Source organism: Actinomadura violacea (genome assembly GCF_017573465.1).
Classification (GTDB): Bacteria; Actinomycetota; Actinomycetes; order Streptosporangiales; family Streptosporangiaceae; genus Spirillospora; species Spirillospora violacea.
Genome location: NZ_JAGEPF010000030.1, coordinates 1 through 56,749 on the forward strand (window position 1 = coordinate 1; position 56,749 = coordinate 56,749).

General features: G+C 73.4%; 50 protein-coding genes and 1 riboswitch (1 of these 51 cut by a window edge). Of the genes, 19 read left to right on the forward strand and 31 right to left on the reverse strand.

Features of this window, described 5'->3' with window-relative positions; all coding sequences use genetic code 11:
- On the forward strand, positions 1–813 hold an 813-nt coding region (locus J4709_RS39920; RefSeq protein ID WP_208249580.1), incomplete at its 5' end, for a hypothetical protein.
- Between the two features lie 28 nt (positions 814–841).
- On the opposite strand, the gene J4709_RS55130 is transcribed toward J4709_RS39920, so the two are convergent.
- The 11 genes from J4709_RS55130 to J4709_RS39975 all read right to left on the reverse strand — a co-directional run bounded on the left by J4709_RS55130 (position 842) and on the right by J4709_RS39975 (position 12,112).
- On the reverse strand, positions 842–2,389 hold the full coding sequence (locus J4709_RS55130) for an OmpA family protein (protein ID WP_269757566.1): 1,548 nt from the start codon (positions 2,387–2,389) through the stop codon (positions 842–844).
- Between the two features lie 130 nt (positions 2,390–2,519).
- A complete protein-coding gene (locus J4709_RS39930; RefSeq protein WP_208249582.1) occupies positions 2,520–2,753 on the reverse strand; it encodes a Flp family type IVb pilin in 234 nt (77 codons plus the stop codon).
- 150 nt (positions 2,754–2,903) lie between these two features.
- Complete coding sequence (locus J4709_RS39935; protein ID WP_208249584.1) at positions 2,904–3,638, reverse strand: response regulator; 735 nt, start codon at positions 3,636–3,638, stop codon at positions 2,904–2,906.
- A gap of 2 nt (positions 3,639–3,640) precedes the next feature.
- Positions 3,641–4,858: a sensor histidine kinase gene (locus tag J4709_RS55925; RefSeq protein WP_208249586.1), complete on the reverse strand. Its 1,218-nt coding sequence runs from the start codon at positions 4,856–4,858 to the stop codon at positions 3,641–3,643.
- Positions 4,839–5,729, reverse strand: coding sequence for a type II secretion system F family protein (locus tag J4709_RS39945; protein ID WP_208249589.1), 891 nt, complete (start codon positions 5,727–5,729; stop codon positions 4,839–4,841). The genes J4709_RS55925 and J4709_RS39945 overlap by 20 nt, the downstream gene beginning before the upstream one ends.
- A gap of 4 nt (positions 5,730–5,733) precedes the next feature.
- Positions 5,734–6,663: a type II secretion system F family protein gene (locus J4709_RS39950; protein WP_208249598.1), complete on the reverse strand. Its 930-nt coding sequence runs from the start codon at positions 6,661–6,663 to the stop codon at positions 5,734–5,736.
- The gene (locus J4709_RS39955; RefSeq protein WP_208249599.1) at positions 6,660–8,015 is read right to left on the reverse strand and encodes a TadA family conjugal transfer-associated ATPase; all 1,356 of its coding nucleotides are present in this window, start codon (positions 8,013–8,015) and stop codon (positions 6,660–6,662) included. The genes J4709_RS39950 and J4709_RS39955 overlap by 4 nt, the downstream gene beginning before the upstream one ends.
- A 4-nt stretch (positions 8,016–8,019) precedes the next feature.
- Entirely contained in the window at positions 8,020–8,424 is a 405-nt protein-coding gene (locus J4709_RS39960; protein WP_208249601.1) for a TadE family protein, read from the reverse strand.
- On the reverse strand, positions 8,421–10,007 hold the full coding sequence (locus tag J4709_RS39965) for a CpaE/TadZ family protein (RefSeq protein WP_208249603.1): 1,587 nt from the start codon (positions 10,005–10,007) through the stop codon (positions 8,421–8,423). Before J4709_RS39965 ends, J4709_RS39960 begins: the two co-directional genes overlap by 4 nt.
- Before the next feature lie 6 nt (positions 10,008–10,013).
- A complete protein-coding gene (cpaB, locus tag J4709_RS39970; RefSeq protein WP_208249605.1) occupies positions 10,014–10,721 on the reverse strand; it encodes a Flp pilus assembly protein CpaB in 708 nt (235 codons plus the stop codon).
- Positions 10,718–12,112, reverse strand: coding sequence for a hypothetical protein (locus tag J4709_RS39975; RefSeq protein WP_208249607.1), 1,395 nt, complete (start codon positions 12,110–12,112; stop codon positions 10,718–10,720). The genes cpaB and J4709_RS39975 overlap by 4 nt, the downstream gene beginning before the upstream one ends.
- A gap of 1,256 nt (positions 12,113–13,368) precedes the next feature.
- On the opposite strand from J4709_RS39975, the gene J4709_RS39980 reads away from it, so the two are divergent.
- From J4709_RS39980 to J4709_RS40005, 6 genes are all read left to right on the forward strand, one after another.
- On the forward strand, positions 13,369–13,863 hold the full coding sequence (locus tag J4709_RS39980) for a DUF4282 domain-containing protein (RefSeq protein ID WP_208249609.1): 495 nt from the start codon (positions 13,369–13,371) through the stop codon (positions 13,861–13,863).
- 11 nt (positions 13,864–13,874) lie between these two features.
- Positions 13,875–16,250, forward strand: coding sequence for a serine/threonine-protein kinase (locus tag J4709_RS39985; protein ID WP_208249611.1), 2,376 nt, complete (start codon positions 13,875–13,877; stop codon positions 16,248–16,250).
- Positions 16,247–17,374: a response regulator receiver protein gene (locus J4709_RS39990; protein WP_208249613.1), complete on the forward strand. Its 1,128-nt coding sequence runs from the start codon at positions 16,247–16,249 to the stop codon at positions 17,372–17,374. Before J4709_RS39985 ends, J4709_RS39990 begins: the two co-directional genes overlap by 4 nt.
- A gap of 96 nt (positions 17,375–17,470) precedes the next feature.
- Positions 17,471–19,384, forward strand: a complete 1,914-nt coding sequence (locus J4709_RS39995; protein ID WP_208249615.1) for an AAA family ATPase — start codon at positions 17,471–17,473, stop codon at positions 19,382–19,384.
- Positions 19,381–20,139 carry a 4Fe-4S single cluster domain-containing protein gene (locus J4709_RS40000; protein WP_307801971.1) on the forward strand — a complete coding sequence of 253 codons (759 nt, stop codon included), beginning with the start codon at positions 19,381–19,383 and terminating at the stop codon, positions 20,137–20,139. The genes J4709_RS39995 and J4709_RS40000 overlap by 4 nt, the downstream gene beginning before the upstream one ends.
- The gene (locus J4709_RS40005) at positions 20,127–21,353 is read left to right on the forward strand and encodes an FHA domain-containing protein (protein WP_208249617.1); all 1,227 of its coding nucleotides are present in this window, start codon (positions 20,127–20,129) and stop codon (positions 21,351–21,353) included. Before J4709_RS40000 ends, J4709_RS40005 begins: the two co-directional genes overlap by 13 nt.
- Before the next feature lie 217 nt (positions 21,354–21,570).
- On the opposite strand, the gene typA is transcribed toward J4709_RS40005, so the two are convergent.
- Positions 21,571–23,424 (reverse strand): translational GTPase TypA, encoded by a 1,854-nt coding sequence (gene typA, locus J4709_RS40010; RefSeq protein ID WP_208249625.1) that lies wholly within the window; start codon positions 23,422–23,424, stop codon positions 21,571–21,573.
- 190 nt (positions 23,425–23,614) lie between these two features.
- A riboswitch (cyclic di-AMP (ydaO/yuaA leader) is annotated at positions 23,615–23,758 on the forward strand.
- A gap of 7 nt (positions 23,759–23,765) precedes the next feature.
- Here typA and J4709_RS40015 point away from each other — a divergent pair.
- Positions 23,766–24,794 (forward strand): C40 family peptidase, encoded by a 1,029-nt coding sequence (locus J4709_RS40015; protein WP_208249627.1) that lies wholly within the window; start codon positions 23,766–23,768, stop codon positions 24,792–24,794.
- 46 nt (positions 24,795–24,840) lie between these two features.
- On the opposite strand, the gene J4709_RS40020 is transcribed toward J4709_RS40015, so the two are convergent.
- From J4709_RS40020 to J4709_RS40030, 3 genes are all read right to left on the reverse strand, one after another.
- Positions 24,841–25,227 carry a (deoxy)nucleoside triphosphate pyrophosphohydrolase gene (locus tag J4709_RS40020; RefSeq protein ID WP_208249838.1) on the reverse strand — a complete coding sequence of 129 codons (387 nt, stop codon included), beginning with the start codon at positions 25,225–25,227 and terminating at the stop codon, positions 24,841–24,843.
- A 21-nt stretch (positions 25,228–25,248) separates the two neighbouring features.
- Positions 25,249–26,025: a Mut7-C RNAse domain-containing protein gene (locus tag J4709_RS40025; protein ID WP_307801972.1), complete on the reverse strand. Its 777-nt coding sequence runs from the start codon at positions 26,023–26,025 to the stop codon at positions 25,249–25,251.
- Positions 26,026–26,207: 182 nt separating this feature from the next.
- On the reverse strand, positions 26,208–27,479 hold the full coding sequence (locus tag J4709_RS40030; RefSeq protein WP_208249635.1) for an amidohydrolase family protein: 1,272 nt from the start codon (positions 27,477–27,479) through the stop codon (positions 26,208–26,210).
- 60 nt (positions 27,480–27,539) lie between these two features.
- Here J4709_RS40030 and J4709_RS40035 point away from each other — a divergent pair, with 60 nt between their 5' ends.
- Positions 27,540–28,064 carry a MarR family winged helix-turn-helix transcriptional regulator gene (locus tag J4709_RS40035; protein ID WP_208249637.1) on the forward strand — a complete coding sequence of 175 codons (525 nt, stop codon included), beginning with the start codon at positions 27,540–27,542 and terminating at the stop codon, positions 28,062–28,064.
- Positions 28,065–28,170: 106 nt separating this feature from the next.
- Entirely contained in the window at positions 28,171–28,614 is a 444-nt protein-coding gene (locus J4709_RS40040; RefSeq protein WP_208249639.1) for a guanyl-specific ribonuclease, read from the forward strand.
- 40 nt (positions 28,615–28,654) lie between these two features.
- Here the strand turns inward: J4709_RS40040 and J4709_RS40045 are convergent, their stop codons facing one another.
- The 8 genes from J4709_RS40045 to ychF form a co-directional block, all read right to left on the reverse strand.
- The gene (locus J4709_RS40045; RefSeq protein ID WP_208249641.1) at positions 28,655–29,716 is read right to left on the reverse strand and encodes a bifunctional lytic transglycosylase/C40 family peptidase; all 1,062 of its coding nucleotides are present in this window, start codon (positions 29,714–29,716) and stop codon (positions 28,655–28,657) included.
- Positions 29,713–30,351, reverse strand: coding sequence for a hypothetical protein (locus tag J4709_RS40050; protein ID WP_208249643.1), 639 nt, complete (start codon positions 30,349–30,351; stop codon positions 29,713–29,715). The genes J4709_RS40045 and J4709_RS40050 overlap by 4 nt, the downstream gene beginning before the upstream one ends.
- Positions 30,351–32,852 carry a type IV secretion system protein gene (locus tag J4709_RS55135; protein WP_208249645.1) on the reverse strand — a complete coding sequence of 834 codons (2,502 nt, stop codon included), beginning with the start codon at positions 32,850–32,852 and terminating at the stop codon, positions 30,351–30,353. Before J4709_RS55135 ends, J4709_RS40050 begins: the two co-directional genes overlap by 1 nt.
- A complete protein-coding gene (locus J4709_RS40060; RefSeq protein WP_208249647.1) occupies positions 32,849–35,338 on the reverse strand; it encodes an ATP-binding protein in 2,490 nt (829 codons plus the stop codon). Before J4709_RS40060 ends, J4709_RS55135 begins: the two co-directional genes overlap by 4 nt.
- Positions 35,339–35,498: 160 nt before the next feature.
- A complete protein-coding gene (locus J4709_RS40065; protein WP_208249649.1) occupies positions 35,499–38,657 on the reverse strand; it encodes a TcpE family conjugal transfer membrane protein in 3,159 nt (1,052 codons plus the stop codon).
- Between the two features lie 54 nt (positions 38,658–38,711).
- Positions 38,712–39,002 carry a hypothetical protein gene (locus J4709_RS40070; protein ID WP_173096259.1) on the reverse strand — a complete coding sequence of 97 codons (291 nt, stop codon included), beginning with the start codon at positions 39,000–39,002 and terminating at the stop codon, positions 38,712–38,714.
- 45 nt (positions 39,003–39,047) lie between these two features.
- The gene (locus J4709_RS40075) at positions 39,048–40,088 is read right to left on the reverse strand and encodes a conjugal transfer protein (protein ID WP_208249651.1); all 1,041 of its coding nucleotides are present in this window, start codon (positions 40,086–40,088) and stop codon (positions 39,048–39,050) included.
- A gap of 480 nt (positions 40,089–40,568) precedes the next feature.
- Entirely contained in the window at positions 40,569–41,660 is a 1,092-nt protein-coding gene (gene ychF, locus J4709_RS40080) for a redox-regulated ATPase YchF (RefSeq protein ID WP_208249660.1), read from the reverse strand.
- Between the two features lie 186 nt (positions 41,661–41,846).
- On the opposite strand from ychF, the gene J4709_RS40085 reads away from it, so the two are divergent.
- Together J4709_RS40085 and J4709_RS40090 are read left to right on the forward strand one after the other, a co-directional pair.
- Positions 41,847–43,196 (forward strand): DNA recombination protein RmuC, encoded by a 1,350-nt coding sequence (locus tag J4709_RS40085; RefSeq protein ID WP_208249662.1) that lies wholly within the window; start codon positions 41,847–41,849, stop codon positions 43,194–43,196.
- A 56-nt stretch (positions 43,197–43,252) separates the two neighbouring features.
- Positions 43,253–43,801 carry a DUF6542 domain-containing protein gene (locus tag J4709_RS40090; protein ID WP_307801973.1) on the forward strand — a complete coding sequence of 183 codons (549 nt, stop codon included), beginning with the start codon at positions 43,253–43,255 and terminating at the stop codon, positions 43,799–43,801.
- A 21-nt stretch (positions 43,802–43,822) separates the two neighbouring features.
- Here J4709_RS40090 and J4709_RS40095 read toward each other — a convergent pair whose 3' ends face one another.
- Positions 43,823–44,788, reverse strand: a complete 966-nt coding sequence (locus tag J4709_RS40095; protein WP_208249663.1) for a 4-hydroxy-3-methylbut-2-enyl diphosphate reductase — start codon at positions 44,786–44,788, stop codon at positions 43,823–43,825.
- Positions 44,789–45,032: 244 nt separating this feature from the next.
- On the opposite strand from J4709_RS40095, the gene J4709_RS40100 reads away from it, so the two are divergent.
- Entirely contained in the window at positions 45,033–45,836 is an 804-nt protein-coding gene (locus J4709_RS40100) for a DUF8129 domain-containing protein (protein ID WP_208249665.1), read from the forward strand.
- 71 nt (positions 45,837–45,907) lie between these two features.
- Here the strand turns inward: J4709_RS40100 and J4709_RS40105 are convergent, their stop codons facing one another.
- Entirely contained in the window at positions 45,908–46,873 is a 966-nt protein-coding gene (locus J4709_RS40105; protein ID WP_208249667.1) for an ArsR/SmtB family transcription factor, read from the reverse strand.
- A gap of 55 nt (positions 46,874–46,928) precedes the next feature.
- On the opposite strand from J4709_RS40105, the gene J4709_RS40110 reads away from it, so the two are divergent.
- A complete protein-coding gene (locus J4709_RS40110) occupies positions 46,929–48,176 on the forward strand; it encodes an MFS transporter (protein WP_208249669.1) in 1,248 nt (415 codons plus the stop codon).
- A gap of 77 nt (positions 48,177–48,253) precedes the next feature.
- Here the strand turns inward: J4709_RS40110 and J4709_RS40115 are convergent, their stop codons facing one another.
- Together J4709_RS40115 and J4709_RS40120 are read right to left on the reverse strand one after the other, a co-directional pair.
- Positions 48,254–49,483: an MFS transporter gene (locus J4709_RS40115; protein WP_208249671.1), complete on the reverse strand. Its 1,230-nt coding sequence runs from the start codon at positions 49,481–49,483 to the stop codon at positions 48,254–48,256.
- Positions 49,484–49,504: 21 nt separating this feature from the next.
- On the reverse strand, positions 49,505–49,930 hold the full coding sequence (locus J4709_RS40120; protein WP_307801975.1) for a MarR family winged helix-turn-helix transcriptional regulator: 426 nt from the start codon (positions 49,928–49,930) through the stop codon (positions 49,505–49,507).
- Positions 49,931–50,050: 120 nt separating this feature from the next.
- Here J4709_RS40120 and xseA point away from each other — a divergent pair, with 120 nt between their 5' ends.
- Positions 50,051–51,265 carry an exodeoxyribonuclease VII large subunit gene (xseA, locus tag J4709_RS40125; protein WP_208249673.1) on the forward strand — a complete coding sequence of 405 codons (1,215 nt, stop codon included), beginning with the start codon at positions 50,051–50,053 and terminating at the stop codon, positions 51,263–51,265.
- A 10-nt stretch (positions 51,266–51,275) separates the two neighbouring features.
- Entirely contained in the window at positions 51,276–51,512 is a 237-nt protein-coding gene (locus tag J4709_RS40130) for an exodeoxyribonuclease VII small subunit (RefSeq protein ID WP_173096270.1), read from the forward strand.
- Between the two features lie 42 nt (positions 51,513–51,554).
- Here J4709_RS40130 and J4709_RS40135 read toward each other — a convergent pair whose 3' ends face one another.
- Both J4709_RS40135 and J4709_RS40140 read right to left on the reverse strand, forming a co-directional pair.
- A complete protein-coding gene (locus J4709_RS40135; protein WP_307801976.1) occupies positions 51,555–52,388 on the reverse strand; it encodes a DUF4245 domain-containing protein in 834 nt (277 codons plus the stop codon).
- A 20-nt stretch (positions 52,389–52,408) separates the two neighbouring features.
- Positions 52,409–53,074 (reverse strand): TetR/AcrR family transcriptional regulator, encoded by a 666-nt coding sequence (locus tag J4709_RS40140; RefSeq protein ID WP_173096271.1) that lies wholly within the window; start codon positions 53,072–53,074, stop codon positions 52,409–52,411.
- Between the two features lie 180 nt (positions 53,075–53,254).
- On the opposite strand from J4709_RS40140, the gene glpX reads away from it, so the two are divergent.
- Positions 53,255–54,289, forward strand: coding sequence for a class II fructose-bisphosphatase (gene glpX / locus J4709_RS40145; protein WP_208249682.1), 1,035 nt, complete (start codon positions 53,255–53,257; stop codon positions 54,287–54,289).
- Between the two features lie 10 nt (positions 54,290–54,299).
- On the opposite strand, the gene J4709_RS40150 is transcribed toward glpX, so the two are convergent.
- A complete protein-coding gene (locus J4709_RS40150) occupies positions 54,300–54,707 on the reverse strand; it encodes an ASCH domain-containing protein (RefSeq protein ID WP_208249684.1) in 408 nt (135 codons plus the stop codon).
- 4 nt (positions 54,708–54,711) lie between these two features.
- The gene (locus J4709_RS40155) at positions 54,712–55,311 is read right to left on the reverse strand and encodes a DUF1707 SHOCT-like domain-containing protein (RefSeq protein WP_307801977.1); all 600 of its coding nucleotides are present in this window, start codon (positions 55,309–55,311) and stop codon (positions 54,712–54,714) included.
- 83 nt (positions 55,312–55,394) lie between these two features.
- Here J4709_RS40155 and J4709_RS40160 point away from each other — a divergent pair, with 83 nt between their 5' ends.
- Both J4709_RS40160 and J4709_RS40165 read left to right on the forward strand, forming a co-directional pair.
- Complete coding sequence (locus tag J4709_RS40160) at positions 55,395–56,348, forward strand: ABC transporter ATP-binding protein (protein ID WP_208249686.1); 954 nt, start codon at positions 55,395–55,397, stop codon at positions 56,346–56,348.
- A protein-coding gene (locus tag J4709_RS40165) for an ABC transporter permease (RefSeq protein ID WP_208249688.1) crosses the window boundary here: on the forward strand, positions 56,345–56,749 show its 5' portion. It continues 393 nt past the right edge of the window; the window shows 405 of its 798 coding nt (coding positions 1–405); it begins with the start codon at positions 56,345–56,347; the stop codon falls past the right edge of the window. Before J4709_RS40160 ends, J4709_RS40165 begins: the two co-directional genes overlap by 4 nt.

Genomic DNA, 56,749 nt, shown 5'->3' on the forward strand with positions numbered 1-56,749 from the left:
TCACGCTCCTCCCCTGCCCGCCGCTCTGCCGTCCTCGGGCCGGGGGGCGCGTCCGGGCCCGCGGCGCGCGACGGCCTGACCCGCGTCCTGTCCGCAGCGGCCCGTCCCTGGCGGGGGCGGCGCCGCCGGGCGGCCCTGGCCCTGGCCCTGGGCGCCGCCGCGGCGGCGGCCGTCGCCGCCGCCGTCGCCGTTCCCCTCCTGCTCGACGCCGGAGGGCACGGCGGGGGCGCGCCCTCCGTCAAGGCGCACGTGCTGAGCGAGGACTTCGGCGGCGCCGCGGACGGCTGGCCCGTGGGCACCTGGCCCTACTCCTCCACGGCGGTCGAGAACGGCGGCTACGTCGTCACGCAGACGGCGGGCCCCGCCTACCACGCGGTGGACGCCCCTTCCGGAGCCAGGCCGGCGAACGTGTCCGTCACCGCCACCATCCGCCTGCGTTCCGGCGACCCGGCCGACGAGGCGGGCGTGTTCTGCCGCGGCGACGGGACGGCCGGATACGAGGTGCTCCTCGACGGCAGGGGCGCGGTCGTGATCCGCAAGGGCGGCACCGACGGCGGGCCGGTACTGGCAAGGTCCGCGCGGCCGGTCGCGGGGCCGGGACGGGCGGTGCGGTTGCGGGCGACCTGCCAGGCGGTGCCGGGCGGGGTCCGGGTCCGGGCCTGGGCCGGGGGCCGGGAGGCCGCCGGCACCGTCGCCCGGCCGGCGCTCCCCGCCGCCGGCACGTTCGGCGTCGTCGCCGGCCGGCCGGACCGCGGCTGGGGCACCCCCGCGACCGCGGCCGTGTTCGACGGCTTCGCCGCCGACCGGATCTGAGCCGGCGGCGCCCCCGCCGCCCCGCCCGTCACCGCACGGTCAGGCCGGCGACGGTCGCGTCATTGATCTTCGTCCACGGCACCAGCACGCTGACCCTGCTCGTGGCCGGCGGCAGCTTGTAGGCGCCCCACAGCGTGAACGACTCGCCCGGCCCCAGCTCCTGCCTGCCGCTCTGCGACCTCAGCGAGGAGCACACGCACTGCCCGTTGGAGGTCTCCATCGGGTAGTAGTGCATCTTCGCCGCCGGGTCCAGCAGCAGCACTCCGCCGGCCGCGGCGCCCCGGTCCAGCGGGAAGGAGCCGTGGACGCTGGAACTGCGGTCCAGCCGCGACAGCACGTCGATCGTCGACGAGCCGGTGTTGCGGATCGTCCACACCAGGGTCGTCACCCCGGCCGCGTCCCGGTGCAGCGCGTTGACCTCGACCTTCAGCCCCCGCGCCGCCGGAGCGGCGAACGTGGCGCTGCCCAGCACCGGCGGCGCTCCCGGCGTGTACCGGAACGGCGCCCCCGACGCGGCCGGGGCCGCCGGCTGCGGCGGCCGCGAGAACTTCACCGTGACGCGCCGGTTCTTGCGCCGCCCCTGCTCGCCGTCGTTCGGCGCGACCGGGTCCGCGGACCCGTGCCCCGCCGCGGCGAACGTCACGCCCTGCCGGGTGACCAGCTGCTTGAGCCGGCCGGCGACGGTCTGCGCGCGGCGCTCGGAGAGCGGCTGGTTGATGGCGTCGTTGCCGGAGGTGTCGGTATAGCCGTCCACCGACACCGTCGCGCCCCGGGACGCGTCGACCTGCTTGGCGAGGCCCTGGAGCAGCGCCGTCGCCCGCGGCGTCAGGTCCGCCTTGTTCAGCGCGAAGAGCACGTCCGACGACAGCATGACCCACCGGTTGTCGGCGTCCTCGGTGATGGACTGCTCGTCGCCCTCGGCGGCGCTGGACACCGTGAACACCCGGGGCTTGCCCTGCTGCGCCGACGCCGGGTCGACCGTCTGCCCGGGCAGCGGGCGCACCGCGCCCGTGCCGAGCGGCACGTCCTGGAACGCCACCCCCGTCGGCAGCGTGACCGTCGCCGCGCGCACGTCCGCGGGCGGCGCCGGGAACACCGCGTAGACCCCCAGCGACGCCCCGGCCGCGACCTTCGTCCCGGTGAGGTCGGAGCACATGCAGGTGCCGTCCGCGGTCGCCAGCGGCAGGTAGAGGCGGTCGCCGCGCCCGTCCAGCAGTCCGAGACCGGAGGCGAAGAAGATGTTGCCCGAGTCGGGGTCGTTGGACTGGTCACCGAACGCGTCGGAGACGTCCACCGGCGCCTTCCCGTCATTGACGAGCTTCATCTGGGCGGTCACGGTGTTGCCCGGCGTCCGGCTCAGCGTCGTCAGCTCCAGATGCGCCGGGCCGTCCTTCAGCGCCATGGGCACCGATCGGTCCAGTCCCGCCGCCGGCCCGCCCGTGCGCGGCGTCGTGGTGCCGGCGTGCGGCTTCTTGCCGCCACCGCCACCGCCGCAGCCGGCCAGGGCGATGAGCACGGCCGTCAGCGCCGCGCCGCAGGGACCGATGCGCCGCAGCCGATGTCCTGCTGATTTCATGACCATCCTCGTTTCCGTTCCAGACACCACGAAGCGGTGGAGAGGACCGCCGAAATGGCGACCTCTCCACCGCTTGTTCGCAGGCCCTCAGTGCGTGCGGCCCCGAATGTCCGACTCCGCGAAATCGGCCTTACTGCTTCTTGCCACCGCCGCCGCCGAACAGCTTGTTGAGCGCCCCCGTGAACTGCGTCTTGAGGGTCGAGTTGACGACGGCGATCAGCACGCCGATGATCGCCGCGGACACCAGGATCAGCGCCGCGTACTCGATCCCGGTCGCACCGCGCTCCCGGCGGGCCTGCAGGTTCTCGACCCTGTCCTGGACGAACGTCTGCAGGGTCACGTACAGCGGGATGATCGGATTCATCGGTTGCCTCCGGCTGTTGCCCGTCACACTTCCTGGAAAGGAACGGTACGGAAACCTCCGGCGGCCCCACAGGGCCCGGCGGCCCTATTGCGGTCCCATTCCCGGGACGCCCGGAAGGGCCCACGGGCCCAGGCCGGCGAATACGCCGCATCACCGGGTCTCCTCCTGCGCGGTCCCGATCCAGTGTGCTATCGCCGCCCCCCGCGAACCGACTCCGAGTTTGGCGTAGATACGGTTCACATGGTTCTTGACGGTCTTCTCCGCCAGGAACAGCCGGTGCGCGATCTCGCCGTTGGAGAAACCCTGCACGATCAGCCGCATGACCTCCGCCTCGCGGGCGGACAGGTCGAACCGGGCGGCGTCGGCGAACGCGGGCGGGTCCGCCGCCCCCGGCGGCGGGCCCGCCGCGGCGGCCCCGGCGGGCGGAGGTGCGGCCCCGGCGGGTGCGGGCGGCGGCGCGGACCCGGCGGGCGACTCGCGTACCGCCCCGACCAGCGCCGAGATGGCGGCCTGCGAGAACGGGTGACCGCCCGCCACCGCCTCGTTCACCGCCCCGGTGAGCTCCGCGGGGGTGAACGAGCCGTGGACGAGGTAGCCGACCGCCCCGTTGGCGATCGCCGCGCGGACCACGTCGGAGTCGTCGGTGTAGGTCAGCATGACGACCTTGCTGGTCCGGCTGATCGCGGCGGCCGCCGCCACCCCGTCCAGCAGCGGCATCTGCACGTCGAGCAGCACCACGTCCGGCCGCAGCCGCTCGATCAGCGCGAGCGCGCTCTCGCCGTCGCCCGCCTCGCCGACGACCTCGATCCCCTCGGCCTCCAGCAGCGACACCAGGCCCATGCGGACGACGACATTGTCGTCGACGACCACCGCTCTGACGTTCATCGTCACACCTCCGCAAGCCGTTCGTGCACCGGTTCCTCGGCGGGGAGCCTGACGGTCAGGGTGGTGCCCGCCCCCGGCTCCGAGGCCATCAGCACCATGCCGCCGACGCGTTCGGCCCGCTCGTGCAGGCCGATCAGTCCGTAGTGGCCGCCGGCGGCCAGGTCCGCGAGCGGCCGCGGCCGGAAACCGCGGCCGTCGTCGGTCACGGTGATCACCACGTCCGCGCCCTCGCGCGCCAGCCGCACCCCGACGCGCGCCGCCCCGGCGTGCCGGTCGATGTTCTCCAGGGCCTCGGCGAGGATCGACTTCAGCTCGTGGCGGACGCGCACCGGCAGATCGGCCGACGCGTCCAGCTCGCAGGCCACCGCCGTGCCGGTCGCGGCCGCCCAGCTCTCGGCGACCTCCCGGAACACCTCGGGCAGCGGCCGGACCAGCGCGTCCTCGCGAAGCTCCGACAGCAGCTGCCGCGCCTCCCGGGAGGCGATCTCGGCCGCCGCGGCGACACCGCGCGCCTCCCGCGCCGCCCGCGACTGGTCCTGGAACGTCCACTTCGGCAGCGCCGCCGCCGCCATCGCGATGCCCCGCAGCGTCTTGGCCAGGGAGTCGTGCATCTCGCGGGCCAGCCGCGCCCGCTCCTCGGCCGCGGCGGCCTGCACCTCGGCCCGCCGCAGGTCCGCCTCCTGGGCCACCATGTCGTCCAGCAGGTGCCGCAGCGCCACCCCCGCGAAGCCCGCCAGCGGGTAGTACAGCGGCTGGCCCAGCACGACCTGGAAACTGAAGTCGATCTTCTCGGTGATCGTCAGGCTGTAGGTCGTGTAGTAGCAGAGGATCTCCAGCGTCGCGACGACCAGCATGCCCTGCCAGCGGTACAGCAGCCCCGCCAGCGCGGCCGTCACCACCGTGGACAGGAAGAACGGCCCCGCGAGCCCGCCGATGCCGAGCGCGGTGAACAGCACCCCCATGTCCAGCGCGAACAGCAGCGGATGCGCGGCCAGGTGCGGGGCGATGAACCGCCAGCAGCGCGACGCCAGCCACGACAGCACCACGATCGACAGCACCAGCACGAAGGAGACGGCCGTCAGCTCCTGGACGGGGAGCAGCAGCAGCGTGACCGCAGCGATCAGCATGCGGATCTGCATCAGCATCCGGAACGCGGCACCGACCCGCTCCGGCACCGGCCCGCCGCCCGCCGCGGCCGCCTCAGTTCCCGAAGAGCCCACCCGTACCCGCCCCCGACCCGTAGAAGAGCGCACCAAGAACGATCAGCATCAGAGCCGGCAGCGTCAGCCCCATGGTCACCGCCGTGATCTTCGGGGTGGTGCGCTGCGCCTTGCGCTTGGCCCACTGGGCCGAGGTGCGGCGCATGTCGTTGCTGATGTCCATGAGCGCGCCGCTCAGCGGCGCGCCCAGCTCCTCGGCCTGCAGCAGCGCCGTGACGAACTGGTTGACCGCCTCGGAGCCGGCCCGCCCGCGCAGGTCCTCGAACGCCTCCCGGCGCGGCGTCCCCAGCTCCATCTGCCGGAGCGCGACGAGGAACTCCTCCGCGAGCGGTCCCGGCATGCTGTCGGCGGCCCGCGCGAGCGCCGTCCGGAAGCCGAGCCCGGCGCTGACGGTCACCGCCAGCACGTCGAGGAAGTCCGGCATCGACCGCTGGATGTCGTCCTTCCTGGCCTGCCTGCGGCCGTACAGCGTCAGCTCGGGCTGCAGGACGCCGAGCAGGCACAGCACGCCGAACAGCGAGTGGCCGCTGAGCATGAGCAGCAGCCCCAGCACGCCGAACAGCACGACGTACCCGGCCGTCCGGCGGGCATAGGACTCCACCGTGAGGCCGCCGGGCCGGCCGGCGGCGTCGATCCGGGCGCGGACCTGCCGCCGCCACGGCGCCACCAGCTCGACGGCGAGCCGGGAGAACGGCGTCCCGATCCGCTCGGCGACCAGGTCGAGCACGAACACGTCGCGGTCGGCGCTGCCGCCGGCCGGCGGCAGCGCCGACGCGGTCACCCGCTCCCCGGACGTCGCCAGGGCCAGCCCCCAGGCCCCGAGCAGCGTGCACAGGGCCGCCGCGGCGCCGATGGCGAAAGCGGTCATCATGACCTCACACGTCGATCCGGGTGATGCGGCGGATGATGAGCAGGCTCGCGACGAACAGCAGCGCCGCGACGCCGAGGATGACCTGGCCGACGAGCCGCTCGCTCATCACCCGCAGGGCGCCCGGCTGGAGCAGGTTGATCAGCCCCAGCCCGGCCACGCTGAGCGCGCCGACCGCCCAGTTGGTGACGACCGCCTCGCCCATGATCGTCCGTACCTCGCGGCGGGTCTCCTTGCGCTCCTCCAGCGTGCTCGCGATGGTGCGCAGCGCGGTGACCAGCGAGCCGCCCGCCCGCGCGGACACCACCAGGGTGCTGACCAGCACGCCGAGCTCCCGGGACGGCAGCCGCTCGACGAGCGCGCGCAGCGCCTCGTCCAGCGGCTGGCCGATGCGCAGCGCGTCGGCCGTGCGCTTGAGCTCCTCGCCCGCCGGATCGGCCAGCTCGTCCGCCGCTATCTCGATGGCGGTGCGCATCACCAGCCCGGCGTGCGTCGCGTTGGACAGCACACGCGCCAGCTCCGGCAGCTGCGCGATGAACTCCTCCCTGCGCCGGTCCTCCCTGCGCCTGACGTAGGCCAGGAACAGGAACCCGACGCCGACCGCCGCGGCAAGCCCGAACACCGGGGCGATCCACTGCCCGATGAGGACGATCGCCGCGGCGCCGCCCACGATCATCAGGCCGAGGAACGTGGACACCGGCATGCGGATGCCGGACGCGGCGAGCCGCCGGGCGAGGGCCTTGCCCACGCCGGTCCGGCGGACGGCGATGTCGAACCGGCCGCGCAGCGTCAGCATGCGGGCGTCGGAGCCCAGCACCGACCGCGCGACGAGCCGGCGCCGCTGCCCCCAGCCGGCCGCCAGGTCCCCCAGGCCCCAGATCGCCACCGCGAGCGTCACCGCGAGCAGCAGCAGGATCACGGGATACGGAACGTTCACGGTGAGAACCTCCTCGTCGCCGGGCCGCCGCCGGCCATGCCGCCGCCCGGTGCGCCGGCCCGCGGGGCGAAGGCGGGCGGGATGCCCTCCCCCGCGTAGAACAGCTTCTCCGCCAGCGCCGCGGGAAGGGGATGCGGCGTGAACACGCCCCGCACCACCCGGTCCGCGCCGACCGGCTCGGCCTCGAAGTGCATGACGCGGTGCAGGACGAGGTCCCCGCGCGCGGACTCGACCACGGCCACCTCGGCGAGCCGCCGCGACCCGTCCGGCCCCCGGCTCAGCTGGACCACCACGTCGATCGCGCTGCTGATCTGCGCGCTGATCGCCTCGTAGGGGAGCTTCACGTCGCTCATGCTCGCCAGGGTCTGCAGCCGGTGCACCGTGTCGTCGGTGGAGTTGGCGTGCACCGTCACCAGCGACCCGTCGTGCCCGGTGTTCATCGCCTGCAGCATGTCGAGCGTCTCGCCGCCGCGGACCTCGCCGACGATGATGCGGTCGGGCCGCATCCGCAGCGCGTTGCGGACCAGGTCGCGGATCGTGATCGCGCCCTTGCCCTCGATGTTGGCGGGACGTGCCTCCAGCGGGATGACGTGCTCCTGCTTGAGCCGCAGCTCCGCCGAGTCCTCGATCGTGATGATGCGCTCGCCGCCGGGGACGAACGCCGACAGGGCGTTCAGCATCGTGGTCTTCCCGGTCCCGGTGCCGCCCGCGATCACCAGGTTCAGCCGGGCGCGGACGAACGCCGCCAGCAGCATGCCGGTCGCCTCGTCCAGCGACCTCATCCCCACCAGTTCCTCGATCGTGTACGCGCGGGGGAAGCGCCGGATGGTGAGGACCGGCCCCGCCAGCGAGAGCGGCGGGATCACCACGTTGACCCGCTCCCCGGTGGGCAGCCGGGCGTCCACCATCGGGCTCGAATGGTCCACCCGCCGGTTGACCTTCGCCACGATGCGGTCGATGGTCTGGTACAGCTGGTCCTCGCTGGCGAAGCCGCCGTCGAGCCGCTGCACCCGGCCGAACCGCTCCACGAACACCGCGTCCGGCCCGTTCACCATGATCTCGGTGACGTCCGGGTCGTCGAGCAGCGGTTCCAGCACGCCGAGGCCGAGCGCCTCGTCCACCACCCGCTTGATGAGGTTGGCCCGCTCGTCGGCGGCCAGTACCGGGCCCTCCCGGGTGACCAGCAGGTCGGTCACCTTCTCCAGCCGGGTACGGCGCTGCTCCAGGGTGAGCCGCGCCAGCTCGTCGAGGTTGATCTCCTCCAGCAGCCGCTGCCGCCAGTGCCCGACCATGTGCTTGCTGGTCCGGTCGTTGGCCGACCTGTCGTCCTCCAGCCGATCACGCAGAGGCATCCGATCACCCCAGCGGCATGGTGACGGAACGGGTCACGGTGTAGTCCAAGGGAATGCCCTTCCAGAGCAGGGGGAGCTTGGCGCGGACCTGGCAGTGGACGCCGTCCGCGCCGTGGACGGCGCGATGCCCGCCGGTGATCGTGTACTCGTTCAGCCACCCGGGCATCGCCCGGCCCGCGTACAGCGGGCACAGGCCGGGGTCGTAGCGCTGCCCGGCCTCCCGCGCCCCCGTCCGCGCCGCGTTGTCGACGCGCTCGATCGTCGTCGACCCCACGTACGCCTGGAACGCGGTGAAGATCACCAGCAGCGCGACCGGCAGGACGCCCGCGTACTCCAGGGCCGCGGCGCCGCGGTCCGCGCCGAGGCCGGCACGGCGCACGCCGCGGGGGACCGCCCCGGCCGGCCTCACCGCGGCTCCCCCAGCCGCTCGTCGACGATCCTGGCCTTGGCGGTGATGCCCCACGGGCCGTACCAGCCGGGCAGCATCACCGGCGTGTCGATGGTGACCCGCGCGTACCCGTCCTGAACGGCGATGTGCAGGTGGTCGGGGTCCTTCCACTTGCCGTAGACGCCGGCGACGGCCCGCCGGCGGACCTCCTCCCGGTTCGCCCGCGCCGCGGCAGTGCCGCCCTGGTCGTAGCCGAGGACGGCCACCGCGCGCGCCGCCTTGTTGGCGGCGTGGCTGGAGTACATGGACGTGACGCCGACCAGCACCACCTGCCACACCAGCAGCATGATCAGGCCGATCAGCGGGAAGAGCCCGGCGAACTCCAGCGCGACGGCGCCCCCGTCGCGGGCCTCCGCCGCCCCCTGCCGCGGCCGCGCCCCGTCGCCGAGCAGGCCGAGGTCCGCGGCGAGCTGCCCGACCGCCTTCCGGAACTCGGCGCTGCGGACGGCCTCCGGCCGGCCCGTGTTGGCCGCCTCCTCCAGCGCGCGGAAGCAGGCCGGCACGGTGACCTTCCGCAGCGGCGACCCGACCATCCTGCGCGCCAGTTCCGGCTGGATCTCGTTGCGCCGGCCGTGCTTGGCCAGCAGCACCGACACCTCGTCCTTCTTGCGGATGGCGAGCCGCGACCACATGTCGGTGAGCCGCCTGACCGAGCGCAGCGCCGGCACGTCCGGGGTCGCGATGACGACGGCCTCGTCGGCCAGCTCCACCGCGACCGCGTTCGCGTCGGTCACGTACGTCCCGGCGTCCACGATCACCACGTCGTAGCGCGACCTGATCAGCGTCAGGATCCGCCGGCTCGTCCGCGCGGAGATCTCCTCGGCGTCCTCGCCCCGCTCGGGGGCGAGCAGCAGGTGCGGTCCGAGCGGATGGACGAACAGCGCCTCCGCCACCACCCCGCCGTCGAGGTCGCCCGCCGCGGCCGCCAGGTCGGCGATGCTGTGCCGGTGCTGCACGTCGAGGTACGCCGCGATGTCGCCCTTCTGCAGGTCCATCTCCACCAGGCACACCGTCCGCCCGGTGCCGGCGACCGCGACCGCCGCATGGATGGCCAGCGTCGTCGTGCCCGACCCGCCCTTGGCCCCGCACAGCGTCACCAGCCGGCCGAGCCGGCCCGGCCCGCCGTCCTCCGAGCCGGCGTCGGCCGACGCGAAATGCCTGCGCATGGTGCGCGACCATTCGGCCGCCTGGACGATCCGGCTCTGCAGTTCCGGCAGCGTGGGGTCGTTGGAGACGACCCCGCGCGCCCCGGCCGCCATCGCCGCCGCGAAGGTGTCGGCGCTCGCGGTGTCCGCGATGAGCACGACCGCCAGCTGCGGGCGCCGGACGATCAGGTCCCGGATCAGATCGAGGGCGGGCAGCGGCCCGAGGGCCTCGTGTACGAGCACCACGTCCACCGACGGCATCGCCGCCACCGTGCTCACCACATGGCCGGACGTCGCCTCGACCGCGGCCACCTCGACGTCCGCCAGCTCGCGGACGCGGCCGCCGACCGACTCCACGAGCCGCCGGTCGGCGGCACCGAGAACGATCTGGATGGGCATCGGACCTCACTTCGCCGGGAGCGTCTCGCACACCGGGGGCAGCCGGACGCCGTCCAGCCCCGTCCCCGATCCGCCGATGAGCGCCAGTCTGATCTTGTCCGCGAAGCTCTCCTCCCGGGTGAGCTTCAGGCTGTCGGCGGCGCTGAGCGCGAAGGTGATCGGCACCTGGGAGTCGGTGACCGAGTTGTTCTTCTCGTTCTGCACCCGGGTCTCCTGGCCGATCTGGATGACCTTGGCCGCCTTGACGATCCGCGCGGCGCACGACTGCTGCTGGTTGCCCTGCTGCGTCTGGTAGGTGGCGTAGATGTCGACGGGCATGCCCTTGTGGACCTTGCCCGCCACCCCCGTCTCCGCGTCGATCATGATGGCGATCTCCCGCTGGCCGGGCTGCAGGACCGGACCGGGGACGAGCATCCCGGTCTGCAGGTAGGCGCCGGCCGGCAGGTCGGCCGCCGCGACCTTGCCGTCGAGCTGGCCGGGGTCGGTCACCATCGTGTCCGGCGACCACCGCTTCGGCACCCGGATCCGTTCCAGGTCGTCGCCGGTGAGGGGGGTGAACGCCGCGATCGGCCGTCTGAGCTTGAGCACGTCGGTCTTCACGCCGACCTCGGCCCGGACGGAGCCGACATAACCAACAATGCTGACGAAGATGGCGACCGCGCCGAGCGCGGCCAGCACCATCAGCAGAACTCCACGTCGCTGGCGCGGGTTCATGGGACTCCGTTCTCGTTCAGGGACTCACGGGGAGGCGGGGGCGGGGGCGGAGGCCGGAACACGATCGTGCCGGTGCGGTGCGGAAGGCCGCCCCCCGACGGCGCGCCCGCCCCGGTCCCGGCGGACTCGGACGGCGCCGCGGGCACCACCGCGCCACGCCCCGGCCCGTCCCCCACCGCCGGAGGCTCTTGCACCGCCGGAGGGTCTTCCACCGCCGGCGGGCCCGGCGCCGCGGAAGAGTCCGGCGCCTCCGAAGGGTCTTCCACCGCCTCCGGCTCCGCGGCAGGGTCCGGCTCCACGGGGGAACTCGGCGCCGCGGGCGGGTCCTGCACCGCGTTGCCCCAGGAGCCGGGCGGTGTCCGCGCCGCTGGCCGGCCGTCCGGCCGCGTCCGCTCCCGCCCGAGTTCCTCCGCGAAGCCGGCGTCCCCCGACCGCGCGTCCCGTGCCCGCACCTCGCCCGGCGCGGGGCCGGGCGCCGGCGGTGCGGCCGGTCGCGCGGAGGCGCCGTTCGATGCCGGCCCGCCGCGCGGCCGTACCGGACCGTTCGCGACGGGACCGGAGGCGGCCTCAGGCTGCACCATCATGCAGAAGGGGCACTCGGGCAGCGCGGTCGGCTCGCCGCACCAAGCGCAGAGCCGGCAGGCGGACGCGGCGAGCGAGCTTTCCAGCGCCCGCGGGTGGCCGCTGAACGCGACGAACTCGGCGTACCTCTTCGTCCCCCAGTACTCCGTGCTCAGCGGCTGGGCGCCCACCGCCATCAGCTTGACGGCCGCGAGCGCCGGCACCAGCGCGGTCCGCAGCCAGTCGGCGTCGCCGTTCTCGCCGGTGCAGAGCATCAGCACCGGATCCACCGGCCGCACGCCGATCGCCGGGACCCGGCGGGCCGCGGTGATCCGGTGGACATCGCCGTCCTGACCGGTGGTCACCGCGAACCCGCTGCCCGGCAGGTAGGACGACACATGGGCGCCGAGCCCGGTCTTGACACGCTCCAACCGGGCGACGCTGTTGACCCACGCGCCCGCGTAGACGTCCTTGCAGAGCCGCAGGGCCAGTACCGCGAGAGCGCCCGGAGCGGCATCGGAGTGCGAGGCGGTGAACGCCAGCTGATCGGCGATCAGCGAGAGGGCCAGGGGCGGAAGATCGAGCGGTATGCGGGCGATCCGGTCGCTGAGCAGGGCGGCCCGTGCCAGCCGGACGAGCCTGGGGACCCCGTCCTCCCGCCACGCCGGATGGAGCACCAGCACGGATCCGCGCCACCCGAGCGCCTGCGCCATCAGATCGACGAACGCCGCCGGCGCGTCGCCGCCCCCGTTCGGATCGAACCGGTGGGCGACGTCGGAGCCCAGGATCCCCGTGCTGGGGAGGTCACCGGCGAGCACGACCAAGGTCACGAGCGCTCCGGATCCTTCGTGTGCCTCACGAGCAGTCCCCTTCCTCTCCCCGCCGCCGCTCCTCGTCACGGCATCCCGCCTTACGGTCGTACCGCCAAAGGTCAGAATGGGTGTCACCGGACAGGCGACGACCCCTTCCCCTGCAGCCCGACCATTAATAGTGAGCATCGTATTCTCCGACGCAACAGGAATACCAGTGGTTCAGCCGCGGTGAACATTCGCGCGAAATCGAGTGCGAGCCATCTCTGACCAGCGGCAACGTCCGACACGAAAGCATTCACCCGGAAGGACGGCCCGACGCGCGCGCCCAGGGGCGCACCGAAGCAGGTTTTGGAACGCGCCATTCGATCCGCACGGAACGGCCGAGCGCCCCCATCCGTTACCCAGAGGACCGCAGACCAGAGAAATCAAGAGCCATAACCGGCCAGAAAATCAGGCCCCTGGGCCCTGGACAGGGCGCGGGGCAGTGCCCCCTCCTCGGCCCGACGTTCCGTCACGGGCCGTCGAGCCGGACGGACCGCACCGGGGGTCCGCAGCAGGACCATCCAGGGCTCAGGCAGGCGGCCTGCTGCGCCAACGAGCCCTTCCACACCTTTCGCAGGACTGCTCACTATTCCGAATTCCAACACGGAATAGCATCCCGGACACAAGGCGGCCTACTTCGGCACTCGCAGGACGCGCCGCATCCACGACCGCGGCCACCGCATCCGTGTTCCACGGAGAGCCTCAGACGGGCCGCACAAGAAGGACCCAATCCACCCTCGACGACGCCGCGCCGCATGATCCGGCACGACCGTAGTCGCGATATCGGTCCCACACTCCGAAGAACGAGACCGCATTCACCTGCAAAGCCGCACTCGACGCCCCGAGTGTCCCTCCCGACCTGACGCCGAAACCAACGGCGACTCCAGAGACGGGCTCCCACCGAACGACGAACGGACTTTCCGACCTGCGAGCAAAATGACAACTAAACTCAACGAACCAGAGCGAAGCCATCGCCCTCGAATTCCCAAAAGGTGATCACGCCTATAGGAATATTGCGTCCGCCGCCACGAAAGCCGATGTCGCAACGCTCAATAAAGCTCAGCCCCGACGATCTCCGGCGCCGGCGCGCCCCGGGGAGCCGACGAGACGGGGCGGTGGGTGAGCTCGGCGGTCAGGACGAGCAAGGAGGTCCGCACGTCTCGTTCCGGTGGGACGGGGGCGTGAGGCTCTAGAGTCTTCCCATAGGCGGCCCCACACTGGAGACGACGGCGATGACGCACCCATCGGACCCCGGCCAATCACCGCGCCCACCGGGGCCCCCGCCCGGCCCGGCCGCGGGACCGTACGGACCGCCACCGCAGCAGCCCGGGCCTGGGCCCGTCCCCGGCCCCCGCCCCGGCGGCTCCTTCGGCACCGGCCCCTACGAGCAGCCGCAAGGCTGGCAGCCGCCGCCCCGCATCCCGCAGCAGAAGGGCCTGCTCGCGTCGCTGTTCGACACCAACTTCAACAACCTGGTCACGCCGAAGCTCATCAAGCTCTTCTACATCCTGTCGCTGCTGCTCATCAGCCTGTCCGCCCTCATCGTCGTGGTGATCGGGGTCTGGGTCATGGGCCTGCGCAATGGATGGCTGCTCGGCCTCATCATCGTCTGCGCCTCGCCCGTGGTCTGGTTCTTCGAGGCGATACTGGCCCGGATCTTCATGGAGGCGATGGTCGTCCGGTTCAAGGAGGTCGAGTACCTCCGGATCATCAAGGACAAGGACTAGACGGGGCTGCGGTGGGCGAGTTCGACGCGGACGGATCCGGCGACGGCGGGGCGCGGGACACGCGGCGGGACGCCGGGGCGACCCGGCGGGACGAGCGGGTGCCGGCCCCGCGCACGCCTCCGGCGTCCGGGGCCGCGGCGACGCGGCGGGACGGCGAGGCGGCCGGCGATCCGCTGATGCGGCTGCCGGCGGCGCTGGCGGAGCGGTACGAGGCGGTCGCCGAGCTGCCGGTGCAGGGCGCGGAGTCGGACCTGCTGCTGGTGCGGGACGAGGCCGGCGACCGGTTCGTGGTGAAGGTGTTCCGCCGCGGCTACCACGCCGACCGGGAGGTGTGGGCGAAGCTTCCGGCGCTGGAGTCGCCGCACGTGCTGCGGATCCTGGAGACGGGACACGCGGACGGCCGCGACTATGAGGTCACCGCGTACGCGCCGGACGGGAACCTGCGGGCGCTGATCGACGGTCCACTGCCGGACGGGACCGTCGGGGAGATCGCTGCCCAGCTGGCGGACGGGCTGTCCGCGCTGCATCGCGCGGGGATCGTGCACCGGGACCTGAAGCCGGAGAACGTGCTGGTCCTGGAGGCGGAGCCGCTGCGGCTGGCGATCGCGGACTTCGGGTTGAGCAAGGTGCTCGACGAGAGCGTGGTGTTCGCGTCGTCGTCGCGGACGCTGGCGTACGCGGCGCCGGAGTCGCTGTCGGGGCAGGTGTCGCCGGCCCGGGACTGGTGGTCGCTCGGGATGATCGTGCGGGAGTGCGCGACGGGCCGGGCGCCGTTCCGGGGGCTGAGCGAGACGGTCGTGGTCGACCATCTGGCGACGCGTCCGGTGAGCGCGGACGACGTGCCGGACGCGCGGCTGCGACTGCTCTGCCAGGGATTGCTGACGCGCGATCCGCGGCGCAGGTGGACGGGCGAGCAGGTCGCCGAGTGGCTGGACGGCGCGTCCCCCCAGGTGGCGGAGGAGACCGTCGAGCCGGGCGCCGGTCTGCCGTTCCGCGGTGCCCGCTATGCGCGGCGTGAGGAGCTGGCGCGCGCGCTGGTGGACGACTGGGAGCATGCCGCGCAGTACTTCTTCGGGCGCGGCGAGGCCGGGGAGGCGTGGCGGAGCCTGCGGGAGTGGCTCGCGGGCGTGCCGGACGACAGCCGTATCGCGCTGGTCGACGGCCCGCTGACGGCGGCGCTGCCGCCGGACGTGAAGCTGCTGCATCTGGTGCTGTGGCTGGATCCGGCGCTGCCGCCGCATTACCTGGGGCGCAGGACGGCCGCGGAGGATCTGCCCGCGCTCGCCGCGCTCGCGGACGATCCCCGGCACCCGGATCACGGGCTCGCGTGCCGGATCGGCCGGGACCTGTGGGAGCACGGCCTGCTGCGGGTCCTCGCGGGGTTCGCGGGGGCGAGCGGCCTGGCCGGGGTCGACGGCCAGTGGCGCGCCCACGTCGCGGCTTGGAACGACCTCGCGCAGTGGTTGCGCGGGCAGAAGGCGACGCCTTTCGGGCTGGCGAGGCGGCTGCCGGACGCGGAGGCCGGGAACCCGCCGGCCGTCCTGCTGGCGCTGCTCGCGCTGGCGGCGCGTCCAGCGGAGACGCACCGGTCGCTGGCCGAGGGCGCGGCGCGCGCGCGGGACGCGGTCCCGGAGCCGGTGCCGTGGTTCCTGTGGATGGCGGACGGGGCGGGCGACGATCCGCTGCGGCTGCTCGCCGTCGCGCGCGCGCTGCCGGAGGCCGTCGTGGAGGCGGAGGCGAGGGCGCGCGACCGGCATGCGGCGGCGCAGCGCTCCGAGGCGCTGCAGGCGCAGTGGGCGGACCGGGAGCGGCGGCGGCTCGCGGGACGCGGCGCGGCGATGACGCGGGCGGTCGTGTGGACGCTGCCGATCCTCGCGATCTGGCTGGCGGTCAGCTGGGTCGTCGGGAGCCTGTTCGGCGGCGGGAGGAGCGGGAGCGGAACGACGACGGTCGGGATCCACGCGTCGTCCGGCGGCGGTGTGCCGTTCGCGGTGCTCGCCGTCCTCGCGGTCATCGCATGGGGCGTGGAGTGCGGCGCCGAGGTGATGCTGGCGCGCGCGCAGGGCGGCGACTATCTGCCGTACGGGCCGTGGTCGCTGGTGTCGAAGGTGCTCGGTGCGGGCGGCCGCGGGCTGTCGAAGGCGTCGCGGACGATGTCGGGCGCGGCGCGGCGCGATGACCGGCGGGGCTGCGGGGTGCTGCTCCTCGCCGGTACGGTGCCGCTGCTGCTCCTGCTTCTGCTGGCGGCGGCGCTGACGTCCGTCGCGAGCGTGATGTGGGTTCTGGCGATGGTCATCGGGGCCGCCGCGCACGCGGTGGCGGCCGGTGTCCGGATGCACGACTGGCAGCGGGCACGCAAGACCGATCCGGGAGGGGCCCCCAGATGAGCAGCGGCGTCGAGGCCGACATCGTGCTGGACGCGGCGGTCGTGCTGACGCTCGGCATGAACCGGGTGCTCGGGCGCGGCGGCGACGCGGCGGGACGCGGCCTGCAGGCGCTGGCGGCGCTCGCGGCCGGACGGGCGGAGGCGCGGGAGGCCGCGCTCGCCGAGGTCCGGACGCAGGAGCGGGCGCTGCGCGAGGTCGTGGAGCGCAACGCGCGCATCGCGGCGCTCGCCGAGACCCGCGCCAAGCTCGGCGCGGAGGTGGCGCTGCCGCCGCCGCTGCGGCCCGCCGACGAGTCCGCGCCGGAGCTGACCGCCTGGTGCGCCGCGACGGACCCGCTGCTCGACGAGGCGGAGCGGCGCCTGTCGGAGCATCTCGCGGCGCAGGTCACCGCGCAGGTCTTCACCGCCCCCGCCGAGGGGCTCCGCGCCGACACCGGCGGAGCGCCGCCGCCCCGCCGCAGCGCCGACGACGCACCGCGGACCCTCGAACGGATCATGGCGCGGCTGCTGCCCGACGCCGGCGAGGACGAGCGCCGCGCCGTCGCCGAGGCGGCCCGGCTGCTCGCCGCGGTCGGCACCGGTGAGGAGGCGGAGGGCGTCCTGCACGAGGTCCGGCTGCGGATCCGGGAGGCCAACCGGCGCACCGAGGAGGCCAGGGAGCGGGCGCGGCGCCGCGCGGCCGAGCGGGAGGCCGCCGAGCAGGCCGAGGCGGAGCGCCGGTACGTGCTCGACTCGATCACCGCCGCGTTCGAGGACATGGGCTATGAGGTCCAGCAGGGCTTCGAGACGCTGACGGCCGGGGCCGGCTCGGTGGTGCTGACCAGGGGCGCCTGGCCCGACCACAGCGTCCGGATGCGGGTGGACGGCGCCGCGCGCGTCGAGGCGGCGATGGTGCGGGAGCGGCCCGCCGAGAGCGAGGACGACCGGCGCGTCGACGTCGAGCGCGAGCGCGAGTGGTGCGCGGCGTTCGAGGCGGCGCGGGCGCGGCTCGCGGGCGGCGGGATCCGCTCGGAGGTGTCCTGGCGGCTGGAGCCCGGCGTGCGCGAACTGCCGGTCGGCGGTGAGTCACGGCAGACTGGGGGGCGTTCGGGGCAACGCGAACGCCGCCGGGAGCGTCCCACGTGACGTGCCGCCCCCGTCGGCGGCGCGTGATCGGAGAATGGTGCCCGCGGGGCGCGGCAGGCCGCCGCCCCTCGGGACACGCGGACTGGAGCGAGCCAGATGAGCATTGATTCGCCGACCCTCGGCGGCCGGCTGCAGGGCTGGCCGCCGTTCATCCGCGAACTCGACGCGACGCTGTCGGTGCACTCCCAGTACGTCCTGTCGGGCAACCTGTACGACAGCTTCCTGGCGCCGCCGGCGGAGGGCGGCGGGCCCGCGCGGCTGCTGCCGCTGCGGTCGCTGCTGTGGGAGACGCTGCGCGCGAGCGGCGCCTCGTTCATGGTGGTGTACGACCCGGTGGACGGCCTGGAGATCGTCCCGCCGCCCGGGGACGAGATCGGCGACGAGGCGGAGCGCGCCGCCGAGCGGGTGCTCGGCAAGATCAAGGACGACCGGCCGTCGCTGGAGGCGCTGACCCGGCACCTGGCGGCGGTGGCGCGGCCGCAGGAGAACGTGCGCGCCGCGTTCGTGATCGACTCGGCGTCGCGGATCGCCCGCACGCCGACCGAGATGGAGCCGGCCGAGCGGGACTTCTTCCGGTTCTGCGCGAAGCTGTCGCGCACCGCCCGGCCCGTCCGGGGGGACGGGGCGCGGCCGAAGCCGCTGTACAACCCGGTGGTGTGGCTGGTGGAGCGGCCGGGCGACCTGCCGTCCTGGCTGACCGCCGACAACGACACGATCCGCGAGATCACGATCCCGCGCCCGCACCTCGGCGACCGGCAGGAGACGGCGCGGCTGCTCGCGCGCGCGTTCGGGGTCAGCGACGTCGGGTCGGACGAGGCGGCCGCGGCGGCGTGCGACTCGTTCGCCGAGCAGGCCGACGGGCTCACCCTCCAGTCGATGATCGAGGTGACCCGGCTGGCGAAGGAGCGCAACGTCGACCTGGCGGACCTGCCGGACGCGGTCCGCACCTACAAGCTCGGCGTCCTCGACAACCCGTGGAGCCGCGGGCACCTGCGGCGCCGGGTGCTGGAGGGCGAGAAGCGCGTCCCGGAGCGGGTGATCGGGCAGCCGCAGGCGGTCACCAAGACCCTCGACATCCTCAAGCGGGCGGTGCTGGGGTTGTCGGGTGCGCAGGCGACGCGGTCCGGCAGCCGGCCGCGCGGCGTACTGTTCTTCGCGGGGCCGACCGGCACCGGCAAGACCGAGCTGGCCAAGGCGATCACCGAGCTGGTGTTCGGCGACGAGTCGGCCTACCTGCGCTTCGACATGAGCGAGTTCTCCGCCGAGGGGTCCGGCGACCGGCTGATCGGGGCACCGCCGGGCTACGTCGGCCACGAGGCGGGCGGCGAGCTGACCAACGCCGTCCGCGAGGACCCGTTCCGGGTGATCCTGTTCGACGAGATCGAGAAGGCGCACCCGCGGATCCTGGACAAGTTCCTGCAGATCCTGGAGGACGGCCGGCTCACCGACGGGCGCGGCAACACGGTGCACTTCTCCGAGTCGATCCTGATCTTCACCTCGAACCTCGGGATGTTCGTGCCGGGCCGCGAGCCGGGCATGCTGGAGGCCGTCCCGGCCCTCGCCGGCGACCGGGTGCGCAACATCACACCGGGGATGTCCTACGCGGAGGTCCAGCAGCGGATCAAGGACGCGGTCGCGGCGCACTTCACCGAGGTGCTGAACCGCCCGGAGCTGCTCAACCGGTTCGGCGACAACATCGTGGTGTTCGACTTCATCTCCGGCGAGGCCGCGCACAAGATCTTCGACCTGCAGTTCGCGAACATCTGCAAGCGGGTCGCCGAGGAGCACCGGCTCATGCTGACGGTGCGGGGCGACGCGCTGCAGACGCTGCGCGACTGGTGCACCGACGAGCTGGACAAGGGCGGCCGCGGCATCGGCATGGCGCTGGAGTCGCACTTCGTCAACCCGCTGGCGCGCGCGCTGTTCGACCGTGAGCTCGGGGCCGACGAGCAGATCACCGTGTCCGGGATCCGGCGCGAGGGCGGCATCGTCCACCTGGACATCCAGTGACCGCCGAACCCCCCGCGGCGTCCCCCGGCGAGCCTCCGGACGAGGCCCCCGCGCTGCAGCTCGCCAAGGCGCACTACCCGGTGACCACACTCGGCCCCGGCACCCGCGCGGGCATCTGGACGCAGGGCTGCACGCTGCACTGCCACGGCTGCCTGTCCCGCGACACCTGGGAGCCGGACCCGGCCAAGGCGGTGCCGGTCGAGGCCGTCCTCGGCTGGCTGGAGTCCCTTCCGGGCCCGCTGGACGGAGTGACGATCTCCGGCGGGGAGCCGTTCCAGCAGCCCGCGGCGCTCGCCGCCCTGCTGCGCGGGATCCGCGCGTGGCGTGCCGCGCGGCGTGAGACGATGCCATTGGACATATTGGTGTACAGCGGATATGTCTACTCTCGGCTTACGCGGGTCCGGGGGTCGCGCGAGATCCTCGAACTCTGCGATGCCGTGATGGCGGGGCCGTACGTCGACCGGCTCAACCCGGGGGGGCGACACCCGGAAGGTGGCTCTCTACTCTGGAGGGGGTCGGCGAACCAGCGCGCCGTCCCGCTCACCCCGCTCGGGGAGGAGCGGTACGGGGCATCGGCCGGCATCGGTAAGACTAGGGAACACGCAGGGCCCCGAGTACAGGTGTCCGTGGACGAAGGGCCGGAGGGAAGGCGGGTGTACTACATCGGGATCCCGCGAAGGGGTGACATGGAGCAGCTCACGTCGAGGCTCGACCGCGCCGGCGTGCGCTCGGGGGATGTGTCATGGCGACCTTGAACTGTCCTGTCTGTGACGAGCCGTACCAGCAGGGCGATCTGCTCTGCCTGAGCTGCGGGGCCAACCTGGCGCGCCCGGGGGGCGGCCACCGGGCCGGTCCGGGCGGGTACGACCAGGGCCCGCCGCAGCACGGCGCCCCGCCCCAGCACAGCGCCCCGCCCCAGCACGGCGGTCCGCAGCACGGCGCTCCTCAGCACGGTGCCCCACAGCACGGTGCCCCTCAGCACGGCGGGTACCCGCCGCAGCACGGCCAGCCGTACCAGCAGGCGCCGCAGCACGACTACCAGCAGCCCCCGCAGCACGGCGCCCCCCAGCACGGGCAGCCGCCGCAGCAGCAGCCCGATCAATGGGGTCCCCCGCAGCAGCAGCAGCCCGACCAGTGGGGTCCCCCGCAGCAGCAGCCTGACCAGTGGGGCCCGCCGCAGCAGCAGCCGCAGCACGGCGCCCCGCCCCAGCACGCCGCTCCCCAGCACGGGCAGCAGCCGCCGGCGGACCCGTGGTCGATGCCGCCGCCGCAGCAACAGCAGCCCCCGCAGCAGCCCGACCAGTGGGGCCCGCCGCCGCAGCACCAGCAGCCGGCGCCCGACCAGTACCGGCAGCCCGAGCCGCAGTACCAGCAGCCCGAGCAGCAGTACCAGCAGCCGCCGGACCAGTACATGCCGCAGCCCGGGCCGGCCGACCACCAGTTCGGCCCGCCCCCGCAGCAGCCGGTCGCGCCGCCGCCGCACGGCCGGGAGGCGACGCTGCTGCCGCCCGACCAGCAGCACGGCGCTCCGCAGCACGGGCACCAGCACCCGCAGCAGCCCGACAGCACGGCGTTCATGTGCCCGTACTGCGAGGCCGTGCTGACCAACCCGGGCGCCTCCCAGTGCAACTCGTGCGGGCGGCAGCTGTCCCAGAAGGGCACGCCCGTCCTGCGGGTCCTGTTCCCGACCGGCGAGCTGAAGGTCTCCGTCGGCCAGCACCTGGTGCTCGGCCGGGACGCCGGGCAGTCCCCGGTGGCCGCCACGTTCACCCAGTACGACAACGTGTCGCGGCGGCACTCGACGGTCTGGCTCGACCCGTCCGGGACGGCCTGGGTCCGCGACGAGGGCTCCACCAACGGGACGTTCGTCAACGGCGAGCGGCTCCCCCGCGGCGTGGAGGCCCCGCTGCGCGACGGCGACCAGCTCCGCCTGGCCGCCGACGTGACCGGCACCGTCCAGCTCGCGTAGCACCACGCGAAAGGAAGCGGCCCCGCGGTTCTGAGAACCGCGGGGCCGCTCCGTTTACGCAATCCCGGCCCCAAGGGCCTCGCCTAGCGGCTCGGCCCTTGACCGTGCTTGGGCGAGCGCGACCTCGCTTCGCGAGCTTCCCGGCGAGACTCGCCTTCGGCTTCGTCTCGCCGGTCAGATAACGCGCTCGCGCGACGGCTGGGGCCGCCGGGCGGCGTCAGCCGGCGCGCTTGGTGCGGGCGCGGGTGCGCTCGCGCTCCTTGGCGTCCAGCACGACCTTGCGGATGCGGACGTTCGCCGGGGTCACCTCGACGCACTCGTCCTCGCGGCAGAACTCGAGGGCCTCCTCCAGCGACAGGATCCGCGGCGGGGTGAGGCGCTCCAGCTCGTCACCGGTGGACGAGCGCATGTTCGTGAGCTTCTTCTCCTTGGTGATGTTGACGTCCATGTCGTCGGAGCGCGAGTTCTCCCCGACGATCATGCCCTCGTACACCTCGGTGGTCGGCCCGACGAAGAACGTGCCGCGCTCCTGCAGGTTCGTGATCGCGTACGCGGTCGCGGCGCCGGAGCGGTCGGCGACCAGCGACCCGGACGGGCGGGTGCGCAGCTCGCCGAACCAGGGCTCGTAGGCCTCGAAGACGTGGTGCGCCATGCCGGTGCCGCGGGTCTCGGTCATGAACTCGGTGCGGAACCCGATCAGGCCGCGCGCCGGGACCAGGAACTCCATCCGGATCCAGCCGGTGCCGTGGTTGGTCATGTGCTCCATGCGGCCCTTGCGGACCGCCATCAGCTGCGTGACCGCGCCGAGGTGCTCCTCGGGGATGTCGACGGTGAGCCGCTCGACCGGCTCGTGCTTCTTGCCGTCGATCTCCTTGGCGACCACCTGCGGCTTGCCGACGGTCAGCTCGTAGCCCTCGCGGCGCATGTTCTCGACCAGGATCGCCAGGGCCAGCTCGCCGCGGCCCTGCACCTCCCAGGCGTCCGGGCGCTCGGTCGGCAGCACCTTGATCGACACGTTGCCGACCAGCTCCCGCTCGATGCGGTCCTTCACCATCCGGGCGGTGACCTTGGTGCCCTTCTCGCGGCCCGCCATCGGACCGGTGTTGGTGCCGATCGTCATGGAGATCGCCGGCTCGTCCACCGTGATCAGCGGCAGCGGGCGCGGGTCGTCGGGGTCGGCGATGGTGTCGCCGATCATGATCTCCGGGATGCCGGCGATCGCGATGATGTCGCCCGGCCCCGCCTCGTCGGCGGGCTTGCGGGTGAGCGCCTCGGTCATCAGCAGCTCGGTGATCTTCACCTTCTCGATGCTGCCGTCGTGCCGGCACCACGCGACCTGCTGGCCCTTCTTGATCGTGCCCGCGTGCACGCGGCACAGCGCGATCCGGCCGAGGTAGCTGGAGGCGTCCAGGTTCGTCACGTGCGCCTGCAGCGGCGCGTCCGGGTCGAACGACGGCGCCGGGATCGTCTCGGTGATCACGCTGAACAGCGGCTCGAGGTCCTCGCTGTCGGGCATGCCGCCGTCGGCGGGCTTGGCCAGCGAGGCGCGGCCGGCGCGGCCCGAGGCGTACACGATCGGGAAGTCGATCTGGTCCTCGGCGGCGTCGAGGTCCATGAACAGCTCGTACGTCTCGTCGACGACCTCGTCGATGCGGGCGTCGGGCCGGTCGGTCTTGTTCACGACCAGGATCACCGGCAGCTTCGCCTCGAGCGCCTTGCGCAGCACGAACCGGGTCTGCGGCAGCGGGCCCTCGCTGGCGTCCACCAGCAGGACGACGCCGTCGACCATGGACAGGCCGCGCTCGACCTCGCCGCCGAAGTCGGCGTGGCCGGGCGTGTCGATGATGTTGATCGTCAGGCCGTTGTGCCGGACGGCCGTGTTCTTCGCGAGAATGGTGATGCCCTTCTCGCGCTCCAGATCGTTGGAGTCCATGACGCGGTCGTCGACGTCCTGGTTCTCGCGGAAGGCACCGGACTGCCAGAGCATGGCGTCGACCAGCGTCGTCTTGCCGTGGTCGACATGGGCGACGATCGCGACGTTCCGGAGGTCGTCGCGCGTGGAGATGGGCATGCGGGCTCGCCTTGCGTGAGAGTTCGGGAGTCGCCGCAGACGCGCGGCTGCCACCATTCTACTTGCCGTACGGCGCCACCGGCCCAAAGCCGCCCGTCCCCTGCCTCACACGGGCCCCGATTGGCCATCTTTGCCCATCCTTTGTAATCTTCCCGAGATCCGGTCGTCCGGAGCCCCACCCCCCGGGGCTGCGACCGGACCGCCGAATCCCCCGCGGCACCCACCCGCGGGCGAACCGGGGACCCATCCCCCTGGGGTGAATCGACGCACGTCGTAGGGCGACTCCTGGCCCGAACCCGTCAGCTAACCCGGTAGGCGAGCGAGGAGAGGAGAACACCGGCTTGGCACCGGACCCCCACCGCCGCAGGCGCATCGCGCCGGCCGCGACCGCCGCCGCCCTGCTGCTCACCGGCCTCGGCGCCACCGCGCCCGTCGCCGCGCACGCCTCGACCCCCTTCGGCCTCGCCGCCGCCCCGCCGGCGGCCGGCTCCCCGAGCCCGCTCCCCACGACGGAGAAGGGCCTCAAGCAGAGCCTGAAGGAACTGAACGACGAGGCCGAGACGCTCACCGAGCAGTTCAACAAGACCCGCGTCGACCTCGGCCACGCGGTCAAGGCCGAGAAGGCCGCCACCAAGTACGCGCAGCAGCTGCTCGCGAAGACCGAGCCCGCCCGGCAGCGGCTCGCCCAGCTGGCCGCCGCGAACTACATGAGCGGCGCACCCGACGCGATCTTCACCTCCGGCGGCAGCGCCGACGGCCTCTCCGACTCCGCCTACCTGCAGCAGAACCAGGCGAGCACCGTCCTCGCCCTGCAGAAGCAGGTCGACCAGGCCGAGGCCGCGCAGCGCACCGCGCAGGAGCGCACCGAGCAGGTCAAGCAGGCGCAGGCCAAGGTGCAGACCGCCCGCAAGGCCGCCAAGGCCAAGGTGGGCGAGGTCATGAAGCGCCTCGACAAGCTCACCACCACGCACACCACCGACCCGAAGTCGGGCCTCACCGCCACGATCAAGGGCTCGGACCTGCCCGCCAAGATGGCGCGCAAGGCCCTCACCAAGCTCGGCAGCCCCTACGTGTGGGGCGCCGCCGGGCCGAGCTCCTTCGACTGCTCCGGCCTCGTCGTCTGGGCCTACGCCCAGGTCGGCAAGCCGGGCCTGCCGCACTACACCGGCGACCTGTTCCAGCTCGGCACCAAGGTCTCCCGCTCCGAGCTGCGCGCCGGCGACCTGGTGTACTTCGGCAGCAACCTGCACCACATGGGCATCTACGTCGGCGGCGGCAGCTTCCTGCAGGCCCCCTCGACGGGCGACGTCGTGAAGATCACCAAGCTCTCCACGCGCTCCGACTACGCCGGCGCGAACCGCATCTCCTAGCCGCCGCCGGCCGGGCGCCGGCGGCGGACCGCCGGCGGACCGGCCGTCAGCGCAGGTCGGGCTCCAGCTCGGGGATGACCGGACGGTCGCCGGGCAGCCAGGCGACGTCGTACAGATCGTCGGCGGTGAGCCAGCGCAGGGCCAGATGCTCCAGGGCCTGCGGCTCGCCCTCGACGATCCCGGCCGTCCAGACCCGCAGCAGCGCGCGGTCGCTGAGCCGCCAGTCCCCGCCGACGCGGCGGAGCGGGCGGATCTTGACGGCGAGCTCCTCGTGGCACTCGCGGACCAGGGCGTCCTCGTCGGACTCGCCCGGGTCCACCTTGCCGCCGGGCAGCTCCCAGCCGCCCGCCATGTGCGGCGGCTCGGCCCGTTGGGCGGCGAGCAGCCGCCCGTCCCGGATGATCGCGGCGCCTACGACGACGAGATCGGCGATGGTGACCAGCCCCTTCCGTCCCTACCCGTCCGAGACGGCCGCCCGGGCACCGGCGGCTGCGGTGCGGGCCGTCTCGACCTGACGGGTCGCTTCCTCGACGATCTTCTCAAGCCGGTCGCCGTGCGCGCCGCGCCAGTACAGCTGCCCGCAGTCGCCGCAGCGGCCGTACACGTCGTAGCTGCGGCGGGTGCCCGCCTCCAGGTCGCGTTCGATCTCCTCCTTGTCGACGGGGACGAGGACGCCGTTGCAGGCCGTGCAGCGCGTCCAGGGGCGCAGGACGGGCGCGAAGCGGTCCAGGAGGTCGCGGAGCTGGTCGTCGGGCCGGGACCCGCGGACGTAGGCGCCGAACCAGAGCGCGCGGCGCCGCAGCAGGCCGCGGTCCTGGGTGAGCAGGACGCGGCGCTCGGCGTTCGCCTGGACCACCAGCGCCGGGTCGTCCATGTCGTTGTGGTAGGCGGTGTCGAGGCCGAGCAGCCGCATCCGGCGCGCGAGCGTGCCGAGGTGGACGTCGAGGAGGAAGCGCGGCGCCTCCTGGCCGGGGTCCAGCGGGACGGGCTGCGGGCGCGGCACCGGGTCGACGCGGACCTCGTCGCCTGCCGACGGGCGGGTAGACGGTTCGACGGCCGTGCCGCCGACGGTCAGCCGCCCGGCCTCGGGGAGCGGGACCCCGAGCGACTCCACGACGTGCCCGAGCGTGGACGTCCCGTCCCACGGCACCCGGCTGACCGGTTCGCGGCGGGCCGCGGGCAGGAACATCAGCAGTTCGTCGGCGACGCGGACGCGTATCTCGTGCTCCACGCCGCCAGCATGCCACGCGCCACCGACGCTCCTCCCCCGATTATCCGCCGCCCGCCCCAGGCGCCGGTCGGCATCCCTGTGGCGGTCGGCATCCGTGTGGGGGGACGACCCCCCACACCCCCCCGCAAAGACGGGCCTGACCGTCGCCCTCCACTCCGCTGGCGCTCCGTTCCAGGCGCCGGTCAGGCGGTGATGCGGGCCGCCGCGCTCTCCAGGCCGTCCAGCAGGGACGGGACGTCGTGGCCCTGCAGCGCTCCCCCGCGCTTCAGCACCCGGCCGCCGACGAGGACGGTGTCGACGTGGCGGGTCTCGGCGGACAGGACGACGGCGGCGATCGGGTCGTGCGCCGCCGCCATGCCGAGGGTGTCGGTGCGCAGGACGATCAGGTCGGCCTGCTTGCCGGGCGTCAGGGACCCGGTGACGTCGCCGAGCCCGGCCGTCTCGGCGCCGCCGAGGGTGGCGGCGCGGAGGGCTTCGGCGGTGGTGAACCAGGCGCCGTCCGGGCGGGCGCGTTCGAGGAAGTACGCCGCGCGCATGACGCCGAACATGTCGCCGGGCCCGCTGGCGACGGTGTCGGAGCCGAGGCCGGTCGGGACGCCGGCGGCGTGCGAGCGCCCGGTGGCGGGCTCGCCGATGCCGAGGGCCGCCTCCACGCCCGGGGTGGCGGAGACGGTGCCGCCCGCTGCGGCGATCTTCTTGAACTCTTCCGCGGTGTAGAAGTTGGCGTGCACGTACATCGCGGGGTGGTCGATCAGGCCGTTGTCCTCGAGGAACGCCAGGCCGCGGGCGGCGCTCTCGGCTCCATGGCCGCCCATGTGGACGGTGACGGGCACGCCGAGGTCGCGGGCGACCCGCCATTCGGCGAGGGCGCGCTCCTCCCCGGCGATCTCCGGGCCGAGTGCGGCCGTCCACATCGAGACGGTCGAGGGCGGCGCGTCGAAGTACTCGCGGTGGACGCGGGCCGTCTCGGCCGCGAGGTCGCCGTCGCCGCCGTGGCAGTAGCCGAACACGGCGCGGATCCCGGACGCGCGGAGCGCCGTGATGTCGGCGTCGGTGTGGTCGGGGGTCAGCAGGATGTGCGACCAGTCGACGACGGTCGTGATGCCGGAGTCGAGGCATTCGAGGGCGCCGGCGAGGACGCCGGTGTACACGTCGTCGGGCCGGTAGCGGGGTGCCAGCTCGCCGAGGACGCGCTGCAGATAGGCGGGCAGCGTGCTGTCGGGGAGGGTCGCGCGGATCGCGGTCTGCCAGGTGTGCCGGTGCGTGTCGACGAAGCCGGGCATCACGATGCGGCCCGACGCGTCGATGATCTCGGTGCCCGGGGGCGCGGCCAGGCCGGGGCCGACCGCGGCGATCCGGCCGTCCTGGACGAGGACGTCCGCGCGTCCGAGGACGGCCGGCGCGGGCGCCGTGTCGATCACCGTGCCGTTGCGCAGGAGGAGAGACGTTGTCATGTCGTAAAGCTTAGAAAGAAGCTTTTCAAAAAGCAATATGGCGAACGGTATCCTCGGTATGTGCGCGATGACGACGGCGGCCGCCGTGACGAGGTGGACGAGCTGGCCGCGGCCTGGCGGCGGGACGGCCTCGGCGAGGACGTCATCGCGATGCTGGAGGTCAGCAAGCGCGCCTCGCGGATCGGGGCGCTCGTCCAGCAGGCGCTGCGCGGCGAGCTGGCCGCCCTCGGGCTCACCTACGCCGAGTTCGAGGTGCTGACCGTGCTGAACAGGGCCGGCGAGCCGTACCGGCTGCGGCCGAGCGAGCTGACCCGGTCGGCGTTCCTCACCTCCGGCGGCACCAGCAACGTGCTGCAGCGGCTGCAGAAGGCCGGCTACATCGAGCGGGAGGCCAACGCCGGCGACGCCCGCAGCCGGTTCGTCCAGCTCACCCCGGAGGGCCTGCGGGTCACCGCGCTGGCTTTGGACGCCTCCGGGCGCGCGCACCGGGAGGCCATGGCCGGGGTCCCCGCGGAGGCGGTCCGCGACGCCGCCGACGCGCTGCGCGACATCCTGCTGGTGATCGGCAAGCGGCGGTTCCGCTGACCAACCGGCCCAACCGTGCCGAATCACCGGCGGCACGCTCGGCAACTTCGGCCGAATCAACGAAGGCGGCGGTGACGGCGGGAGCGGCCGGGGCGACACTCGCCCTATGAACACCCCCCGCCACCGGTTCCGCCGCACGGTCCTCCCGGCCGCCCTGCTCATCGCAGGGCTCACCGGGCCCGCGGCGCACGCCGGCACCGCTCCCGCCCCGTCCATCGCGTCGGCGTCGTCCGGCGCGGCCGCCCCGTCCGCCGCGGCGATCTCGCCCGTCTGCGAGTCGACCCTCCCGTCCCAGGCAGACGACACGATCGCCCTCATCGACAAGGGCGGGCCGTTCCCGTACCCGCAGGACGGCGTCGTCTTCCAGAACCGCGAAGGGCTCCTGCCGAAGGAGCCGCAGGGCTACTACCACGAGTACACGGTCAAGACGCCGGGCAGCCCGACGCGCGGCGCCCGCCGCATCATCACGTCCGACCATCTCGGCCACAGCGGGATGTACTGGACGCCGAACCACTACAGCACGTTCTACGACATCGACTTCGGCTGCTGACCCGCTCCCGGCCGGCGGACCCGGCGCCCGCCGGCCCGGCTCAGCCGCCCGGCTGCTGCGCGGCCAGCTCCGCGACCTTCTTCTTCAGGTCGGGCCGCGCCAGCGGGCGGGTCACCCCGACCCAGTCGGGCCGCTTGTAGGACTTCACGCCGATCGCCGGCACGCACAGCGTGCAGCTCGCCACGATCATCTTGCCCTTGCCGATCACCATCCCGACATGCCCGGGACTGTCCGCCGACGTGCCCGGACCCGAGTTGAAGAACACCAGGTCGCCCGGCTGCTCCTTGCCCTTGGGGACCTTCACCCCGAACGGCCACTGCTCGAACGTCGTGCGCGGGATGCCGAGGCCCGCCGCCCGGTAGGCGGCCTGGATCAGGCTGGAGCAGTCCCACGCGTCCGGGCCGGTCGCGCCGAACACGTACGGCTTGCCGCGCTGCGCGAGCGCGAACGCGATGATCTTCTGGACCAGCGCGCTCGCGTTCGCGGGCAGCGCATCGTCCTGGCAGTCGACGCCGTTGGACTGCACGACCTTGAAGTCGCCGCCGCCGTAGCGCTTCGCCCACGACAGGACCATGTTCACGTAGTCCCACGAGTGGTTGTACTGGAAGATCGCGGTCTTCATCCGCTGCGGTGCGCCGTTGTGCTTGAGGTAGGCCGCGGCGGTCGGGATCGCGTCGGCCGGGTCGTAGCGGTCCTTCTTGCCGTCCTTGTTCCCGTCCACCGCGAACGACTTGAACGTCGCCGCGAGGAACTGCATCGGCCCGCCCGCGCCCGCGTAGTTCTCGCCGCTGTGCACGCCCTGCGCGTTCGACGTCCCGTGGCCCGTCTCGACCTCGCCGATGCCCGCCAGCACGTTCCACGGGATGCCGTAGTCCTGGCCGGCCTTCTTGTAGAGGTCGAGGTAGTTCGCCGGGATCGACTTCGCGTCGCCCGCCTCCGCGGGCTGCGCGCCCGCCCCCGAGGTGTCGACGCAGCCGCCGTTCACGCTGCCGCCGAACATGAACTGGCTCGCGCCGAACAGGATCGGCACGAAGATCAGCGCGACGAACAGCGCCGCCGCGGCGGCCAGCGCGCTCGCCGCGAGGACCCGTTTCGGGGTCATCCGGTGTCACCCGCCTGCCCCGCGTCCGCCAGCGCGAACGCGTACACCTTCAGCGACCCGCCGTCGCGCGACACCGTCACCGCGTACTGCTTGCTGTCGCTGCTCGCCGTCCCGTTCCTGGTCAGCTGCTGCTTGCCCGTCACCAGGAAGATGATCGAGTTGTTCTCGATGGTGCGGACCTGGTCGAGCGACGCGCCGCCCTGCGCGACGACCTGCTCCTTGCGGCGCTCGTCCTGGATCCCCGGCGCCGACGCGCCCGCCGCCAGCTGGCCGCGCAGGTCGTCGGTGACCAGGCCCGACATCCGCCCGACGTAGGCGCTCGGGTCCTCGTCGTAGCGGTACGTCCCGTACGCCGCGACGAACCGCTGCGCCAGGTCGGCGGCGGTCGCGAAGTCCTGTTGCGAGAACGGCAGCAGCCGGTAGATGTCGAAGTTCTTCGGGTCGACGGTGCTGTGGATGCCCGGCGGCGGTGACGCCGGCCCGCTCGGGCCGGCCGTCACCGTCGGGCTCGGGCGCGCGCCCGCCTTGCCGTGGTCGTGCTCGGGCGCCGCCACCGTCAGGTAGACGCCGACGGCGGCGAGCACCACCACGAGTCCCGCGAACAGGAGCTTGCGCTGGCGGTCGTTCAGGTTCATCAGTCGTCCCGGTCCGACTCGCCCGAGCGCGGGTCGACCGGACGCAGCCAGAACGGGATCGGCGGGCCCTCCTCGGAGCCGCTCCGGCCCCACAGCGGGGGCGGCGCCTGCCGCCCGCCGGAACCGCCGTTCGACGGCGCGGTACCGCCGCCGCCCGCACCGGCGCGCGGCCGGGGGACGTTCGACGCCGGGTCGCCGCCGGAACCGCGCGAAGGAGCGCCGCCGCCGGACCCGCCGGAGCCTCCGCCCGCGCGGCCGCGACCGCGCTCGGTGGAGCCGGACGAGCGCCCGCCGCCGGAGAACCAGCCGCCGCGCCCGCCACCGGACCCCTTCCCGGAGCCGCCGCCGGACCCGCCGTTGGAGCCGCCGTTGGAGCCGCCGCCGGACGAACCGCCGGACCCGCCGGATCCGCCCGAACCGCCGGATCCGCCGCCGGAGACCGCGGCGCCTCCGCCGCGTCCTCCCCAGGACGTCGGACGCGGCGTGCCGGTCCCGGAGCCCGCACCACCGGACGGCTTACCGCCGCCCGACGCCGAGCCACCGCCCGCGCGCGCGCCCGAGACCCCGCCGGGCCGTGCGACGATCGCGCCCGCGCCCGCTCCGCCGCCGAAACCGCCCTTGGCCGCCTGAGCATCACCGAGCTTGGCCGCCCTCGACGGAAGGTTCAGTGGCGGCGCGCCGCGACGCGATCGTCCCGGCCCCGCGGTGACGCCACCGGTCCGCGGCTTCGCGGCGAGCACCGGCGCCTCCCCGGGCGACGCCCCCTCCCCGGCCCCGGCGGTGGTGACACCGGTCCGCCGGTCGGCCGACGCCGCGCCCGCGCCGGCCGCCGCGTCCGCCAGGGCGCCCGCCCCGGCCGCGTCCGCCGCCGCGTCCCGCTTGCCCGCCCAGCGCCCCAGCCGGTACCCGGCCGCGCCCGGCACCACCGCGCCCGCCAGGGCCGCCGTGTTCTTGCGCGCCTCGGAGACCGACTTGTCCAGATGCGCCTCGCCCTTCTCCCGCGACCCCACCGCCGAGTAGCCGACCGCCGAGAACAGGTGCTGGAACGGCTTGCGGTAGATGAACGCCGCGAACGTCACCAGCGCGATCAGCAGGATCTGCAGCCCCCACGGCAGCGTCTCGCCGAGGATCAGCCCGTACGCCCACAACAGCAGCGCCAGCACGCCGATCAGCGCCGCCTGCTTCAGCAGCATCGACAGCAGCAGCTCCAGCCATCTGACCGCGATCACCCGGCCGATCCCCGGATGGATCCCGATCCCGAGGAAGATCGGCCCCGCCACCAGCAGCAGCAGGAACGCGATCTTCACCACGATCAGCGCGATCGCGATCACCATGATCAGCAGTCCCGCGACCAGCGCCGCGAACAGCCCGCCGAACGCCACCCCCAGCCGGTTCTGCCAGCTCTTCCCCTGGAACAGCGCATACGTCCCGGGATAGTCGTCCTTGATCGTCTTGGAGACGCTCTGGTAGTCGTCCGCCTTCTGCCCGAGGTCCACCTTCTCGGTGCCGTACGACTCCGGCAGGTCCACCGCCTGCGACGACAGCAGCCTGTCCGCGTTCTGCTTGACGATCTTCGCGTTCGGGTCGGTGGTGCCGAACTCGCCCTGCAGCCACGGCTTGCAGACCAGCGCCACCCACAGCCCGTTCGCGTTGCGGGTCGTCGCGTCCAGGTTCGCCGACGCCATCGGGTCCGGCTTGCCGTCCGGCGGCGGAATGCATCTGCCGCCCTTGGTGTCGCTCTGCGGCAGCGCCGCGTTGAACGCCGCGCTCGTCGCCGACGACACCTTCGTCCCGAGCGTGGTGAAGTCCGCGGGCCGCGCCACCAGCCAGATCAGCGCCACCATCGCCGCGACCATCCACACGACGCCCTCGGTCACCTTGCTCGCCCGCCGCCGGACCAGCCCCCACCAGGCCAGCCACATCGCGCCGAGGATGACCACCCACGACCAGTACCGCGCGTTGAACGTCTTGCCCATGCCGCTGATCACGCCGTCGACGGTGTTCTTCAGCCAGCCGAGCAGCGACTCCGACGCCGCCGCCTGGTAGATGCTGATCGTCGTCCGGTCGATCGCCCGGACCAGCGTGAACGTCGTGTTGGCGACGGCGTTGCCCATCATCGCCATCGCGTCCGAGCAGCCCATGTCGACCGCGTACCAGGTCTGCCCCGCCGTGCCGTACCGGTCGTAGTAGGTCAGCTGCTCGCGCGGCGTCTTCTGCAGCTTCGCGTCCGGGTAGCCGGGCGGCTTGATCATCCCGTCCGTCCCGGACCCGTACGCCTCCGGCGCCGGATTGTCCGCCGGACGGCACGAGTCGTTGGGGCTCGGCAGCGGGATCGACGCGGACGCCGGGGAGATCGGGCTGATCATGAACAGCGCGAGCATGACCAGCAGCACCGCGGAGCGGCGGCTGCGCGGGCGGTGCCGCCGGCGGGCGCGGCAAAGGTCGAGGCGTTCGCCGGGCGAGCGCTGCAGGCGCTCCGTCCGGACGCGGGGACCCCTCATCGGCTGACCTCCTCAACCTCGGCCCCAGCTGCGGTGAGCTCGGATTGCCCGGGATGGGACCGGGTCGGGTTGGTGTCCAGCCAGCGCCGCAGCTCGGCGGAGATGAGGTCGACGCCGATCCGGCCGGCCCGCCCGTCGAGGTCGCGGAAGATGCACTCGCCGTTGCCGAGGTTGCGCAGCACGGCCCGGTGCTCGTCGGACGACTCGACTCCGAGCAGCGACATCACGTTGCCCACCTCGACCCGTTCGGTCGAGCGAAAGGAGAACACCGACGACAGGCAGTTGGTGACCTGCTCGTTCAGCAGGTCACCGGCGTTCTGCGAGACGAGGATGAGCGCGGTGTTGCGGGACCGTCCCATCCTCGACACCTCGGGCACCAGCTTGGCGCCCTCGGGCGTGGACGTGATCGCCCACGCCTCGTCCAGGAAGATCGCCTTCGGCAGCCGCCGGTCGATGCCGTGCATGAGCCGCCGCGCGAACTGCGACACCAGGTACATCAGCGCGACGGACAGGCGCTGCTCGTAGGAGTAGTCCTCGCGGGAGATCGTGACGTCGGGGAGGGTGAGGCCGCCGAGGGTGAACACGGTCGTCCAGCCGGCGGTGTCGATGCGCTCGCCGCCGGACGGGTCGAAGCACAGCCGGGCGAGGTGCATCTCCGACATCGACCGCAGCACCGCGCCGAGGTTCTTGGACGCCGGGTCCGCGGCCTGCTCCAGGTGGTCGACGACCCGGCCGAGGGACGGCCGGTCGGCGTTGGCGACGGCGCCGACCGCCTGGATCATCGCGGACTCGCGCTCCTCCGACATCCGCGGCAGCAGCAGCCGCAGCGTCTCGGTCGCCATGGTCTTCTTGGTGGCGAGGTCGTCGCCGAACGAGAACGGGTCGAGCAGGCCGGGCGCGGCGGACCCGAGCGGCAGGATCCGCGCCTTGCGTCCCCGCGCCTTCAGCAGTTCGACGAGCGACTCGGCGTCGCCCTTCGGGTCGATCGCGGCGATCGTGACGCCGCGCAGCGCCATCTGGTAGATGAGCAGCAGCGCGAGGGTCGTCTTGCCGCCACCGGGCTCGCCGGTGATCGCGACGGCGGTGGGGCGGTTGCGGGCCGCGGCGACGAGCGGGTCGAAGTGGACGATCGACCGGGCCCGGCCGAGCGTCTCGCCGACGTAGGGGCCGATCCAGCCCTCGTCGTTCTCGTCCGTCCGGTCGCCGAGGTCGACGGTCGCGACGGGCATCCCGCCCGCGATGGTGCGCAGCGGCTGCCGCTGCGCGTAGGCGTTCAGCCGGATCTGGTCGCCGGGCAGCGACTCCAGGAACAGCGAGAACTGGTCGCCGGTGGAGTTGACGACGTCGATGCCGATGTCGCGGTAGTGCTCGACGACGGCGTCGACCCGCTGCGCGAGCAGGTCATCGGTGGGCGCGGACACGATCAGCCGGTGCCACCCGTACACGAACGGGAGGCGCTCCTTGGTGATGCCGTGCTCCAGCATCCGCGCCGCGTCGATCTGCTCGGCGAGCGCGATCGGCGCCTCCGCTCCCGCCTCCCGGATGTGCTGGTCCATGTCGCGGGCGTGCGCGAGCTTCCGCGAGACGTCCTTGGACGCCTTCGCCGGCGGGATCAGCTTCATCCGGGCGCTGATCTCCACGGGGAACGGCAGCGCGTCCGCGTAGTGGAACCAGGGCTCGCCGTCGGGGAACGGCATCATGTCCGGGAACCGGGCGAACGACAGGTACGCGACATACGAGGCGGCCGTCGCGCCGCCGCCCGCGCCGGTGAAGTTCGGCTGCTCGATCCGCAGGTACGAGCGGCCGTTGTGGATCGCGCCCTCGACCAGCGACTCGATCTCGCCCTTCCCCCACGTCCGGCGCGGCACCGCCGACGGCGGCGGATCGGCCAGCGACCCCGTCACCGCGTGCTGGAACAGCCATGCCACCTCCGTGGACGTGGCGTGCCGCGCGTACAGCGCGGAACCGCCGAGGGCCCGGCCGATCCGCTCGGCCTGCTCCGTCCAGCGGCCGATCTCCCGCTTGTCGATCGCGTCGTCGTTGACGCCGAGGACCTTCTCGCTGCGCTTGTAGAACCCGAGGAGCTGCGACACCACCCCGCCGGACAGGTGCGCGCCCATCCCGCGCGGCCCGAGCCGCACCCCGAGGTAGACCTCCTTGGACCAGAAGTCCTTCGCCCACACGTGCGCGTAGGTCTCCTCGAGGTACTCCCGCCACCCGGCGCCACCGTCGGACGTCCTGTCCAGCGCCAGCGCCCACTCCGCCGCCGGATACGTCCGGTGCGCGATCCGCAGGTGCACCTCGGCGTCCTGCATCCGGATCCCGGCGAGCGCGATCGTGATGTTGGTGGCGAGCGCCTCCCGCTCCTCACCGGTGGTGAACTCATAGGACACCGTCGGCAGCCGGAAGTACGCCCAAGCCGCGTTGTCGGTGAGCAGCACGCGGTCGTCGAAGTACCGCACGGCCAGCCGGCTGGCCTTGCTCATGCCGTCCTCCCGACCCTGGTCCTGACCAATGATTCTCCCGATCGGCATGCGGCTGCGAAGGGCTGGCGGGGAGAGTGTTCACCGTCCGGGCGGACATCATCGGCAGGCGCGCCCGCCACGCTCGCGCCCGTCCGGCCGGCTCGGTGCCCGCGAGGGGCGCTCATCGGGTGGCCTCCTGCTCCTGCTGAAGCTCCTGGTAACGCTCGGGCACGACGGTGAACCCGCCGGCGACCACACCGGCGAGGGCAAGATAGGCACGGCGCGTCGGCGCGCGCAACGACTTCAGCTCGTTGCGCGGCGCGCGGTCCATGCTGAGGTGATCGTCCCACGGGATCCGCACGAGGGCACGGCAACGGCCGCGCGCGACGGCCTCCGCCTGCTCGACGTCGTCCATGCTGCGGCGCGACACCCCGTTGATGACCGTGACGGCGCGGGACCGCAACTCCTCGTACCCGTGCCCGTCCAGCCACTCGAACGTCATCGCCACCGCGCGCGGCGCGTCCGCGCTGGCAGGCGCGACCAGCACGATCTGGTCGGCGTACGGCAGGACCCGGGCGACGATCGCCGCCGCGGTGTCCAGCAGCGTCACCGAGTAGAACTTGTCGATCGTGCGGATCGCGAGCGCGTAGTCGCGGTCGTCGAGGGCCTGCAGCGGGTTCTTCCCGGCCGCGATGACGTCGAGGCCGGACTTGGCCTGCGAGGTGTAGCGGCGCATCGCGGTGAGGCTGCCGACCTGGTCGGCGCGCGTGATCAGCGAGGTCAGCGTCTCGTTGGTCTCGCTGCGCGTCCGCCGCGCCAGCGCGCCGGGACCCGGGTTCACGTCGATCGCGACGACCGGCTCCCCGTTGTGCTGCGCGAACGTGTGCCCGAGCATCAGCGAGGTGACGGTCTGCCCCGCGCCGCCGGTGCACCCGAGGACCACCACGTGGCGCGTGCCGTGGAACGGCTGCTGCAGCCGCTGCTCGTACTCGGCGTCGACCTCGCCGTGCCCGCCGCCGACGGCCTGGATGAGCCTGCGCAGCCCGCCGGTGGTGACCTCGTGGTCCGGCCCCGGCGGCGTGATCGCCGGACCGGACGCCGGCGGCGCCGGGGGCGGCGGCAGCGGCCTCGGCCGCACCGGCGACTGCGGCTGCGACCGCACCTCGCGCGGCGGCGCCTCCTCCTCCACGGGCTGCGGCGGCGCCGGCGGGATCGGCACGCCCTGCGGCGGCACCTCCGGGTACGCCTCCGGCGCCGGCCCCGGCTCGGGGACGGACGGCCACGGCGCGCCCTCCCCGGGCGCCGGGCGCAGCGGCTTCGACAGCCCCTTGGACCACGGCCGCGGCGCCTCCAGGCGCGGCGGCGTCGCGGCGTCCCGCTCCTGCTTGGCAGGCCGCCACTCGTTCTCCTCGCCCCGCTGCCCGAACGCCGCAGGCGCACCAGGCACCCCAGCCGCCCCCGCCGCCGCAGACGCTGGGGGCACCACAGACGCACCAGACGCCGTAGGCACACCGGGCGCCGCAGGCGCGGAAGGAACCGCAGACGCGCCAGGCGCCGCAGGCGCACCCGGTGCCGCAGGCGCGCCGGGCGCCGGAGGCGTGCCCGGTGCCGGGGGCTTGGGGGGCATCGCAGGCGCAGCAGAGGCAGCGGGTGTAGCGGGTGTGGGGTGTGCTGCGGGCGGGCTCTGCATCGGGATGTCCGGGCGCGTCGGCGCCGGCGGGCGGGTCGGCTGCTGCTGGGCGGGGGCGCCCGTCCCTCGCTGCGGCACCTGCCGGGGGACGTCCGGGCGCGTCTCGCCCTGTGTCTGCGCGGGGCGCGGCGCCGGCGGCACGGCGGGCGTCCGACGCGGCGCCGTCGACCTCCACCCGGCCACCTTCTTGTCGCCGGGCTCCCCGCCAGACGGCTCGGCCCCGCGCCGTCCCCGCGCCCCGGCAGGACGTCCGCGCGCCCCGTCCGGCCGCGCCGTCGCGGGCCAGGGCGAAACCACCTGTGGCCTCTCCGCAGGAGCGGCGCCGGTGGCCGGTCGGAGGTCCGCGGCGGACACGTCCTCGGCCGCCTCATCGGCTGGGCTCGCTGCGGCGGTGCTTTCGTCGATGTTCTTCTTGGTCGCGTCGCCGCGTTCCGCCGACGGAACGCGCTCGCCGCGTGTGTTGGAGGCGGGCGTGCCGGCGCCCGTTTCGGCATTGGCGATGTCGGCGGGGTGTGCGGGAGTGGCCTTGCTCGTCGCCGCAGCCGCGCGCTCGTCTTCGGCGGCATCGGCGTCCGGCCTGGCGGGGGCACCGTGGTTCGCGGGCTGGGGCGTGGGGCGCGCCTGCCCGGCCTCTCCGTCCACGCCTCGCGGGGCGGCGGGCTCGTTGGACGCCGTGGCCGCGCGCCCGGCGTCAGCGGGCGGTGCCGGAACGGCGGGCTTCCCGGCCGCTTCCGGTCCGCTGGACGCGGAGCTCACCTGCGGTGTACCGGCGGGTTGCGCGAGGGTGGCGGACGGGAGGACCGGCGGGGCGGGGGGGTGTCCGAAGGAGGCGGGGGCGGCGGGTTGGTGGGGGATGTCGGGCCGGGTCGCCGGGGGGACGGCGGGCCAGACCTCGGGGGACGCGCCGGGGCGGCGGACGCCGGAGGCGAGGCCGCGCTTGCCGGTAGCGGTGCCGGGGGCGGCCGGGGCCGGGGCTGGGGGCGGAGGGGGTGGCGGGGGGACCTCCAGGCGGGGGGTCGCCGGGGGGCGTTCGAGCTGGACGTCGTCCTCGTGGGAGATGTCGCGGTCGGTGCGGCGCCAGGGCTTGGCGGCGGGGGCCTCGTACTGGGCGGCGTAGTCGGCGAGAGGGACGGGCCCGTCGGCGATGGCGGGGCCCGCGACCATGGGCGCCGCGGCGGGGACGGCGGCCGGGACGGCGACGGGCTCGGCGGCGGCGGCCTTGCGGGCCTTGCGGCGGGACTTGACCGCGGCGCGCTCGGGGGCGGCGACCGGGGCGGGGGCCTCGGCGCGGCGCCAGACGCGGGCGACGACGACGACCTCGCGGGGTTCGCGGATCGGGGTGAGGCGGCACCAGGTGCGTGGTTCGGCGAGGTAGCGGGTCTGGGAGAGGAGCAGTTCGGTGAGCCGCTTGCCCTCGATGACGGGCCGGGTCGCGAGCCAGGTCAGCACGCCGGGCGGGACGATGTACAGCACGTGCCAGGGGGACTTGAACGGGATCCCGGCGAACCTCAGCAGCAGGATCCAGGGCACGAACACGCCGAGGAACACACCGATCTGGACCAGCGGCAGCGGCATCGGAAGCCGCAGGTCGTACAGCTTGTACAGCCGCTTCTCGATGCGCCATATGTTCGTGTACGTGGGTAGATCCACGCCCCTACTCCCCTAACTGCGCGAGCACAGTGCCGCCTGCCGACCTCCGCGTGGTCAGGTGACGTCCACGCCGAGGGCCTTGGCGATCGCCCGGGCCGTCGTCTCGATGATGTTCGGCACGTAGAAGACGACTCCGATTCCTATCGCCAGCACGATGAATTGGACGAAGCGCGTGATCTCGCGGGTGAACAGGAAGAAGATCGCCACAATGGAGACGATGACGAGGAAGAGCGGGCCGAAGATGTTGCGCAGCCAGTCGGCGAGATTGCCGGTGTTGAGTTCGTCGTTCTTCTGCGGTTCCGCCCAGACCTCGTGCGGAATCGACGCCATGATGTGGTGCAGCATCGACTGATCACCTCTCTGGGACGGCGGATGTCGTGGGGGTTGCGGTCATGATGCGTTCGGCTCCGTGGTGCCGCGGATGTCTCTGACGTACCAGTTCGCACCCTTCTTCACCATGCTGAGCTGGTACGCCTGGTCGAGTTCGCCGCCGCCCCCGGAGCCGGCGGCGCCGGGCAGCTGCCAGCCGACGGTCGCGGTGACGGTGCGCTCGTCGGCGGCTCCCTTGGGCGCGACGACCTCCTTGACCTGCACGAAGGTGACGGAGCCGGCGAGGCCCGCGATGGGCGTGCCGTCGGCGAAGCGCGACAGGGTGGCCTGGTCACCGGACGCGTACGCCTGGAAGAAGGTGCTGAGGACGGGCTGGAGCGCGGTCTCGACGGCGGTGTCGCGGTCCTGGACGCCGCCCTGCGGCAGCGCGGCCTTGGTCGGCGGGGGGAGCAGCGCGGGGCGTCCGGAGATGACGAGCGCGCCGCCGTTGGCCGCGTAGACGGGGACGGACAGGCGCAGCCATTTGTCGGCGGTGCGCGCCAGCAGGGTGACGGTGCCGTCGTGGGCGTCGCGGGCGTCGACTCCGGCGACCTGGACGGACTGGACCTGCAGAGTGCCGACGCCGTTCCAGCCGAATTGCGCGTCGGCACCCTCGGGCAGGAAGGTGCGCAATTGCGCTTCGCGGGCGGCGGCGTTCTTCTGGTCGTAGTTGAGGTAGACGTTGGCGAACTGGAGGGCGAAGGCGCCGGCGGCGCTGCTGGGGAATCCGGTGCCCTTTCCGGGTTTGGCGGTACCGGTCCCGGCGGTGTCGCCGCCCTTGGCGGTGAAGCGCTCGAAGGGGGCGCGGATCCCGTTGACGAGGATGACGAGGATGAGGGCCCACAGCACGGCGCGGCCGAGCCACACCCACCAGCGGCCGCCGGAGCCGCCCCAGCGGCCGCCGCCGCGCGGGCGGCCGCCGGACCCGCCGGAGCGGCCGCGGCGCCGTTCGGGCGCGGGCGCGTCCCACGGGTCGGCGGACGCGGCGAGCGCCGCGGGCGCCGCCGTCTCCTCGACCACGGCCGTGTCACGGCCGCGTCCTACGGCCGACCTGCGAGCCATCCTGCCTCCGCTCGCGCCTCGCCCCCGGTCGGCGCGGTCTGTTGCCTGGGTCCTGTTGCGGGTGGTCCTTTCCGAGCCCCACCCGGGCCCAGCGTAACCACGAGCGTCAATTGTTCCAGCGCATCGCGGCGAAGCACACCCCCGGCACGCGGTTGCGGATAATGCAATCCAGCTCAACAGGAACGGGGAAGATTGCCAAACGGTGACGATCCCCTATCCAAGGCTCCGAACGGTGCGCCTGACCAGGTTTCCGGCAAGCGGCACGACTCGGCAGTTGCTTGGTTACCGGGTGACCGTTCCGACCGCAATCTGTTCCCGAAGGAATCCGGCAAAGTGTCGACTATGCGACATATCGGCACAGAACGCCTAGCGGTGGGGGTGTGGCCCCACATGCAACACCTGTATCGCAGATCACACAAGCCCCCGGACGCACGACAGGCCCCGCCGGACCGGCGGGGCCTGCGGCGAGGAGGGCGCGGCTCAGACGTTGAAGCGGAACTCGACCACGTCGCCGTCCTGCATCACGTACTCCTTGCCCTCCATGCGCACCTTGCCCGCGGTCCGGGCGGCGGCCATCGACCCGGCGTCGGTGAGGTCGCCGAACGAGACGATCTCGGCCTTGATGAAGCCGCGCTGGAAGTCGGTGTGGATGACGCCGGCGGCCTCCGGCGCGGTCGCGCCCTTGCGGATCGTCCAGGCCCGCGACTCCTTGGGGCCGGCGGTCAGGTACGTCTGCAGGCCGAGCGTCGCGAACCCGATCCGGACGAGCTGCGACAGCCCGGACTCCTCCTGCCCCATCCCCTGCAGCAGTTCGAGCGCCTCGTCGTCGGGCAGCTCGATCAGCTCCGCCTCGATCTTGGCGTCCAGGAAGATCGCCTCGGCGGGCGCGACCAGGTCGCGGAGCCGGCCGCGCAGCGCCTCGTCGGTCAGCTCGCCCTCGTCGAGGTTGAAGACGTAGAGGAACGGCTTGGCGGTGAGCAGGTGCAGCTCGCGCAGCAGCGCCAGGTCGATGCCGGCCTTCTCGGCGCCCGCGAACAGCGTGATGCCGTCGTCGAGCAGCTTCTGCGCGGCGTTGACGGCGTCGACGACGGCGAGCTTCTCCTTGTCCTTCTTCGTCCGGGCCTCCTTGTCGAGACGCGGCAGCGCCTTCTCGATCGTCTGGAGGTCGGCGAGGATCAGCTCGGTGTTGATCGTCTCGATGTCGCGGGACGGCGCGACGTCGCCGTCCACGTGCGTGACGTCGGGGTCCTCGAAGGCGCGGATCACCTGGCAGATCGCGTTGGTCTCGCGGATGTTGGCGAGGAACTTGTTGCCGAGGCCCTGCCCCTCGGACGCGCCCTTGACGATGCCCGCGATGTCGACGAACTCCATCGTCGCCGGGATGGTCTTCTGGGAGCCGAACAGCTCGGCCAGCACGCCGAGCCGCGGGTCGGGCACCCCGACGACGCCGACGTTGGGCTCGATGGTCGCGAACGGGTAGTTGGCGGCCAGCGCGTCGTTCTTGGTCAGCGCGTTGAAGAGGGTGGACTTGCCGACGTTGGGCAGCCCGACGATTCCGATGGAGAGGCTCACGGCCGTCAAGTTTACGGACCCCGCGGACCCGCCGGGCTGCCCGGACGCCCCGGAGCGGCGGCTCCGCCCCGGGAGCGTTGGGGAGCAGTAGGCCGACAGGGGGGAATAGCGAACCGATTGTCCGTTCCGGCGGGCATTCCGGCGCGTCGTGGTCGCGCTTCGCGAGTCCGCTGTCACGATGAAGTAATGGACCTCGCGCTGTTCGCCGGACTTCTCGTCGGCGCCGTCTTCGGCGTCGTCGCCGGGTACGCGCTCGCGACGAGCCGGCAGGGCGCGCTGATCGCGCGGGCGCGGGCGGCGGAGGAGAAGCTCGCCTACGCCGAGGGCCGGATGGCCGAGCACTTCGAGAACCTGTCGGCGAAGGCGCTGGACGCCAGCAACCAGCGGTTCCTGGAGCTGGCGGACGCGCGGCTGAAGGCGGCGGGCGTCGAGGCGGCGGGCGAGCTGCAGCGCCGCCAGCAGGCCGTCGAGCACCTGGTCGCGCCGCTGAAGGAGACCCTCTCCAAGGTCGAGGAGCAGCTCCGCGAGGTGGAGACGGGCCGCCGCGAGTCGCACGCGATGCTCGCCAAGCAGGTCGACTTCGTCCGGCAGAGCTCCGACCAGCTGCGGCGGGAGACGCAGGGGCTCGTCCGGGCGCTGCAGCGGCCGGAGGCGCGCGGCCGGTGGGGCGAGCTGCAGCTGCGGCGCGTCGTGGAGCTCGCCGGGATGACGCACCACTGCGACTTCGACGAGCAGGCGAGCGCGGCCACCGCGAACGGGACGGTCCGCCCCGACATGGTGGTCCGGCTGGCCGGCGGCAAGAGCATCGTCGTCGACTCGAAGGTGTCGCTGGCCGCGTACCTGCAGGCCGCCGAGACCGGCGACCCGGTCCGGCTGGACGCGCACGCCCGGCACCTGCGCGACCACGTCGACCGGCTCGCCGCCAAGTCGTACTGGCAGGCGTTCAGCCCGGCGCCGGAGTTCGTCGTGCTGTTCATCCCCGGCGAGGCGTTCCTCGCGCCCGCGCTGGACCGCGATCCGGGGCTGCTGGAGCACGCGATGCGGCGCCGCGTCCACATCGCGACGCCCACCACGCTGATCACCATGCTGCGGACGGCGTCGTACGCGTGGCAGCAGGCCGCGCTGTCGCGCAACGCCCGCGCCGTGTTCGAGCTGGGCAAGGAGCTGTACGAGCGCCTCGGCACGATGGGCCAGCACGTGGACGAGCTGGGCCGCGCCCTTACCGGCGCCATCAAGTCCTACAACCGGACGGTCGGCTCCCTGGAGACGCGGGTGCTGGTCAGCGCCCGCAAGCTGAACGAGCTGGGCGTCGTAGAGGAGCCCTTGGACGGCCCCCAGCCGGTGGAAGAGAGCCCGCGCGCGCTCTCCGCGGCCGAACTGACGGCGCATGAGGACCGTCCTAACGACCGGGGGCTCTCCGGTCGCGGGGCCCCCGGCGATGACGAGCGACCTCGGCCCGACGCCGCGTCGGAACCGGTAGGTTTCGGCGGACGGGCCATCCCTGATCAGGATGATCGGCGAGAGAGGTGGCCATGAGCCCATCGACGGCAAGCGACGCGCCGGGCGGCGCCTCGCCGGCTTCAGGGGGTCCAGTGGGACGTCAGCGCGCCGGCTCCGCGCCGCGTTCGCACGCCGCCGGCGGGGCGGGCGCGATCGCGCTCACCGGGCGCGGCGGCGTCGTCGTCATGTTCGGGGCGGGCCTGGTGTGCGCGCTGCTGTCGCGGTGGCTCGGCGTCCCGCTGCTGGCCGGCGCGGGCTTCGCGATCGCGTGCGCGCTGGCCGCGTTCGCCACCCGCCCGGCGGACCTGCTGACGATCGCGGTGAGCCCGCCGCTGGTGTTCTTCTTCGCGACCGTCCTCGCGGAGATCGCGTCCGCGCTCGGGCACGGCTCGCTGCTGCGCGCGCTCACCGTCGGGCTGCTGACGTCGCTGGCGGCGACGGCGCCGTGGCTGTTCTTCGGCACGGTGCTGGTGCTGGTGATCACGATGGTCCGCGGGCTGCCGGCGAACGTGCGGGAGCTGCGCGGCAAGCTGGTCGGGGTCCGGTTGTTCGAGAAGGAGGACAACGAGAACCCCGTCCGCTGGGACGAGTCCCCCACCACGACCGCCGAGCGCCGCCTGCACCACGGCGACGTCGACTGAGGACTGAGGACTGAGCGACGGCTAGACGGGCGTGACGCGCAGGTCCTTGCGGAGCTCCTTCGGCAGGGAGAAGCGCATCCTCTCCTGCACGGACTCGATCTCCTCCGCCTCGCCGAAGCCGCGCTCGGCCAGCCACGCCAGCACGCCCTGGACGAGCTCGTCCGGGACGGAGGCGCCGCTGGTGACGCCGACGACGTCGACGCCGTCCAGCCAGGCCGGGTCGATCTGCTCGGCGTAGTCGACGAGGTGGGCGTCGTCGGCGCCGTGCTCCTTGGCGACCTCGACCAGCCGGACGGAGTTGGAGGAGTTGGTGGAGCCGACCACGATGACGAGCTGGGACTGCGCGGCCATCTCCTTGACGGCGGTCTGCCGGTTCTGGGTGGCGTAGCAGATGTCGTCGGACGGCGGGTCCATCAGCTTGGGGAACCGCTCGCGGAGCTTGTCGACGGTGGCGATCGTCTCGTCCACCGACAGGGTGGTCTGCGACAGCCAGGCGACCCGCTCGGGGTCGCGGACGGTGATGTTGGCGACGTCGTCGGGGCCGTCGACGAGGTGGATGTGGTCGGGCGCCTCGCCGGTGGTGCCGATGACCTCCTCGTGGCCCTCGTGGCCGATCAGCAGGATGTCGTAGTCCTGCGCGGCGAACCGGACGGCCTCCTTGTGGACCTTGGTGACCAGCGGGCACGTGGCGTCGATGGTGCGCAGGTTCAGGCCGCGGGCCTCGTCGTGGACGACGGGCGCGACGCCGTGCGCGGAGAACACCACGATGGCGCCCTCGGGGACCTCCTCGGTCTCGTCCACGAAGATCGCGCCGCGCTCCTCCAGCGTCTTGACGACGTGGACGTTGTGCACGATCTGCTTGCGGACGTAGATCGGCGCCCCGTACTTCTCCAGGGCGATCTCGACCGTCTGGACGGCGCGGTCGACGCCCGCGCAGTAACCACGCGGCTTGGCGAGCAGGACACGGCGCTGGCTGTTGGCGGTCATGCCCCCATCGTACGAGCCGCCCCGCGCTCGCCGTGCAGCGCGGGACGCGGCGCGCCGGGGCGCGGGAGAGCCGCGCGGAAAGGGGTAATGGTCAGGTGAAGCCCGCTGTGTGATCCACTCCACGCGGCTTTTGGACAGAATTCCATTAACCCGGGGTGACCCTGCTCGCACCCATGGGGCAGAGTGAGACACGAGAAGACGATTGCCGCATGTGCGTGACAGGACGGCAGGAAGAGGAATGACCATGACGAGATCGCCGCGCCGCCTCAAGCAGCAGGTCCAGGACGCGGTGGGCGAGCAGGTCCGCGATCTCCCGCTGCACGCCGTCCGGCTGGCCATGTTCGGTGTGGGCCGGGCGCTCCTGCTCGGCGACCGGATGACCCGCGACTACAAGGAGATCACCGAGGGCGACGGCGTCGGCCCGGTGATCGGCCGGCTGCGCGACGACGTCCGGCACACCGCGGAGAAGGTCGTCGGGAAGGTCGTGGAGACGGTCCGCGGGGAGGAGCCCGAGCCGGAGCCGCGGCCGCGGGCCCGCACCCGGCCGGCCAGGCCGGCGGCGGAGCGCGGGACGGCGCGGACGGCGCAGCGCCGGGCGGCCGACGGGGAGATCTCCGTCGGCAAGCCGGGTGCGAAGCCCGCCGCGAAGCCCGTCCAGGACGACGCTCCGGTCGCCGAGCCGGCGCCGGAGCCGAAGCCGGCCGAGCCGCGTCCGGAGCCGGAGGCCCAGGCGGAGCCGGCTCCGAACCCGGTGCCGGAGGCCGACCCGACGCCCGCTCCGAAGCCGGAGAAGGCCGAGGAGGCGGGGCCGTTCGAGCCGAAGCCGGAGCTGCGGCCGGCCGCGCCGGCGGAGGCCGCGAAGGCCGCTGAGGGCCTGCCGGTGCCGGACTACGACGCGGCCACGCTGCCGCAGCTGCGCGCGCGGCTGCGCGGGCTGTCGGCGGACCAGGTGAAGCTGCTGCGCGAGTACGAGCGCAAGCACGCCGCCCGCCCCGAAGTGATCCAGATGTACGAGAACCGGATCGCCAAGCTCAACGGGCTGAACTGATCCGGAGCGCGCGCGTCGAGGCCCGTCCGGCCTGGTTCCGGGCGGGCCTCGCGCATGCCCGGGGGTGGCCGTCAGCGGATGAGCCGGTCTCCCAGCGGGCTGCGCATGTAGAGGACGGACCGCCCCGCGCGGGTGCGGTTCAGCAGGCCCCCGGCGTGCAGGGCGGTCAGGTGGTGGCTGACCGCGCCGGGCGTGACGCCGAGCCGCCGGGCGATCTCCGTGGTGGACGCGGGCGCGGCCAGCATGACCAGCAGTTCCGCGCGGCGCGCGCCGACGAGCGCGGCGAGCGCGGCCGGCCCCGCCGGGACGGTGTGCTCCCAGATCGCGCCGCGGCCGCGGGCGGGGTAGCAGATCAGCGGCGGCGGGCCCTGCTCGTCGATCATGGTGATCGCGCCGCGCACGAACAGGCACGGGACGAGGACGAGCCCGCGCCCGGCGACGTCCACGGCGCGTTCGGGCGCGAGCCCGGAGGGGACGGCGAGCCGGACGAGCCCGGGCGTCCAGGTGATCCGGTCGTCCAGCTCGGCGAACAGCGCCGCGGCCCCGCCGAGGGTCAGCCGCCGCGCCCGGTGCACGAGGTCGGCCTCCAGGACGGCTTGCATCCGCGTCCAGTACGGCTCGACGCAGGCGTCCCAGTACGCCTCGAACGCCGTGCAGATCCGGTCGAGCAGGGCCGCCGGGTCGCCGCTCAGCACCGGCGGGACGGGCACGTGCCGGTAGGCGGCGGCGATGTCGTGCCGGACGACGTCCGGCGGCGTCTTCCGCAGCACGGCGAGGTCGTCGGCGATCCCGGCGCCGATGCCGGCGGGGCGCGGGGTGAGGAAGTCCGGGATCCAGCCGTGCGGCGCGTGCAGGACGTCCAGCAGCCCGGTGTCGAGCCGGGCGTACGCGGCGGCGGTCTCGCGTACCCAGGGCAGGTGCTCGGGGTGCTTGGCCGGGAACAGGCGCGGGCGCAGGCTGAAGACCAGCTCGAACAGGGGCGACATCCCGAACGACGTCTCGGCGAGGTCCTGGACGCCGAGCCTGAACTCATACATTGAGTAATAGCGTAAATCCATTCCCGCCGGCGGGCCGCACGGCTGGGATGGGCGTATGACGACGACCTCCTCCCGGGCCCCGGGCGTGGCGAGCCTGGCGCGGCATCCGGTGATCCGGGTGCTGTCCGCGGCGATGCTGGTCAACACGCTCGGCAACGGCCTGTTCATGACCACGAGCGCGTTGCTGTTCACCCGCGCGGTCGGCATGTCGCCGTCCCAGGTCGGCGTCGCGCTGGCGCTGGGCGGGGTGTTCGGCATCGCGGCGGGGGTGCCGATGGGCCGGGTCGCCGACCGGTTCGGGGCGCGTCCGACGGTGGTGGCGCTGCTGGGCGCGGAGGGGGTGCTGATCCTCGGCTACACGCAGGTGCACTCGTTCTGGTCGGCGGTGCCGCTGATCTGCGGCGTCACGTTCCTGGACCGGGGCGCGAGCGCCGTCCGCAACGCCTTGGTCGCGCACGCGCTGCCCGCGGAGCTGCGGATGCCCGGGCGGGCGTTCCTGCGGATGATGACCAACACCGGCGTGGGCGTGGGGGCGGCGCTGGCGTCGCTGGCGCTGGTCGCGGACACCCCGGCCGCGTACCGGACGATCGTGGTGCTCGACGCGGTGACGTTCGCGGCGGCGGCGCTCCTGCTGACGCGGGTCCCGGCGGAGCGTCCGGCGCGGGACGCCTCGTCCGGCGGCGCCGGTCTCGCCGCGCTGGGCGACGTCCCGTACCTGGTCATCACCGTGCTGGCCGGGGTGCTGGTGCTGCAGCAGGGGATCCTGGAGGTCGGCGTGCCGCTGTGGGTGACGCGCGACACGCACGCGCCGCGGCTGCTCGTCTCGGCCTGCCTGGTGCTGAACACGGCCATGGTCGTCGCGTTGCAGGTGCGGATGAGCCGCGGCGCCGAGGACCCGCGGGTCGCGGCCCGGGCGTGCCTGCGCGCCGGGACGCTCATGGCGGTCGGCTGCCTGCTGTTCGGGCTGGCCAAGGGGCCGGACCCGTGGACGGCGTCGCTGCTGATCCTGGCGGCGCTGGCGGTCCAGACGGTCGGCGAGGTGCTGTGCGCGGCGGGCACCTGGGCGCTCAGCTACGAGCTGGCGGACGAGCGCGCGCACGGCGTCTACCAGGGCGTCTTCAACAGCGGCTTCGCGGCCGGGGTGCTGCTGGGCCCGCTGGTCGTCACGCAGACGGCGCTGCGCCACGGCATGGCGGGCTGGGCCGTCTTCGGGGCGGTGTTCCTGGTGACGGCGGTCGCGTTCGTTCCGGCGGCCCGCTGGGCGGCCGCGAACCGTCCGTTCGCGGTGCCGGAACCGGGCTGAGCATGCGGGCACCCGCGCGGCGGCACTGCCGGGAGGGCGGGCCGCCACGCGGGTGATCGTGCAGGTGATGCCGCTCGTCAGGCTTGGACGGGGAGCGGCTCGTCCTGGAAGGCGTGGTCGATGTCGACGCGCTCCAGCGGCGCCATGTGGCGGCGCCGCGCCGCGAGGATGCCGATCGCGACGGCGCAGCAGGCGGCGCCGACGACGTAGGGCAGGTGCGGGTTGACCTCTTCGGCCAGCTTGGTGGCGAAGTAGGGGGCGAGCGCCCCGCCCATCCAGCGGACGAAGTTGTACCCGGCGGACGCGACGGGCCGCGGATTGTCGGAGACCTCCATCGCCGCCTCGGTGAACGCGGTGTTGTTCAGCCCGATCGGGATGCCGGACAGGATCGTGCAGATGATGATCCCGTCGTGCCCGAAGAAGGCGAGGCCGAGCTGGAAGAGCACCAGCAGGGCCAGCCCGAGGTACATCACCCGGACCGTTCCAACGCGGCGCTGCAGCGCGGGCGCGCCGAACACCGAGGCCAGCGCGACCATCACGCCCCAGCCGAAGAACACCAGGCCGATGCCGTGCGCGCTCATGCCGAGCACGAACGGGGTGAAGGCGAGGACGGTGAAGAACGCGTAGTTGTAGAACAGCGCGGTGAACGCGGTGGTGGCGAGCCCGCCGTGCCCGAGGGCGCGGATCGGCGCGCTCAGCCGGGTCTTCTCGGCGGGCTTCGGCGGCGCCTTGAGCAGCGTGCTGATCAGCAGGAAGCCGACGGCCATCAGGATCGCGGTGCCGAAGAACGGGAACCGCCAGTTCATGTCGCCGAGCAGCGCGCCGACGAGCGGGCCGAGCGAGATGCCGAGGCCGAGCGCGGCCTCGTACAGGACGATGGCCTTCTCGGCGCCGCCGGACGCGGCGCCGACGATGACGGCGAGGGCGGTGGCGACGAACAGCGCGTTCCCGAGGCCCCAGCCGGCCCGGAAGCCGACGAGCTGGCCGACGGTGTCGGACGTGCCGGCGAGCGCGGCGAACAGCACCACGAGGGTGAGCCCGATCATCAGCGTCCTCTTGCCGCCGATCCGGCTGGACACCCAGCCGGTGATCAGCATGGCCACCGCGGTGATCAGGAAGTAGCTGGTGAACAGCAGCGACACCTGGCTCGGCGTCGCCGACAGGTTCTTGGCGATCGCGGGCAGGATCGGATCGACGAGCCCGATGCCCATGAAGGCGACGACGGCGGCGAAGGCGGTGGCCCACACCGACATCGGCTGCCTGAGGATGCCGCCGCCCTTCGTGGTCGACGAGGGCCGAGCGTGCATGGAGAACCTCCCTTTAGGGGATCAAGGAGCGGCGAAGAGCTTGTCGAGGGCGGGCAGCGCCGCGGCGACCGCCGCGCGCTCCTCGTCCGTCAGCCCCGCGAACCGTTCGGCCAGGAAGCCGATGCGCTGCGCGCGCCCGGCGGCCAGCCGCTCGCGGCCCGCCGCGGTGAGCGCGGCGGTGACGACGCGGGCGTCCGAGCCGTCCCGGCCGCGCTCCACCAGGCCGTCGCGCTCCAGCCGGTTGATCTGCGCGGTCATGGTGGGGAGCCGGACGCCGTGCTCGGCGGCGAGCTCGGTCATCCGGCGCGGCCCCGGCTCGAGCGAGCCGAGCACCGACAGCTGCTGGCTGGTGATCGCCTGGTCGGCGGTGGCGCGGCGCAGCATCAGCACGATGTGCCGCAGGCTGCGGTTGAGCTGCTCGGCCAGCGCGCTCTCGGAAACGGTCACGGTCTGCTCTCCTCGGAGTTACTTAGTCAGTCTAAGTTAGTGTGGCTAAGCATCAAAGCGGTCCGGCATGTCTCGTCCGTCACACGCCGCCGCGTTCCCGCCGCCCGTAGGCTGCGGGGCATGGCGATGGAGACGACGGCCGAGGCCCCCGTGCCCGTGCGGACCGTCCTGCAGGCGGTCGGCGGCTGGATCGGCCGGCTCGGCCGGATCTGGGTCGAGGGCCAGATCACCGACCTCAACGCCCGCGGCGGGACGGTCTACATGACGCTGCGCGACCCCGTCGCGAACATGTCGGTGCGCGTCGTCGGGCCGCGCGGGGTGTTCGAGGCCGCCGGGCCCGCCGTCACCGACGGCGCCCGCGTCGTCGTGCACGCCAAGCCCGACTTCTGGATCAACCGCGGGACGTTCTCGCTCAGCGCCATCGAGGTCCGCCCGGTCGGCGTCGGCGAGCTGCTGGCCCGGCTTGAGCGGCTCAAGCAGGTGCTCGCGTCCGAGGGCCTGTTCCGCCCCGAGCGCAAGCGGCCGCTGCCGTTCCTGCCCGGCAAGATCGGGCTGATCTGCGGCCGCGACTCCGACGCCGAGCACGACGTCCTGCAGAACGCCCGCCGCCGCTGGCCCGCCGTCGCGTTCCGCGTCGAGAACACCGCCGTCCAGGGCTCCTACGCCGTCGGCGAGGTCATGGAGGCGCTGCGCAAGCTGGACGCCGACCCCGAGATCGAGGTCATCGTCATCGCCCGCGGCGGCGGCGCCATGGAGGACCTGCTGCCGTTCTCCGACGAGGCGCTGGTCCGCGCCGTCTCCGCCGCCCGCACCCCGGTCATCAGCGCGATCGGGCACGAGCAGGACAGCCCGCTGCTCGACCTCGTCGCCGACGTCCGCGCCTCCACTCCGACCGACGCCGCGAAGAAGGCCGTCCCGGACGTGCGCGAGCAGCTCCAGCTCGTCCGGCAGCTCCGCGACCGCGGCCGCCGCTGCCTGGCGGGCGGCCTGGAGCGGGAGTGGCACTGGCTGAGGAACGTGCGGTCGCGGCCCGCGCTCGCCGACCCCGTGCGGGAGATCGAACGGCAGTCCGAGCAGGTCCTGGCGCTGCGCGACCGCGCCCGCCGGTGCGTGGCGTCCGCGCTGGACCGGGCCGGCGACGAGCTGTCTCACACCCGCGCCCGGCTCGTCGCCCTCTCCCCCGCCGCCACCCTCGACCGCGGCTACGCGATCGTCCAGCGCGAGGACGACGCCGTCGTGCGCGACCCCGCCGACGTCAAGGACGGCGAGCGCCTGCACGTCCGGCTCTCCGGCGGCCGCCTCGCCGTCACCGCCTCCGGCGGCGAAGAGCCCTAGAGTTGGGCGAGTGGCAGAAGAGAACGCGACCGAGCGCAAGCCCTCGTACGAGCAGGCCCGCGACGAGCTGACCGACGTCGTCAAGCGCCTGGAGGCCGGCGGGCTGACGCTGGAGGAGTCCCTCGCCCTGTGGGAGCGCGGCGAGAAGCTCGCCGCGGTCTGCGAGGAGTGGCTGGAGGGGGCGCGCGCCAGGCTCGCCGCCGCCATGCAGGGACCGGAGGACGGCGAAGCCCCGGCCCCGTTCTGACCGTAGGAGGACACTCGCGCGGGGCGGGCCCGACGGCCCGGGTCAGGACCCCTGGGTGGGCGACGCCGACGGCGCCGGGCCCGCACCCTGCTTGGGCTGCGGCTTCAGCGAGCCCGCCAGCACCGCCAGCTCCTCGTACGACGCGGTGCCCGTCACCACCAGGCTCACCCCGTCCGGCAGCGTCCGCGCCAGCGTGTTCGCCTTCTTGTCGTTGCGGTGGTACTTCGTCCAGGCGGCGCCGCCGACCTGCTGCTCGCCGACCGGCTTGCTGCTGGTGGCCATCCGCGGGACGAACTGCCCCGCCTTCTCGTTGCTCAGCTCGAACGCCGCGTACTCGCCCTTCGGCGTGACGAACCCGAGATGCCACGCGACCGGCTGCTTGCCGCCCGTGTCCAGGCCGCTCAGGCGCGAGGACGTCGGCCGCCAGTGCGGCGGCAGCCCCTCCGGCGCGTACGCCGTGTAGGGCGCGTCGCTGCGCAGCGCCCACAGCTGCGCCGAGTAGTCGACGGTCTGCAGCACTTCCTTGTTGTCGCGCGGCGTGATGACGAAGATCGCCAGCACCAGCAGCAGGCACGCGCCCATCGCCATCGTGAACCCGCCGAGCCCGGTGGTCAACCGCTTGTACACGGCCGGGCTGACCTTCACCACGGGACGCCCCGCGGCCTGCGGGGCCGCGGCGCCCTCGCCTTCGGCCGGCGCGGACCCGCCCTCGGCCTCGCTCGACGCGGCGTCCTGCGCAGCGGACGCCTCCGTCGCGGACGGCTCCACCGCTGCGGACGGCTCCGCGGCGGGCGGCCGCTCGCCGGCGGCGGGCTGCTCGGACCCGGAGGCGGTCTCGGCGGCCTCCGGAGCGGAGGCGGGACTCTTGTCGGTCACCCCTCCAGGATCCCGCACGGTCAGGGCTGCTCCGTACGGGGGTCGCTGATCGTGCCGACGATGCCCATGATCTCGTCCGCGAGGGTGCGCGCGGCGTCCTCGTCGTCCATCAGCGAGATCTCCGACACCGCGCCCGCCATCGCGCCCGTCAGCACCACGACCAGCGCCTCGTCCACGCCGCCGTCGGCGGTGTGGAACAGCGCCGCGTTCCGCCGCGCCCACTTGTTGAGCCGCTGGCGCATCACCCGGTCGAACCCGGGCGGGCCGTCGCCGGAGATGAACAGCCGCGCGACGTCCCGCTCGCGCAGGCAGCCGTCGAGGTAAGCGCCGGCGCCCGCGACGAACTGCCGCATCGGGTCGCCCTCGCCCGCGTCCCGCACCGCGCTGATCGCCTTGCGGGTGCGCTCCTGCTGGCGGCCCTGGAACTCCTCGAACAGCGTCAGGTACAGGTCGGCCTTGCCGTTGAAGTGGTGGTACAGGCTGCCGACGCTGGCGCCCGCCTTGGCGACGATGTCGGTCACCGCGGCCTGCGCGAAGCCCGCCTCGCAGAAGACGTCCCGGGCGGCCGACAGCAGGGCGCTGCGCGTGGCGGCCCCGCGGTCGGAGGTCCGCGCGGGCGCCTCCGCGGCGCGCGCGCCCCCGTCCTGTGCCGCCCCGCCGGACGAGACGTCGATGTCGCTGCTCATGAGCCCTGAGATTACGCCCTCTTCCCACGGGGAAACGATCCCTTGCCCGCGTGACGGTCAAATCCACCCGCGCACGCGGGCGGCTCTCCCCGGCGCACCGGCTGGTCTGGTCCAATTTGTGGCCTGCCGTCCGGTCCCCGGAGAATCCGAGTCACCACCGAACGAAGGGGCCGCCCCGTCATGTCCGAAGAGACCACCGTGTCCTCCCCGCTGACCACCGAGCCGGCCGCGCCGGACCGCAACCTGGCGATGGAGCTGGTCCGGGTGACCGAGGCCGCCGCCATGGCCGGGGCCCGCTGGGTCGGGCGCGGGGACAAGAACGGCGCCGACGGGGCCGCGGTCAACGCGATGCGCCAGCTCATCAACACCGTGTCGATGCGCGGCGTCGTCGTGATCGGCGAGGGCGAGAAGGACAACGCGCCCATGCTCTACAACGGCGAGGAGGTCGGCGACGGCTCGGGCGCCGAGTGCGACGTCGCCGTCGACCCCGTGGACGGCACCCGGCTCACCGCCCTCGGCATGAGCAACGCGATCGCCGTGCTGTCGGTCGCGCCGCGCGGCTCGATGTTCGACCCGTCCGCGGTCTTCTACATGGAGAAGCTCGTCACCGGGCCGGAGGCCGCCGACGTCGTCGACATCGAGCGCCCCATCGCCGACAACATCCGCGCGATCGCCCGCGCCAAGGGGTCGTCCACGCACGACGTGACGGTCTGCATCCTGGACCGGCCCCGCCACGAGGGCATCGTCAAGGAGGTCCGCGAGACCGGCGCCCGCATCAAGTTCATCCTGGACGGCGACGTCGCCGGCGCGATCATGGCGTCCCGGCCGGGCACCGGCGTCGACCTGCTCCTCGGCATCGGCGGCACGCCCGAGGGGATCATCGCCGCCTGCGCGATCAAGGCGCTCGGCGGCGTGATCCAGGGCCGGCTGTGGCCGCAGGACGACGCGGAGCGGCGCAAGGCGATCGACGCGGGGCACGAGCTCGGCCGCGTCCTGACCACCGACGACCTCGTCACCTCCGACGACGTCTTCTTCGCGGCCACGGGGATCACCGACGGGGAGCTCGTCGACGGCGTCCGCTACAGCAAGGGCACGGCCGTCACGCACTCGCTCGTGATGCGCTCGCGCAGCGGCACGATCCGCACGATCTCCAGCGAGCACCAGCTCAGCAAGCTCCGCGCCTACAGCGCCATCAACTTCGACAGCGCGGTCTAGCGGGCGCTCGTCAGGGGGCCAGGCGGCGGAAGTGCTGGGCCACGACGAGCGTGCCGTCGGTGATCTCGGGCGTGTGCCCGAGGAACTCCGCGACGCCCTCGCTCCGGAAGAAGCGCTCGTGGTCGGCGCGCCATTCGGCGGCGCCGGCGTAGCCCCGGCCCTCGGCGCGGGCGTAGGCGTCGTCGATCTCCTCGATCGGGACGACGCGGACCTCGGTGAGCTCGATCGTCGCGGCGGGACGGCCGTCGGAATCGAGGACGGCGAACCGGTCGCCCGGTGCGGGGACCGGTTCGCCGGCCTTCTCGTGGATCTCGAGGAGGCCGGTGAAGGCCGTCTTCTCGCCGCTCAGGATCGCGGCCACGCCGCGGTCGCGTTCGGGGCCGGGGAAGGCGAGTTCGAGGGGCGGAAGATCGTCCATGGGCCTAGCGTCGCAGGCGGCCCTTGACGCGCTGGCGGAGGGTCCGCTTCGGCGCCCTGGCCTTCACCGAGCCGAAAATGAGGGTGCCGGCGATCTCGATCGTCGGGCCCTCGGCGGCGGGACGGGTACGGACCTCTCGGGTGCTGAGGAGGGTGCGTCCGGTGACGTCCACCCGGACGCCCTCGGGGACCAGGAGGCGGACCCGCCCGGCGAGGACCATCGAGTCCAGCACGATGTGGCGGCGCTGCAGGACGGCCTCGCGCAGGTCGAGTTCGACGGTGCCGAAGAGGGCGAGCACAGGCAGCTTCACCGGGACGACCCAGCGGCCGTCGCGGCGGACGCGGCCGAAGAACACCGAGACCGGACGGTCGTCGACGAGGATCGGCTGGGCCTCCTCGGGGCTGAGGTCGACGGTGAGGCCGGTGAGCTCGCCGAGGGTGCGCGCGGCGTAGACGCGGGTGGTGCGGTCGGCGTGCTCCTCCATGGTGAGCCGGCCGTCCGCGAGGGCCTCGCCGAGCACCGCCGCGACGCGCTCCCGATCGGCGTCGGAGGCGCGCAGGTCGCTCACGCGGGTCGCCTGTCCGGGGCGGCGGGGGATGTCCACACCAAGAGGTTACTGGGCGCGCGGCGGGGGACCCCGAGAAAAATGGATGGGTTTCGCCGGGCCCCGGTACCTAGGGTGACGGCATGACGGTGCAACGTGCGCAGCTCGCGGCCGAGGAGGGGGAGGCCGGGGCGGCGGCGATCAGCCTGCGCGGCGTGGTCAAGCGGTTCGGGACGTTCACCGCGGTCGACGGGCTGGACCTGGAGGTCCCCTCGGGGAGCTGCCTGGGGCTGCTCGGGCCGAACGGCGCGGGGAAGTCGACGACGATGAAGATGCTGACCGCGCAGGCGCTGGCGGACGAGGGCAGCATCCGGGTGCTGGGGTTCGAGGTCCCCGCGCAGTCCAAGCGCGCGCGGGCGGCGATGGGGGTCGTCCCGCAGCAGGACAACCTCGACGAGGAGCTGACCGCCCGCGAGAACCTGGAGGTGTTCGCGCACCTGTACCGGGTGCCGCGGCGGGAGCGGCGCAAGGCCGTGGACGACGCGCTGGCGCTCGCGCACCTCACCGAGCGGCAGCTCACCAAGGTCGACGACCTGTCGGGCGGCATGCGCCGGCGCCTCCTGATCGCGCGCGGGCTGGTGCACCGGCCGGCGCTCGTCCTGCTGGACGAGCCGACGGTGGGCCTCGACCCGCAGGTCCGGGCGGAGCTGTGGGGGCTGATCGACGGGCTGCGGTCGCGCGGGACGACGGTGCTGATGTCGACGCACTACATCGAGGAGGCCGAGCGGCTGGCGGACGAGTGCGCGCTGATGTCGCACGGCAAGGTCATCGCGCGCGGGTCGCCCGCGGAGCTGGTCGCCGAGCACGCGGGCGAGCGGGTCGTGGAGCACTACGGGCCGCCCGGCCGGCTGACGGAGGTCGAGCGGGTCGCGCGGGCGGCGGGCCTGCCGACGCGCCGGACGGGCCCGTCGGTGTCGGTGCTGAAGGCGGAGACGATCCCGCCGTCCGTGGACGACGAGCTGGGGCCGGACGGCGTGCGCCGCGCCGCCAACCTGGAGGACGTGTTCGTGGTGCTGACCGGGGAGCGGGTCGAATGACCGTCGAGGCGGGGCGGGCGCCGCGGCTGCGGCGCTTCGAGATGGCGCCGGTGAAGGGCATCTGGCGGCACGAGCTGGCGCTGTACAAGCGGTACTGGATGACGCAGTCGTTCGCGTCGATGGTGGAGCCGACGTTCTACCTGCTGGCGTTCGGCTACGGGTTCGGGTCGATGGTCGCGGCGATCGGGCACTACCGGTACCTGGACTTCGTCGCGACGGGCGTGGTCGGGACGGCGGCGCTGTTCACGTCGGTGTTCCCGGGGATGTTCAACTCCTACATCCGGCGGGCGTTCCAGCACACCTACGACGCGTTCCTGGCGGCGCCGGTGGACGTGCACGAGCTGGTGACGGCGGAGGCACTGTGGATCGCGGCGAAGTCGTCGCTGTACTCGTGCACGCCG

Bases quoted from the DNA above. Each gene is read 5' to 3' on its own strand.
- J4709_RS55130 (WP_269757566.1), bottom strand. From the start codon at position 2,389: ATGAAATCAGCAGGACATCGGCTGCGGCGCATCGGTCCCTGCGGCGCG.
- J4709_RS39930 (WP_208249582.1), bottom strand. From the start codon at position 2,753: ATGAATCCGATCATCCCGCTGTACGTGACCCTGCAGACGTTCGTCCAG.
- J4709_RS39935 (WP_208249584.1), bottom strand. From the start codon at position 3,638: ATGAACGTCAGAGCGGTGGTCGTCGACGACAATGTCGTCGTCCGCATG.
- J4709_RS39945 (WP_208249589.1), bottom strand. From the start codon at position 5,729: ATGATGACCGCTTTCGCCATCGGCGCCGCGGCGGCCCTGTGCACGCTG.
- J4709_RS39955 (WP_208249599.1), bottom strand. From the start codon at position 8,015: ATGCCTCTGCGTGATCGGCTGGAGGACGACAGGTCGGCCAACGACCGG.
- J4709_RS39965 (WP_208249603.1), bottom strand. From the start codon at position 10,007: ATGCCCATCCAGATCGTTCTCGGTGCCGCCGACCGGCGGCTCGTGGAG.
- cpaB (WP_208249605.1), bottom strand. From the start codon at position 10,721: ATGAACCCGCGCCAGCGACGTGGAGTTCTGCTGATGGTGCTGGCCGCG.
- J4709_RS39980 (WP_208249609.1), top strand. From the start codon at position 13,369: ATGACGCACCCATCGGACCCCGGCCAATCACCGCGCCCACCGGGGCCC.
- J4709_RS39990 (WP_208249613.1), top strand. From the start codon at position 16,247: ATGAGCAGCGGCGTCGAGGCCGACATCGTGCTGGACGCGGCGGTCGTG.
- J4709_RS39995 (WP_208249615.1), top strand. From the start codon at position 17,471: ATGAGCATTGATTCGCCGACCCTCGGCGGCCGGCTGCAGGGCTGGCCG.
- J4709_RS40005 (WP_208249617.1), top strand. From the start codon at position 20,127: ATGGCGACCTTGAACTGTCCTGTCTGTGACGAGCCGTACCAGCAGGGC.
- typA (WP_208249625.1), bottom strand. From the start codon at position 23,424: ATGCCCATCTCCACGCGCGACGACCTCCGGAACGTCGCGATCGTCGCC.
- J4709_RS40030 (WP_208249635.1), bottom strand. From the start codon at position 27,479: ATGACAACGTCTCTCCTCCTGCGCAACGGCACGGTGATCGACACGGCG.
- J4709_RS40040 (WP_208249639.1), top strand. From the start codon at position 28,171: ATGAACACCCCCCGCCACCGGTTCCGCCGCACGGTCCTCCCGGCCGCC.
- J4709_RS40045 (WP_208249641.1), bottom strand. From the start codon at position 29,716: ATGACCCCGAAACGGGTCCTCGCGGCGAGCGCGCTGGCCGCCGCGGCG.
- J4709_RS40050 (WP_208249643.1), bottom strand. From the start codon at position 30,351: ATGAACCTGAACGACCGCCAGCGCAAGCTCCTGTTCGCGGGACTCGTG.
- J4709_RS55135 (WP_208249645.1), bottom strand. From the start codon at position 32,852: ATGAGGGGTCCCCGCGTCCGGACGGAGCGCCTGCAGCGCTCGCCCGGC.
- J4709_RS40060 (WP_208249647.1), bottom strand. From the start codon at position 35,338: ATGAGCAAGGCCAGCCGGCTGGCCGTGCGGTACTTCGACGACCGCGTG.
- J4709_RS40070 (WP_173096259.1), bottom strand. From the start codon at position 39,002: ATGCTGCACCACATCATGGCGTCGATTCCGCACGAGGTCTGGGCGGAA.
- J4709_RS40075 (WP_208249651.1), bottom strand. From the start codon at position 40,088: ATGGCTCGCAGGTCGGCCGTAGGACGCGGCCGTGACACGGCCGTGGTC.
- J4709_RS40085 (WP_208249662.1), top strand. From the start codon at position 41,847: ATGGACCTCGCGCTGTTCGCCGGACTTCTCGTCGGCGCCGTCTTCGGC.
- J4709_RS40095 (WP_208249663.1), bottom strand. From the start codon at position 44,788: ATGACCGCCAACAGCCAGCGCCGTGTCCTGCTCGCCAAGCCGCGTGGT.
- J4709_RS40100 (WP_208249665.1), top strand. From the start codon at position 45,033: ATGACGAGATCGCCGCGCCGCCTCAAGCAGCAGGTCCAGGACGCGGTG.
- J4709_RS40105 (WP_208249667.1), bottom strand. From the start codon at position 46,873: ATGTATGAGTTCAGGCTCGGCGTCCAGGACCTCGCCGAGACGTCGTTC.
- J4709_RS40110 (WP_208249669.1), top strand. From the start codon at position 46,929: ATGACGACGACCTCCTCCCGGGCCCCGGGCGTGGCGAGCCTGGCGCGG.
- J4709_RS40115 (WP_208249671.1), bottom strand. From the start codon at position 49,483: ATGCACGCTCGGCCCTCGTCGACCACGAAGGGCGGCGGCATCCTCAGG.
- xseA (WP_208249673.1), top strand. From the start codon at position 50,051: ATGGCGATGGAGACGACGGCCGAGGCCCCCGTGCCCGTGCGGACCGTC.
- J4709_RS40140 (WP_173096271.1), bottom strand. From the start codon at position 53,074: ATGAGCAGCGACATCGACGTCTCGTCCGGCGGGGCGGCACAGGACGGG.
- glpX (WP_208249682.1), top strand. From the start codon at position 53,255: ATGTCCGAAGAGACCACCGTGTCCTCCCCGCTGACCACCGAGCCGGCC.
- J4709_RS40150 (WP_208249684.1), bottom strand. From the start codon at position 54,707: ATGGACGATCTTCCGCCCCTCGAACTCGCCTTCCCCGGCCCCGAACGC.
- J4709_RS40160 (WP_208249686.1), top strand. From the start codon at position 55,395: ATGACGGTGCAACGTGCGCAGCTCGCGGCCGAGGAGGGGGAGGCCGGG.